A 41,580-nucleotide genomic window follows, 5' to 3' on the forward strand; every position below is an offset into this window, starting at 1 on the left:
CTCCCCCCCCCCCCCCCCCCCCCCCCCCCCCCCCCCCCCCCCCCCCCCCCCCCCCCCCCACAACCCCCACCCCCCCCCCCCCCCCCCCCCCCCCCCCCCCCCCCTTCCCGTGCGGGGGTACTCAGGCCAGCGGGTCCACGAACCGGAACGCGGAGTCCGCCAGGTACAGATCGCTGCCCTGGTACGGGTCCAGCTTCAGCTGGAAGTTCTGGTGGCGCAGGTAGCGGCCGGGGTAGTTCACCGACTCCAGCATGACCGCCCCGGAGTAGGCCGAGCCCCGTGCGCAGAAGGTGGCGTCCTGCCGGAACAGGGACGAGCCGTCGTCGGCGTCGGCGCGCAGCAGGAAGTTGCGGTGCCGCAGGTACTTCCCGTCCGCCGTCCGCAACGAGTAGCAGGAGCTGTTCGCCAGGCCCTTGACCACGGTGAACGTCGAGTCCGCACGGGACTCCGAGCCGCGCGGCGCGTCCAGCTTCACCAGTCCGTCGCTCACATGCCAGTAGCGGTCCGGGTAGTTGACCGAGCGGACCGACCTCTCGGAGCTGTCGGGCTGCTGTCCCGAGCCGCCCGAAGTGCCCTTGGCCGGCGCGGACTTGGACGGCTGGGCGCCGGACGGCGAGCTCTTCGGGCCGGCGCCGGGCGGGGAAGCCGCCGCCGTGGCGGACGTGGACGGGGTCGGCGAGGTCGCCGACATCCCCGACGTGCCCTTGGGCGGGGCGGCCGGGTCCGACGCCGACGGCGAGGCGAAGGAGAGCAGACCGGGGCCGTTGTCGGTGTTCGCGGACACCGTGGGACCGGCCGATGACGTCTTGTCAGGGGCGTTGTGGCCGACGGCTATCGCGGTGACGCAGGCGACGACGGTGGCGACGGCCAGCGTGCCCGCCAGCCAGAGTCTTCGGGTTCCGGGAGTCCGGGAGGTGTCGGGAACCCAGCCGTTCTCCCAGGGGGGAGGCGGCGGGGGTTGGGGGGTGGCTTCTGGCATGCGCGTTTCCTCCAGCGGCGCCAGGGCAGCGGCGGCCGGGGGTGTGAAGGTGGCGTGGGTGAACTGTGAGGCAGTCGTGGATCACAGAGGTGCACACACTAGTGGAGTCACGGGGCTGCGGGGAGCCGTTTCAGCTAGCGGTTTCTATGAACATTGAACATCGTCGTGCGGCACCCGGAAGCCCAAGCGGCGTACCCGGCACCCTCGTTCGGGACGGCCGGATTGCCCCGCCGTCGATGTGTACTGCCGTACACATCGTTGCGTACACTCGTACACATGGGATACCTGACGCTCGCCGGCGCCATAGCCGCCGAGGTCGCCGCCACGACGGCGATGAAGTACGCGGACGGCTTCAGCAGATTCTGGCCCTCGCTCCTGACGGCGCTGGGCTACCTGATGTCGTTTCTGCTCCTGGCCCAGACACTGAGGACCCTGTCGATCGGCACCGCGTACGCGATCTGGTCCGGGGTGGGCACCGCGGCCATCGCCGTACTGGGACTCCTGCTGTTCGGGGAGACGCTGACGCTGGTCAAGGTGGCCGGGATCGTGCTGATCATCGGGGGAGTGGTCGTCCTGAACCTGGGAGGCGCGCACTGATGCCACGCCGCTACGACCCCGACCGCCGTCGGCGGATCATCGACGCGGCGATCCGGGTGGTCGGCGAGAAGGGCCTGGCGGGGCTCAGCCACCGCTCGGTCGCCGCCGAGGCGGACGTACCGCTCGGCTCGACGACCTACCACTTCACGACCCTCGACGAGCTGATGGTCGCCGCCCTGCGGCAGGCCAACGAGGGCTTCGCCAAGACGGTCGCCGCGCACGGCGGCCTGGACGACTCCGCGACGGACCTCGCCACCGCCCTCGCCCGGATCCTCGGCGACTGGCTGGGCGGCGACCGTACCGCCGTGGAGCTGGAGTACGAGCTCTACCTCGCCGCCCTGCGCCGCCCCGCCCTGCGCCCCGTCGCCGCCGAGTGGGCCGACGACCTCGCCGAACGGCTGACCCGGCACACCGACCCGGTCACGGCGCGGGCGCTGGTCGCGCTGATGGACGGGATCTGCCTCCAGGTGCTGCTGACCGGGACCCCGTACGACGAGGGGTACGCGCGGGAGGTGCTGGGACGGGTGATTCCCTGACCGGGAGGCCGCCGCACGGACCGTCCCCTGAGACGCCCCGCACGCTGGTTCGCCTCGCAGGCCCCCGGCCGGTTAGGTTGCCCTCATGACCGACACGACTGCTCCTCGTCCCACCGGTGCCGCCGCCGCCGGCCTCGCCACGATCGCCGCCGACGGCACCGTGCTCGACACCTGGTTCCCCGCCCCCGAACTCCTCGCCGAGCCCGGCCCGGCCGGTACCGAGCGGCTGTCCGCGGACAGGGCCGTGGAGCTGCTCGGCGAGAACGCCGGGAACGCGATCGGCCCGGACGCCCGCCGCGGTGTCGAGGTGGTCGCGGTCCGTACGGTCATCTCCTCCCTCGACGACAAGCCCCTCGACACCCACGACGTCTACCTGCGCCTGCACCTGCTCTCGCACCGCCTGGTGAAGCCGCACGGCCAGAGCCTGGACGGCATCTTCGGCCTGCTCGCCAACGTCGCCTGGACCTCGCTGGGCCCGGTGGCCGTCGACGACATCGAGAAGGTCCGGCTGAACGCCCGTGCCGAGGGCCTGCACCTCCAGGTGACCTCGATCGACAAGTTCCCGCGGATGACCGACTACGTCGCCCCGAAGGGCGTGCGCATCGCCGACGCCGACCGGGTCCGCCTCGGCGCGCACCTCTCCGAGGGCACCACCGTCATGCACGAGGGCTTCGTCAACTTCAACGCCGGCACGCTCGGCACCTCGATGGTCGAGGGCCGCATCTCGGCCGGCGTCGTGGTCGGCGACGGCTCGGACATCGGCGGCGGCGCCTCCACCATGGGCACGCTCTCCGGCGGCGGCAACGTCATCATCGCGATCGGTGAGCGCTGCCTGATCGGCGCCGAGGCGGGCGTCGGCATCGCCCTCGGCGACGAGTGCGTGGTCGAGGCCGGCCTCTACGTCACCGCGGGCACCCGCGTCACCATGCCCGACGGCCAGATCGTCAAGGCCCGCGAGCTGAACGGCGCCTCCAACATCCTCTTCCGCCGCAACTCGGTCTCCGGCGCCGTAGAGGCCCGCCCGAACAACGCGGTCTGGGGCGGCCTGAACGAGATCCTGCACAGCCACAACTGACGCGTGGCGGCCGTGACCTGCGGCCGCCTGACCGACCACCGTTCTGACCTGCTGCCGAGCTGTCGGCAGTTGTCGACGTCGGTCACCATTGAGCGCCCTTCCACGGCCCGAGGACGGCCCGGGGGAGGGCGCTCACGTGCTTCCTCCGGGCGGGGCGGGGATGACCGGGCTCCGGGACTCCGCCGTTCGTGCGCAGCAACGGCCGTGTGCGCCTTCCGTCTGCGTGACGGTTGCCCATCACATCCACCGCGTGGATGACCCGGATACGGGATTCGGATCGCGCTGGGGATGGCACCGGCGCCTTGGCGCCCCCATAGTCGTCGCTACCGCACGCCGCTGTCCGGATGCCGCCGGCGTGCGACCTCCCCAGCATGCCGTGCGCCTTCGGTGCCCGTGAGGCATGCCCGCTCCGTTACGCCATCCCCTGGAGTCGCCATGCCCGGTTCCGTGCCCTCGCCGCCTCCCGCCGCGATCGATGCCACCGCTCCGTCAGCCGTCGCCGTGTCGGGCCCGGCCCATCTGCTGCGGGTGACCCTTCTGATGGCGGGCAGCTGCCTGCCGATCCTGGGGGCGGTGCTGATCGCCCCCGTGCTGCCGAAAATGCAGGACCACTTCGCGTCGGTCCCGGGGGCCAAGGCGCTGGTGCCGCTCGCGCTGACCGTTCCGGCGCTGGCGCTGGCGCTGCTGGCACCGTTCGCCGGCCTGATCGTGGACCGGCTGGGCCGCAAGCGCCTGCTGATCGTGGCGACCCTGCTGTACGCCGCGTTCGGCACAGCCCCGCTGTGGCTGGACTCGCTGGGCGGCATCATCGCCAGCCGCGCCCTGGTCGGCGTCGCCGAGGCCGCGATCATGACCTGCTGCACGACCCTGATCGGCGACTACTACAGCGGTCGGCAGCGGGTGAAGTACCTCGCCCTGCAGACCATGTGCGCCTCCGCGTCGGCCACCGTCTTCTTCGTGCTCGGCGGCGCCGCCGGATCGGCGGGCTGGCGCGTGCCCTTCTGGGTGTACGCCGTGAGCCTGGTGCTCGCCCCGCTGATGGCGACCGCCCTGCCCAACCCGGGGACCCGTGCGGACGGCGACGCGCCTGTGGCCGAGGCGGAGGCCCCCCGCTCGTTCCCCTGGCGGCCGCTGACGGGCATCTGTGCCCTGACCTTCTTCGGGGCGATGGTGTTCTACACCGTCCCGGTGGAGACGTCGTACCTGCTCGACGACCTCGGGGTGCAGAACACCGGCGTGATCGGACTGGCCACCGCGGTCGCCAGTGCCGCCACGGTGGGCGGAGCGGTCACCTTCGCCCGCCTCGAGCGCTCGCCCGATCCGATGCTGCCCGTCGTCCTCGCGGTCTGCGCGGTCGGCTTCGGGGTGATGTTCCTCGCGGGCAACGCCCCGCTGCTGGTCATCGGGGCGGTCGTCAACTGTGTGGGCACCGGCATGCTGCTGCCCTCCCTTCTGACCAGTGCCATGTCCCGGCTGGCGTTCGAGGACCGCGGCCGTGGCACGGGGCTGTGGACGGCGGCCTTCTTCGGCGGTGAGTTCGTCTGCCCGCTGGTGCTGCTCGCCGGGGAGTCCGCGGTCGGCAGTCTCGCCGGTGCGGTGGGCCTGCTGGGGCTGGCCGCAGCCCTCGTCGCGGCGGGGCTGTGGGCGGCCCGTCGCCGGGTGGGCGCCGTCGATCCCCGGCCGTTGCCGGAGCAGTTGGCCTGAGGGTGCGCGGGACGACCGCCGGGAGCGCGTCGATCGGACTGCCGCCTAGCTGTGGCCGTTGCCCGCCAGCGTGGCGCCCACCTCCGCGGCCTTCTGCCGCAGCCAGATGTGGGCCGCGTCCTGCGCGTGCATCGGGTGCCACCACATCGCCTCCCGCACCGGTACCGCCTCGAACGGGCAGGGCAGGACGCGCACCGCCGCGGATCGGACCGCCTTGCGTGCCAGGCGCTCCTGGATCATCGCGACCCGCCGGGTGCCCTCGACCATGGGCGGCAGCAGCTGGAAGGTCTGCACGGACACCTCCACCCGGGGACTGATCCCGATCATGCTGAGCTGGCGTGCGGCCGGGGCGTCGTAGGGGCGCTGGTAGACGGCCCAGGGCAGACGCCCCAGCTGGTCCAGGGTGAGTTCGTCACCGATCTCGGGGTGATCATCGGCGACCATGCACAGCCAGCGGTCCTGGTGGAGTTCGACGGCGGGGAAGCCGTCGATCACGCCGTGCGGCATCAGCAGTCCGTCGACGGTGCTCAGCACGGTCGCGGTGTTTTCCACGACGGACGGTGCCGGGTGCTGGAAGGTGAGCCGGATGCCGGGCGCCTCCTGGTGCAGGGCGCGGGCGAGGGCGGCGCCGAAGACGGCCGCTCCGTAGTCGGAGGCGAGCAGGGTGAACTCGCGGGTCTCGGCGGCCGCGTCGAAGTCGGCCTGGCTGGAGAAGACCCGCTCCAGCAGGTCGCACGCGGTGGCGCTGCGGTCCCGCAGGGCGGTGCCGAGCGGCGTCAGCTCGTAGGAGTTGCCGGTCCGGGCGAGCAATTCGTCGCCGAAATGGCGGCGCAGCCGGGACAGCGCCGCGCTCATCGCGGGCTGGCTCAGCCCGATGCGCTCGCCGGCCCGGGTGACATTGCGCTCTTCCAGCAGCGCGCGCAGGGCGAGAACCAGATTGAGGTCGAGTCGGGACAGGTTCACCGGGCCACCACCTAGCAAGCGAGAGGTATCCATGTCATGGATTCGGCGCATCCACAGGATTGATTTCCGTGATTGACCGAGCGGAGTCAGAGTAGACCGCAACTCAGCAGGAGGAAATCAGATGGCAACGCTCGCGCAACCTGCCGGCCCGTTCGCGCTCGGCACGTTCTCCACTCAGGACGGGGAGCCGTTTCCCGGCCTCCTGGCCAAGGGCCGGGTACGCGACTTGAGCGGTGTCCTGGCCTGGGCACCGTCCAGCGTGCGCGCCGTGGTGGAGCGATGGGAGGAGGCCCTGCCCGTCCTGCGCGTCCTGGCGGACGAGGACGCCCTCGACTGGCGGCCGCTGGAGGGCCTGCGGGTGCACGCCCCCATCGAGCCGCGGCAGGTCTTCCAGTCCGGCGCCAACTACCGGCAGCACGTGATCGACCTGGAGGCCGCCCACCGCTCCCCGGACGACCCGCGCACGGTTGAGGAGGCGCGCGCCGAGATCGCCGCGGTCATGGACCGCCGGGCCGCCGAGGACCTGCCGTACGTCTTCATCGGTCTGCCGAGCGCGATCACGGGCCCGTACGACGACGTGGTCCTGCCCGCCTGGGCCGAACAGCCGGACTGGGAACTGGAGTTGGCGGCCGTCATCGCCAAGCCCGCCTACCGGGTGACGGTCGAGGAGGCCCTGGAGTACGTCGCCGGCTACACCATCGCCAACGACCTGACCGACCGCGCCACCGTGTTCCGCCGGGACATGAAGGCCATCGGCACCGACTGGCTGCGCAGCAAGAACGCGCCCGGTTTCACGCCGCTCGGCCCGTGGCTCGTCCCTGCCGAGTCGATCGCGGACACCGGTGACCTGCGGGTCACGCTCAAACTCAACGGCGACACCATGCAGGACGAGTCCACCAAGGACATGCTCTTCGGAGTCGCCCGGTTGGTGTCGTACGCGTCGCAGACGGCTCAACTCCTGCCCGGTGACCTGGTGTTGACCGGCAGCCCGGCCGGCAACGGCATCCACTGGGGACGCCTGCTGCGCGACGGCGACGTCATGGAGGGTTCCATCACCGGTCTGGGCGTGCAGCGCACCCGCTGTGTCGCGGAGGGAACGGCATGAGCCTGGACCGCCGCGACCCGGAGGGCGCGATAGCCGAGGCCGCCAAGGCGTACTCCAACTGGGGGCGTTGGGGCGAGGACGACGTGCTCGGCACGCTGAACTTCCTCGACGAGGGCAAGCGGCGCGAGGGCGCGTCGCTGGTACGCCGCGGCGTCAGCTTCTCGCTGTCGCAGCGGTTCGACATGAACGGCCCGCAGAAGGGCTGGCGCCGACGGACCAACCCGGTGCACACCATGCTCGACACGGGCACCGACGCGGCGCTGGGCAACCAGGGTTTCCCGCACGGCATCGGCGGCGCCGACGACGTGATCTCCATGCCGCTGCAGTGCTCGACCCAGTGGGACGGACTCGGCCACATCTTCGACCACGGATTCGCCTGGAACGGGCGGCGCGCCGACAAGGTGGTCACCTCCGACGGCGACCTCGTCACCGGCATCGAGCACATGGCGCCGTACGTCGCCGGGCGCGGAGTGCTCCTCGACGTGGGCCTGGTCGTCGGCACCGGTGGGGGCACCTCCCGCTCGAGCGGAGCCGAGAGTGGGGGAGAGCTGCCCGACGGGTTCGCCATCACCGAGGAGCACCTCGAGCAGACCGCCGAGGCCCACGGGGTGACCGTCGGCCGCGGCGACATCGTCCTCGTCCGCACCGGACACCTCGCCCGCGCAAGGCGGGACGGCTGGGGAGACTACGCGGGCGGACCCGCGCCCGGTCTGTCGTTCACCACCGGCGGCTGGCTGCACGGCACCGAGATCGCCGCCATCGCCACCGACACCTGGGGTTTCGAGGTCCGCCCCAACGAGTTCGAGGGCGCCTTCCAGCCGCTGCACCAGGTCGTCATCCCCCACATGGGCCTGCTGATCGGCGAGATGTGGGACCTCGACGCACTGGCCGCCGACTGCGCCGACGACGGCGTGTACGAGTTCTGGCTCACCGCCGCTCCCCTCCCCATCACCGGAGCCGTCGGCTCCCCGGTCAACCCGATCGCCGTCAAGTAACCCGCAACACCGCCGGATGCGCCGTTCCCCGGACAGCGGCGGCGCATCCGGCCCCCGCCGCTCCACCCGCTTCGCCGGGTGACCCGTCCCCACCTCCGGCCCGCACTTTCAGCGGGCGAGCCGCAGCCCCCGCCGCCCGAAGTCGCGCGGCCCAACCCCGGGAGGAATCCCCGACATGGCTGACAGCCGCACTCTCCCCCAGCCTCCGGCCGGGGGCACACCCACCGTCCTGGTCATCGGCGGGGGCGCCTCAGGCAACGCCGTCACCATCCTGCTGCGCCGCGCCGGCATCGCCGTCGACCTGATCGAGGCCAAGCCGGACTGGAACGCCACCACCGGCTCCGGCATCACCCTCCAGGGCAACGCCCTGCGGGTCCTGCGCGAACTGGGCGTGTGGGAACAGGTGGAAGCCTCCGGATACGCCTTCGGCTCGCTGGGCGTGACCGCCCCCGACGGCACCGTCCTGTTCGTCGCCGAGGACATCCAGACCGGCGGAAAGGACCTGCCCGCCACCGTCGGCATGCAGCGCCCCCAACTGCAGCAGATCCTCATCGACGCGGTCCGCGCCTGCGGCGCCGGCGTTCGCCTCGGTACCACCGCCGAAGCGCTAAAGCAAAACGCCGAGGGCGTGTCGGTGCGCTTCAGCGACGGCAGCGAGGGCCGCTACGACCTGGTGATCGGCGCCGACGGACTCAACTCCGCCACCCGCGCCGCGATCGGCATCACGGACAAACCCGAGCCGACCGGCATGGCCATCTGGCGCATCGCCGCCCCGCGGCCCGAGAGCGTGACGCGCACCGACCTCGCCTACGGAGGCCCCGCCTACATCGCCGGGTACTGCCCCACCAGCGAGAACACCATCTACGCGTACCTCGTCGAAGGGTGCCGCGACCGCGCCTCCATCGACCCGGCCACCTACGCCGACGAGATGCGCCGCCTGGCCCAGAGCTACGGCGGGGCGTGGCCGGAGATCACCGAGCACATCACCGACCCGAAGAAGGTCAACTACACCTGGTTCGACCACCTGCTGGTCGAGGACTCATGGCACCGGGGCCGGGTCGTGCTCATCGGCGACGCCGCCCACTGCTGCCCGCCCACCATGGCCCAGGGCGCGGCGATGTCCCTGGAGGACGCCCTCGTCCTCGCCGAGCTGCTCAGCGTGGCCGTGGCCGACGGCCGGGACTGGGACGACGAGCTGCTCCGGGTCTACCACGACCGCCGCATCCCCCGCGTGCGCACCGTCGTCGAGGCGTCCATGCAGATCGGCCAGTGGCAGCTGGACGGCGTGCGCGACGCCGACATGGCCGGGCTGGTCGGCCGCACCATGAACCTCCTCAAGGAGCGCCCGTGACCACGACCGCATCCTCCGCCCCGGTCATCGACGTCCACGCCCACCTCCTGCTCCCGGAGGTCGAGGAGGCCGTCGCCGGCCATCCCGGCCTCGCCGAGGCCCGCGCCCTCGACGCCCGCCGCAACGGCCCGGCGGCCCTGACCGTGAACGGCCCCATGGTCGGCGCCCGCGTGCCGAAGCTCACGGACGCCGCCGTGCGCCTGGCGGCCATGGACGAGCAGGGCGTGGACATCCAGCTGGTCAGCCCCTCGCCGTCCCACTACCACTACTGGGCCGAGCCTCAGCTGGCCGAGAAGGTCTGCCGGCTGGCCAACGAGGGCGCCGCCGCGCACTGCGCGAAGGCACCCGACCGCCTGCACGGCCTGGGCCTGATCCCGCTCCAGCATCCCGACCTCGCGGTCGGCCTGCTCGACCACGCCCTGGACCAGGGGCTGAAGGGGGTGGAGATCTCCTCGCACGCGCCCGGTCACGAACTGTCGGATCCCGCGTACGAACCCTTCTGGTCCCGTGCCGAGGAGACGGGCGCCCTCCTCTTCCTGCACCCCTTCGGCTGCACCCTCGGCGAGCGCCTGGACCAGTGGTACCTGTCCAACACCGTCGGCCAGCCCACCGAGAACGCGGTCGCCCTCTCCCACCTGATCTTCTCCGGCGTCCTGGACCGTCATCCGGGCCTGAAGCTGATCGCGGCGCACGGCGGCGGTTACCTGCCCACCCACATCGGCCGCTCCGACCACGCCTGGCGGGCCCGTCCCGACGCCCGGGGCTGTGAGCGGGAACCGAGCAGCTACCTGAAGCAGCTGTACTTCGACTCCCTCGTCCACGACCCCCAGGTGCTGCGGGAGCTGCTGCGAACGGTCGGCCAGGAACGGGTCCTGCTCGGCTCCGACTTCCCCTTCGACATGGGCACCGACGACCCGCTCGGCGCGCTGCGCGCCGCGGACCTGCCCGACACCGCCTTCCACTCCGTCCGGGGCGGAAACGCCGCCGCTCTGCTCAACCTCGTCTGAGGAGGACCCCCATGAGCAACCGCCTGCTCACCCACCTCCGGCACGTCGACCTCGCCGTGCCGGACTACGACAAGCAGCTCGACTTCTACTCCGGGGTCTGGGGCCTGACCAAGGTCGCCGAGGACTCCGGCATCTCCTTCCTCGCCGCCGAGGGCTCCCCCGAGCAGTACGTCGTCCGGCTGCGCAAGGCCGACGAGAAGCGCCTCGACCTCGTCTCCTACGGCGCCGCGAGCCCGGCCGACGTGGACACGCTCGCCGAGCAACTCCTCGCCGGGGGTGTCGAGCTGGTCACCCGGCCGGGCAAGGTGGAAACACCCGGCGGCGGTTACGGCTTCCGCTTCTTCGACGTCGACGGCCGCACCATCGAGGTCTCCGCCGACGTCGAGGTGCGGCAGCACCGCAGGATCGAGGAGAAGGAGGCGATCCCGGTCAAGCTGTCGCACGTCGTCCTCAACTCGCCGGATCTGGACAGGACCAAGGCGTGGTACGAGGAGCATCTCGGTTTCCGGCTGTCCGACACACTCGGCCATCCGCACATCGGCGACGTCATGCACTTCATGCGGATCAGCAACCAGCACCACTCCATGGCCATCGCCAAGGGCCCGCACACCTCCCTGCACCACGTCTCCTTCGAGATGCGCGGCATCGACGAGTACATGCGCGGCTCTGGCCGTGTCATCCGCTCCGGCGCCCGCAAGATCTGGGGCCCGGGCCGGCACATGGCGGGTGACAACACCTTCACCTACTTCCTCGACCCGCACGGCAACACCGTCGAGTACACGACCGAGTTGGAGCTGCTGGACGAGGACACCTGGCACCCGCACGTCTACGACTTCTCCCAGCCCGAGGTCACCGACCAGTGGGGCACCGCCAACCCCATGAACGAACTGGTCACCAAGGAATCCTTCAACGACGTCGACCGCGGCGTCTTCGTCGCCCCGCCGGTCTGATCGGCGAAGCCCTGAGTCCCCGGGGGCGCGGTGACCCTGTCACCGCCCTGACTCCCCTGCCGCGTCCCCGGCCTTCGTGCCCACCCCTCACGCCGACATCCGACAGGAAACCGCCATGCGTTTCGCCACGTACGAGTACCGCAACCGACGCCAGGTGGCCGTCGTCGAAGAGGACGGCACGCTCTACCCCCTTCCCGGCGTCAGCTCACTGACCGGCCTGCTCGCCGAGGGCGGCGGCCTGCCCGAGCTGCTGGAGGCGGGCTCCGCCACGCTGGACATCCCGGCCGGCCCTCATGTCTCCGAGGTACGGCTGCTGCCCCCGCTCCAGCCGCCCACCGTGCGGGACTTCGTCACCTTCGAGGAGCATGTCGAAGGTGTACGGCGCTCCGTGGACGGCACCGCGGGCGTACCGGAGCAGTGGTACGCGGCTCCGACCTTCTACTTCACCAACCCCTACGCGGTGTACGGCCCGCACGACGACATCCCCGTGCCGCCCGGCTCGACCGTGCTCGACTTCGAACTCGAAGTCGCCGCCGTGATCGGCAAGGAGGGCCGCGACCTCACTCCCGAGCAGGCCCGCGAGCACATCGTCGGCTACACCGTCTTCAACGACTGGTCCGCGCGCGACCTGCAGTCCGCCGAGATGAGGGTCGGCCTCGGTCCCTGCAAGGGCAAGGACACCGCCACCACGCTGGGCCCGTACCTGGTCACCGCCGACGAACTGGAGAAGTACCGGGACGAGGACGGATTCCTGCGGCTCGGGCTCACCGCCGAGGTGAACGGCGAGGTGGTCGGCAAGGACCTGCTGTCCAACATGAGCTGGACGTTCGAGGAGATGGTCGCCTACGCCTCGCGCGGGACCTGGGTGCGCTCCGGTGACGTCCTGGGCTCGGGCACCTGCGGCAACGGCGGCTGTCTCGCGGAACTGTGGGGCGTACGTGGCGCACAGGACCCTGCCCCGCTCAAGCCCGGCGACACGGTCACCCTCACCGTCGAAGGCATCGGCAGCGTCTCCAACACGGTCGTCGCCGGAGCCGCCTCGGTCCCGCTGCCGACCGGCCGGCGCCGCTCCCGGGAGCGGCCGTGACCGACCTCCACCCCTGGGGGCGTCTCCCGGCCGAAGGCCGGGGGAGGCTGCTCGGCAGGGTCGTCGTGGTCACCGGCGCCGCCCGCGGCCAGGGCGCCGCCGAGGCGGAGGCACTGACCCGCGAGGGTGCCCGGGTCATCGCCACCGACGTGACCGGGGCTTCCGGCTGCCGCCGGCTCGACGTCACCAGCGAGAAGGACTGGGCCGAACTCGCCGCCGAACTGGGGGAGGCATACGGCCGGGTGCACGGCCTGGTCAACAACGCCGGTGTCACCTGGCGCGCCCGCCTCGACGCCGTACGCCCCGAGGACATGGCCCGCGTCCACGCCGTGAACGTCACCGGGCCGCTGCTGGGCATCCAGCACCTGGCACCGCTGATGCGCCCCGGGGCGTCGATCGTGAACGTCGGCTCCTCGGCGGCCCTGACCGCCCACTACCCGGTCGCCTACACCGCCAGCAAGTGGGCATTGCGCGGCCTGTCGGCCACCGCCGCCATGGAACTGGGACCACGCGGCATCCGCGTGAACACCATCCACCCCGGTTACATCGAGACCGAGATGACCGCCTCCGCCGCACCCGCCTTCCGCGAGGCCAACCTCGCCGGCACACTCCTCGGCCGCACCGGAACCGTCGACGACATCACCCCGCTCGTCACCTTCCTCCTCTCCGACGAGTCGTCCTTCATCACCGGAGCCGAGATCCCCGTGGACGGCGGCCTCACCGCGCACGGCGGCGCCAAGCCGATCTCGGACGCCGTACGCAACTAGCAGAAGCAGAAAGGCCCTCACCCATGGACAAGGTCTGGCACCACGACTCGAGCTTCACGCTCCGGAGGTACACGCACCTGATGCCGAACAGCGAGGCGCGCGCCCGGGCCGCGGCCCGAGGACGGCCGGGGGAGGGCGCTCACGTGCGCTCACGTGCCTTCCCGGCGGACGCGGGCCCGTGTCCGCCGGCCGCCGCCGACACCCCCGGGAGCGCCGGTGGCGAACCCGTCGGCTGCGGCACGGCTGTGGGCTGTGGGCTGTGGAGTCAGGTCGCGGTCCGGACGAAGGTCGCGGAGCCGGTGGAACCGGTCGTGTTCTTCGCGGTGACCGTCACCGTGTAGGTGCCCGCTTTGGTCGCCGAGCCCGTGAACACACCCGCCGGGTCGAGGGTCGGCGGCAGGTTCCGGGAGGAGTCGTGCACCAGGGTCTGGTAGTTGCCCGCGGCCGCTCAGTCGTCCTGGGGCATGGCCGCCCGGAACTTTGCCAGCGCGGCGAAGTCGGCCTCCCGCAGCCCGATCCTGGGGTCGACGTGGTGGAGCAGGGCCGGGCCGGGGTGGTGGGCGCGGACGTACAGTGTGTCCGCCGGGCTCTGTTCGTCGTCCACCCAGGCGAACGGGCGCCCCGCGGCGTAGGCGACGATCGCCTCGGTCTTCCAGTGGACCCCGTCGGGCCGCTCCGCGAACAGGCCCCGGCCGAAGTCGACGTACGGCAACTCGGGGAGCCCCACGACGGGCGCGATCCAGCGGTTGGCCTCGGCCATCCAGGTGGTCGCCCAGCACAGCTCGTAGCCGAGGGCGAGCAGCGCCGGGCCGTGCGACGGGTTCAGCCACACTCGCAGCGGGCGTCCCGGACGGACGGTCGCCCGGATCGTCGTGTATCCCGCGGGGCGTCGCTCGGGCTGGGCGGCGTACGGGTTGAGGGGGCCGTCGACGTCCAGGAACAGCAGGGGGCGGCTCACGGGGCCAACGTACGGCAGCGGGCGTGCCGGACACCGGTGAATGTTCTCGCGCCGCACAGGCATAGTGGCGCCGCTCCGCACGCGTCACCACGGGTACAGGGTCCGGTCACCGGGCGGGCCCGGGGGAAGAGAAGGTGACGATGGATGCGGAACTGCAGGAGAGCTTCCGGGAGTTCGTGGACAGCAGGTCGACGGCGCTGCTGAGGACCGCCGTGCTGCTGACCGGCGGCGACCGGCACGCGGCCGAGGACCTGCTGCAGAACGCCCTGATCAAGGCGGCCGGCCGCTGGCAGCGCATCGACGAGCCCGAGGCCTATGTGCGCCAGGTCCTCTACCGGCAGCAGATCAGCCGCTGGCGGCTGAAGTGGCGCCGCCGCGAACTCAGCGTCGCCGAACCCCCGGAGAGCCCGCCGACGCTGGACACCGCGTCCGCCGCCGAGCTGCGCCTCGTCCTGCGCGCGGCCCTGTCCCGGCTCACCACCCGCCAGCGCACCGTCCTGGTCCTCCGCTACTTCGAGGACCTCCCGGAGGCCGACGTGGCCAGGCTGCTCGGCTGCTCCGTCGGCACCGTACGGTCCACCACCCACCGCTCCCTGGCCCGGCTGCGCACCCTCGCGCCCGAACTCGCGGCCCTCGCCCCGGACACCGGCCCCGACCAGCCGCCGTCCCGTGACTACTCGCCCGTGGAGGTGCGGCCGTGAACGTCGAGGAACTCATGCGAGACGCGTTGCGCGAACAGGCGGCCGAACAGCCGCCGCTGCGGGCCGGGTTCGCCGACCGGGTGCTGGCGGTCCGCAGGCGCCGCCGGACCCGCCGGCTTGCCGGCGTCGCCGTGGCCACCGCGGCCGTGGTCGCCGTCGCGGTGGGCGTGCCGCTGCTCGACGGCGGCAGGCAGGACGTACGGCCCGCCGGAGTCCTCGACCCCGGTGAGACCCGTGCCCACCCCGACCAGTCGCCGCCCCGCGAGCTGATCCAGGCGGGCGGCGCGGCCATGGCCGCCTACTACACCACCGGCAGCGTCAAGCAGACGGCCCGCGAGTACCGCACCACGCGCACCTACTGGCTGCTGAACCAGCGCACCGGACGCTACGAGAAGGACTCCCGCTGGTCGTACGTCGCCGTCGCCCCCGGCCTGAAGACCGCCGCCGTCCTGGAGCGGACCATCCCCGCCCGGCGGATCGGCCTGCTCGACCTCACCACCGGCAGGGTGGCCCGCTGGATCTCCGTCGGGCAGGGGGTCGGCGGGCTCGCGTTCTCCCACGACGGCCGCAAACTGGTCGCGACGACCTACTCCGCCGACCCCGACGTGGTGACCAGGGCGCCGGGCGACACGACCGGCACCAGCTTCTCCATGCCCGACGCCATGCCGCGCACCGGCTTCTACGTCCTCGACGTGGCCTCCGGGAAGGGTCCCTGGCGCGAGATCGGCGGCCCGCACGACAGCATGACCATGGCCGACATCAACATCCGTCAGGACTTCGCCATCAGCCGCTCCGGTCAGTACGTCTGGTCCGGTCTGACCAGCGAACCCGGGGTGCAGTTCTACGACCTCCGCGGCCACGAGGTTCCTGTGCCGGCGGGCGGGCGGTACCTGAACTGGTTCGTCCAGGCGGGGCTGTCGCCCGACGGCAAACGGGCCGCCGGTGACTTCGCGGGCAGGACGATGAAGACGTCCTCCTGGATCACCGACCTCGGCACCGGCCGGAAGACCGAGGTGCACGGGCAGCAGCTCCTCGCCTGGGCCGACAACGAGTCCCTCGTCGCCTGGGACATCGCCAAGGACGGCGGCAACGAGTTCCACAACCGGCTGGTCCTGGTCACCATCGGCAGCGACAAGATCGTTCCCCTCAGCGGCTTCCGCAAGGGCGACGACGGCGCCGCCGGCCGCTGGACTCCGGTCTTCGCCGAGCGGCGCTGATCAGCCCGCCGCGAGCTCCTCGTACACCGCCCGCAGCCCGTCGGCCGCCTCCCGGCCGGCGGGCCGCAGCGGTGCCCGCGGCGGGCCCGCCGGCAGGCCGAGCGCGGCGAGCAGCGCCTTCGACGTGACCGTGCCCGGCAGGCCCGCGGCCGTCATCGCCTCGATCAACGGCGTGGCCCGCAGCTGGAGTTCGGTCGCACGGGCCGTGTCGCCCGCGTCGAACACGTTCAGGATCGCGGCGACCCGGGACGGGACGACATTGGCCACCGTGCTCACGCAGCCGGCCGCGCCCACCGCGTACAGCGCGAGGATGTGCTCGTCGCAGCCCGCGTAGTACGCCAGGTCCGTGCGCGCCAGCACCTTCTGGGTGCCGAGGAAGTCGTACGAGCAGTCCTTCACGGCCACGATCCGGGGGTGCGCGGCGAGCCGGACCAGTGTCTCCGGCTCGATCCGGGTGCCGGTGCGGCCCGGGATGTCGTACAGCATCACCGGCAGCCCGCTCGCCTCGGCCACCTGGAGGAAGTGCGCCTCCAGCGCGTCCTGCGGGGGCCTGCTGTAGTACGGCGACACCACCAGGACGCCGTCCGCGCCCGCCTTCTCGGCGGCGAGCGCGAGGTCGACGGTGTGCAGGGTGTCCGCGGTGCCCACGCCCGCCACCAGCGAGACCCGCTCGCCCACCGCCGCCCGCACGGCCCCGATCAGCTCCGTCTTCTCCGCGTCCGTGGTGGTCGGCGACTCGCCGGTGGTGCCGTTCAGCACCAGACCGTCGCAGCCCTGAGCCACCAGATGCGCGGCCAGCCGCCGGGCACCGTCGAGGTCGAGCGCGCCCGCTCCGGTGAAGGGGGTGACCATCGCGCAGAGGGTGCGGCCGAAGGGGCGGGGCGAACGGGCGGTGCCGTGGGGGTTCGTCATGGGGGTAGTCTCGGCAACGCGACAGCGTAGCTCCACTTAATTTTTCTACCTGATACACCTTAGAAATACTAAGACGTTGGCCCATGGCGTCCTGGGGCCCTGTGTCCAACTCGGCCCCTCATGGGCCATTATGGGCAGGACGGTCACCGACGGCAGGTCATGGGTCATGGGAGGCACCATGAAGCTGGGCAAGGCACTGGCCACCGGGGTCGCCGAGGAGCGGCCGCTCGTCAGCGACGACGTACCCGAAGGTCCCGAACTTCCCGAAGAGATCCACGAGCCCCAGGTCAGGTCCGCGTCCGAAGAGGCTCCGGCCGTCCGATGAGGCTGTGGCTCCCGGCGGAACGGCCGACGGAGCCGCCGGCCGGCTACAAGATCGCCCATCCGATGCTGTCCCAGGACGGTACGCGGGCCGGGTTCACCGGTGTGTCGCTGGGCGGCGCGCTGCCGTACGGAGTGCTGGACGACGCGTCCTGCGTCTACGGCCGACGGCATCGCCCGCCCGCGCGGCTGTGCGACTGCGGCTTCCACTGCGTGCACGAACGCGAGGTCGCCGAGGCCCTGTTGTGCACCGCCGAGCACCGGTCCGCCGTGCTGCTCGACGTCTCCGTCCTCGGTGCCTACATCCGTTTCGAGCGCGGTTTCCGCTACGCCCGGCAACGCGTGCGGACCGCGACCGTCGGGCCGTGCGCCTGCGGTGCGCCGGCCGTCGCGCTCGCCGACTCGGGCTGGGGCAGGCCCGGTTGGCGGGCCCTCGTGGCCGCCTGTGCGGGCTGCGTACGCGCGCGTGCGTCCGTCTCGCTCGCCGGGTTCGCCCGGCTGGCGGGTCAGGGGCTGCGGGTGATCGCCGCAGGTGCGGGTGCCGCCAGCAGCCGGGTGGCGGCGGGGGAAAGCCTCGGGGTGCCCGAACTGGTCGCGGAGGCCGCACTGTTGCAGGCCCGCCTCGACTGGTTCCAGAGTCAGCTCGCCCGTCTGGGTGAACGGGGGGAGCAGGGCTGAGGGCGGCCGGACCGGGTACTCGAAGGGTCCGCAAGCAGAGCGGACGCCGACGAGACCAGGAGGGGCAGCACCGATGACGAAGAGGACCGCACGCGGAACGGGGGCCCGACTGACCGACACCGCCGGTGCGCTGGCGGCCAAGGCCGACCTCAAGGGCCGTACCCAGGCCCGCGCCGCCGATCTCAAGGACCGGGCCGGCGCGCTGAGCGTACATCTGCGCGAGGGAGCCTCCAGGGCCGGTCACCAGGCCCAGGGCCGGGCGATGAAGGGCGGCCACACGGCGCAGGAGCAGATGGCCAAGGCGCGCCACACGTTCCAGGAGCAGGCGCTGCGGACCGGGCACGCCGTGCAGGAGCGGGCGGGACACGCCGGGCACCTGGCGACGGAGAAGGCCGCCGAGGCGGGGCACGCCGTCGAGGACCGGGTCGCACAGCCCGCGCGCATGGCCGTGCGGGCGCTCGTCCGGCTCCCCCGGCCGGTGCTGTTCGCGGGCGCCGCGACCGCCGTCGCGGTGGCGGTGGGCGCACTGCGCCGGCGCCGTCGCAGCTGAGGGCGGCCGGGTTCGCCGGAGGGCCGTTTCACCGTCCCACCGAAAACTCCACCTCTGTGGACAAAAAAAGTTTTCGGTGGGACGGTGGAGCCATGCTGGACGTCACCGTGATCGAGGACCCCGAGGCAGCGGCCGTGTCGCTGGACCCCATAAGGGCCAGGCTGCTCGCCGAACTGGCCGAGGCGCCCGCGTCGGCCGCGATGCTGGCCGGCCGGGTCGGGCTGCCCCGGCAGAAGGTGAACTACCACCTGAAGACGCTGGAGCGGCACGGCCTGGTCGAACTGGCCGGCGAGCGGCGCAAGGGCAACGTCAACGAACGGCTGATGCGCGCGACCGCCGCGTCGTACGTCATCTCGCCGGCCGCCCTGCCCGCCGTGCAGCCGGACCCGGACCGCTTCCGCGACCAGCTCTCCGCGCGCTGGCTGCTCGCGCTCGGCGCGCGCCTGGTGCGCGACGTCGGCATGCTGATCAGCGGGGCCGCCAAGGCCCGCAAGCGGCTGGCGACCTATGCGCTGGACGGCGAGGTCCGCTTCGCCTCCGCCGCCGACCGCGCGGCGTTCGTGCAGGAACTGACGGCGGGCGTGAGCGCGCTCATCCGCAAGTACGACGCGCCCGACGCGGAGGCCGGCCGCGACCACCGGATCGTGGTCGCCGTCCATCCCACGGTCAAGGACCGGCCCACCCCCGAGCTGGAACAGTAGGCGGCAGGAGCCCCATCATGTCCAAGGAATTCGAGATCGCCCGCGAGTTCGAGGTCGACGCCACGCCCGCTCAGGTGTGGGAGGCGATCACCCACGGCACCGGCGGCTATCTGTGGCCGATGCAGCCGCCCGAGCCCCGGGTGGGCGGCACGGCGGCCTTCGGCTCCACCGTCACCGCCTACGACCCGCCGCACCACCTGGTTGTCCGCAGCGAGGACGTCGGCTTCCCGACGCAGAGCGCCAACCAGCTGGAGCACCTCATCGAGGAGCGCGACGAGGGCCGCCGTGCCTGGGTGCGCTACGTGCACAGCGGGATCTTCACCGACGACTGGGACAACCAGTACGACGGCGCGAGCCGGCACACCGACTTCTACCTGCACACCCTGCGCGAGTACCTCACCCACTTCGCGCCCCGCCCGGTGAGCTTCGCCCAGCTCAACGGGCCGGAGGCGTCTCAGGCGCCGGACGCCTTCGTCGCCGTCGGCCGCGCCCTCGGCCTGCCCGACGACCTGTCCGCGGGCGCGAAGGCGAGCGTCCACGGGCCCGGCGGGCGGGTCCTGGACGCGGTGGTCGACTACCGCGACCCGTACTTCGTCGGACTGCGCACCGAGGACGCCCTGATCCGGTTCTTCGGGCGCAACCACTGGGGCGCTCCCGTCGGCATCAGCGTCCACGACTTCGCGCCGGACGCCGACGCCGAGGCCAACGAGACCGCCTGGCAGGACTGGCTGAACGGGGTGTTCAGCCGGTCCTGACCCGCGGCCGGCCGCTCACGGGCGGAAGCGCAGCACCTGCGGGTCGTGGTCGCTGATCTGGTCGTGGAACTCCGAGTTGATGTGCACGCTGTCGTACTCGAAGTCGCCCTTGCCGCGGATCTGCTTGCTGATCAGGATCTGGTCCAGGACCTGCTCGTTGCCCTGGTAGTCGTAGGTGTAGCGCTCCTTCGTCGGCAGCGACTGGATCGCCGACCACAGCGCGCCGTGGCTCTCCAGGATCTTGGTGGTGCCGGAGAAGTCGAAGTCGTTCATGTCGCCGAGCGCGACGACCTCGGCGTCCTTCTGGACGTCGAGGATGCTCCGGACGAACGCGTTGACCAGCGTCGCCTGCGCGTGGCGCTGGGTCTCCGAGCTGCGCACCACCGGCTGGTACTGCGAGGTCAGCCCCTGGTCGCCGCCCTTGGAGTTGAGGTGGTTGGCGATCACGAAGACGGTCCTGCCCTGGAAGACGAACTCACCGGCGAGCGGCTTGCGGCTGGCCGTCCAGGCGGAGTTCGACGGGTCGACGCGGCCGGGGGAGGCCGTCAGCTGGGCCTTGCCGTGCACATTGGTGACGCCCACCGCGGTGGTGGAGTCGCCGCCCGCGCGGTCGACGAAGGAGACCCGCGCCGGGTTGAACAGGAAGACCTGGCGGATGTTGCCGCCGGGCTCGCCGCCGTCCTGGTCGTTGACCGGGTTGATGGAACGCCACTGGTACTTCGGGCCGCCGGCCGCGACGATCGCGTCGATCAGCTTGTCGACCGTCACGTCGGCGGCGACCGTGCCGTCGTCCGTCGCGCCGTTGTTGTCCTGGATCTCCTCCAGGGACACGATGTCGGGCGACTGGAGGTTGTTCACGATCGCGGCGGCGTGCGCGGCGAAGGTGCCGTCCGAGGGGTCGAGGTTCTCGACGTTGTAGGTCGCGACCGCCAGCTCGCCGTGCGACTGCTTCCTCGTCGTCTCGCGCTGCAGGCCGCCGCTCTTCAGGGTGCCCAGCGTGCTCGCGACGAGGGTGTAGCCGCCGTACTGGTTGTAGTCCAGGGGGCCGGTCGTGGCGCCGGTCAGGGTGTCGCCGACGTTCGCCGCCGGGAAGTCGGCGGTCGCGCCGAGGGACTGGATCTGCAGGCGGCCGGTGTTCTGGTCGCGGTAGGAACGGTAGAGCGAGCCGCCGCGGCTGGTGCGGTTCTCGTGCGGCTTCACCGTGACCCACAGCTCGGCGTAGGGGTCGGTGGCGGTGACCACGTGGGCGTCCTCGACCTGGACGTTCATGCCCTCAAGGGACTCGTAGTAGTCCAGGGCGTACTTCTTCGGCTGCAGCGTCAGGCCGTTGATCGAATTGCCCGCGGCCGTGTCACCGGTCGGGGTGTACGCGCTCGGCACCGACTTCCTGTCGATCACGACCGGCGCCGGGACCGCGTTGCCGGTGGAGACGGTGGTGACCGTCGGCTTGGTGATCTCGGTCAGCGACTGGTTGCCGGTGGTGGCGCCGCCCGGGACGTACTCGGAGACCGTGCCGGTGACCGTGACGGCGTCGCCGACCGCGACCTTCGGGGTGGAGCTGGTGAAGACGAAGACGCCCTCGCTGGTGGCCGGGTTGCTGTCCGGTGTCGGATCCTGGAGCCAGAAACCTCTGGAGGAGCCGTAGGTGCGCGTGGCCGTGACGATGCCGGGGACGTCCGTCACCTTCTGGCCGGCGTACGGAGACATGCGCGTGGTGCCCTGGACGTCGTGGATGCGCAGTCCGTCGGCCTGGGCGGGCGAGGTGAGGGCGACGGTGGACGCCGCGCTGCAGACGGCGGCGACGGTGAGCGCGGCGAGACGCGCGGAAGACCTGCTCGGCAAGGGAATCCCTCCGGGGACATACGGAAGCGCCGGGACGAGGGCGTTTTTATGGAGCGTTCATGACACGTCCATGAACGCCATGTGGCATGGATATGACACGCGTAGACCCCGAGTGAACAGTTGTCCCCCCGTTTTCTACGCGCGTCAATCTCCTGCCTGGCCACGGCAGTTGTCAAGGTTTCAGCCATGCACGGGACGGGCCGGGGAGATGAACCGGGCGGCATGGGTGGAAATCCGTCTAGGCTGAGCGGCTGAGCCGTACGGCGTCCAGGTGCTCGTACGGCCGTCGATACGGTGTCCATGTCGCCGTACGACCGTTGAGGCGTCCGAGGAGAACCAGCCGATGTCTGACAGCGCCCCCCTGCCCCCGGTGCGGTTGCGTTCCGAAGCGGAGCTGGCGCACGCCGCGCTGTCCACGCCGCTGCTCACCCGGGCCGCCCGGCTCGCCCGCTGGGCCGGGCCCGACACCCGCGTGGACGCGGGCGGCGAACTGGTCGAGGAGCAGCTCCCGGCCGCCGCCGAGGCGCTCGGACTCACCGGGGAGGACGCCGTCGGTCACGCCGGTGAGGCCTGGCGGGTCGCCGTGGACGCCGGACTCGTCGAGATCGCCGACGAGGAGGCCGGGACGGTGGCGGCGGGGGAGGAGCTGGCGCTGCTCACCGGGGGCTCGCCGCACGACGTCCTCGCGGTGTGGCAGGCCGCGCTGGAGACCGTCATCGCCGACGCGAGCGTGCCCGACCTGGACGGAATTGTCGACGCGCTCGACGAGGGCGGCGAGGTCGATTTCTCGTCACTCGGCTGGGACCCCGAGGCCGAGGCGGACTTCCTCGACGGTGTCCTCGGCAACCTGTACCTGCTGACCGTGAGCGAGGGCGGACCCGGCGAGGCGCCGGTGCCGCTGCCCGCGCTCGCCGCGTCGATGATCGTGCCCAGCGACATGGGGGAGCCGACCAACGACGTCCTCGAACAGGTCTCCGACGCGATGATGCGGCTCGACGACCAGTTCCGGCTGCTCGAGCCGGTCGGGCTCGTCGAGTACCAGCCGGTCGACGAGGCGCTGATGGCCGACGCGGAGGAGGAACCGGCGGCGGGGCCGGTCGACGAGGCCGACGTCTCCCGGTACGGCATGGTGCGGCTCACTCCGCTCGGCGCGTACGGGCTGCGGGCGCGGCTGCTGGAGGCCGGCTTCGAGGCGCCGGCGGTCGGGGAGCTCGCCGACAAGGGCGCGGACGCGCTGCTCGACGGCACGGCCGCGTTTCCGCAGGGAGCCGCGCAGGCCGAGACCGAGCAGTGGCTGGCCCGCCGGGAGTCCCTGGCGGCGGCCCGCGAGCTGCTGGCCGCCGCGCGCGGTGCGGACGCGGGCGCCCCGCTGCGGCGGCTGCGCTGCCAGCAGGCGCTGTCCCTGCTCGGCGCCGAGGCCGAGCCCGCGCTCCGCGAGGTCCTCGACGATCCCGAGCTGGGCGGCCTGGCGAGGGTCTGGCTGGCCGAACGCGGCGCCGCCGGCGTGCCGGCGCCCTCCCAGGACATGATCTTCTGGCTCACCATCGACACGCTGGCTGCGCAGCTGGCCGCCGAGGGGAACTCCGAGGAGCTCCAGGCGCTGGTCGAGGGGCTGGCCCAGCAGCACAGCGGCTTCTTCGCCGAGGCGTGGCGCGTGGGGCACCCGGACACGGCCGACGTCCTGGAGGCCATGGGCCGGCTCCACCCCGACAAGAAGGTGGCCAAGGAGGCCCGCAAGGCGGCGTTCAAGGCACGGTCGCAGCACGGGGGGTAGGGGCCGAGGGGGTGGGGCGCGGCGGTTGGCACCGCCGGGCACCGCGGTTCGGGCTGAGCGCCGGTGCGGCGCGCGCTGTTGTAAGTGCTTGCCGGTGCGGTGCGGTGCGGTGCGGTGCGCTGGGGGTGTGGGTGTGCGGGAGGTTGGGCACGTCGGCTGCCGCCGCTCGGGCTGGGGGCCGCTGCGGCGGGAAAGAACGAAAGCGCTGTCGCGGCGGGCATGAAGCGGCGGCGAAGGAGTGTGTGCCGGGGGGAGTTCAGGCCTCGGGGGCGGGTGGTCCTCGAGGGAGAAGTCCCCTCCGTGGCCGGCGGAAACCGTGGCCCTCCGTGGGGTGCTCTTGGGGCGGGCTTTTGGGTGACGTGGGGTGAGGATTACGGATTCATGGAACAGACGGCCGTGATGTCGCCCTGTGTTCAGCCGGAGTTCAAGGACGGGCGGGAGCGTGTGCGCCGAGTTGAGGCCCGCCACCCTCCACGGCACCCGAACGTCACAGGAGACACCATGTCGCTTACCCGCAGGGACTTCACAAGGAAATCCGCGATCACCGGTGCCGGTGTCGCGCTGGCGGGCAGCGTCGGCGCGCTGGCCACCGCTCCGAACGCCCTCGCCGCCACCGAGGCCGGTGCGGCCGAGGCGGCGCACGGGCACGGCGGCGTCGGCTACGGGCCGCTGCTGCCCGACCCCGACGGCATCCTCGCGCTCCCCGCCGGCTTCAGGTACCGCGTCATCACGTACAGCGGCAGGACCAAGCTGGAGGCGGGTGAGTTCACCCCCTCCAACCACGACGGCACGTCCACCTTCGACGGCCCGCGCGGTGCCACCCTCCTCGTCAACAACCACGAACTGGCCGGCCCCCGCGCCAACTGGGAGTACCCGGTCCCGCTCACCGAGGGGCTCGTCTACGACCCGGCCGCCGCCGGTGGCTGCACCGTCGTCGAGGTCCGCCCCGGCGGCCACGTCGCCGAGTGGGTCGGCATCGCCGGCACCGCCACCAACTGCGCGGGCGGCAACACCCCGTGGGGCACCTGGCTCACCTGCGAGGAGACCGAGGACAAGGCCGGCACCAACGGCTTCACCAAGGACCACGGCTACGTCTTCGAGGTCGACCCCGAGGACCGCCGGGCCAACCGGAACCCCAAGCCCGTCAAGGCGCTCGGCCGCTACGCCCACGAGGCCGTCGTCGTCGACCCCAAGCGCGGCCACCTGTACCTGACGGAGGACGCGTCCAACCCGAACGGCCTGCTCTACCGCTGGACCCCGCCCGAGCACTTCCACCACGGCCGCGGCAAGCTGCGCACCCTCGCCGACGACGCGGGCACGCTCCAGGCGTTCAAGTGCTTCGACTCCGGCGGCCAGTTCGTCGACGACCTCTCCCGGGCCACGAAGATCGGCACGGTCTACGGCGTCGACTGGGTGGACGTCCCGGACCGCGACGCGAGGACCACCTCGGTCCGCAAGCAGTTCACCAGCGGCCAGGTCACCCGCGCCCGCAAGCTGGAGGGCATGTGGTGGGGCGACGGCGGCGTGTACATCGTCTCCTCGTACGCCCGCGCCGAGAGCCCCGTCCAGCACGACGGCTCGGTGTGGTTCTACGACCCCAAGCGCCGCACCCTCACCCTCAAGGTCCGCATCGGCGTCAACCCCGACCCGTCCGTCGAGGGCAACTTCGACGGCCCCGACAACATCACCGTCTCCCCGTACGGCGGCCTGGTCATCGCCGAGGACGGCGAGGGCCTCCAGCACCTGTTCGGCGCCACCGACAGCGGCCGCACCTACCCGATCGCCCGCAACGAACTGAACATCGGCACCGAAGAGGAGCCCGAATACAGCGAGTTCACCGGCGTCACCTTCTCACCCGACGGCCGGACCCTGTACGCCAACATCCAGACGCCTGGCATCATGCTCGCGATCACGGGGCCCTGGAAGCGCCAGCAGCGCGGATAGTGCAGCGGGGGCGGTTAATTCACTCGCTCGGCCCGCGGCCCGCCTCCTAAGGTGATGCATGTCCAGGTGCGAAGGCAGGACCTACTTCCACTTCTCATGGGGAGGCCGCGGGTTCGAGTCCCGCCACCGGTACAACGTGCCGGTGTAGCTCAGGGGCAAGAGCACCTATGTCGGTTCCGCCGGCTTCGATCTCTGGACACCGAAAACTTCATGCACCTCCCGGTGCGTGTGCTTGACCTCGGGAGGCGCAGCTCATGGTGGGTGTCCGGTGCGAAGGCAGCGGATACTTCGGGGACTGGTGGGGGGAAATCCCTCGTGCGGGTTCGAATCCCGTCATCGGCTCAGGGCCGATGTGGCGGAACGGAAGACGCGCCAGTTGATAGGCAACCGCAGCCGATGTCGACCTCGGACCCCCTCCTTTTGCCGCGCCTCCTCTCGTTCTCCAATGAATTCGGGGGGAATTCACCATGGCGCGATTCAACACAAAGGCGGCCCGGGCCCAGCCCGTTTCGCGGGTCACCTCCACAGGACGCGTGCTCCGTACCTTTCAGGGAGGGCTCGGCCGGGAGCGGGACGCGCGGTCCGAGCTCTTCCTGCTCGCGGTCGCCAACTTCGTCTCGCAGCAGACCTTCTACGAGTCCGGCACGGACCGCGACGACCGGTTCGCCACCCTCCTGCGTGAGCTCGCCGTCACAGACCCGGCCTGGACCGCAGGCCTGCTCGGCTGGCTGCGGGGCGAGGGCAACCTGCGGACCGCCTCGATCGTGGGCGCCGCCGAGTACGTGCACGCCCGCCTGACCGCGGGGGCCACCGACGGCCCCTCGAACCGTCAGGTCGTCGCCTCCGTGCTCCAGCGGCCCGACGAGCCCGGCGAACTGCTCGCCTACTGGACGGCGACGTACGGCCGTGCCGTTCCCAAGCCCGTCAAGCGGGGGATCGCCGACGCCGTACGACGGCTGTACCACGGCAAGTCGCTGCTCAAGTACGACACCGCGTCCAAGGGATACCGCTTCGGCGACGTCCTCAACCTGGTGCACGCGGCGCCGGATCCGGACAGGCCGTGGCAGGGCGAGCTGTTCCGTTACGCGCTGGACCGGCGGCACAACCCGGACACCGCCGTGCCGCCCGCGTCGAGCCCGGTGCTCGGCGCCCACCGCGAGCTGATGGCGCTGCCCGCCGGGCAGCGGCGTGCGGTCGTCACCGGGCCCGGTGGCGCCGAGCGGCTCGCGGCGGCCGGCCTCACCTGGGAGGCACTGGCCGGATGGCTCCAGGGCCCGATGGACAGGGCCGCGTGGGAGGCGGTCATCCCGTCCATGGGGACCATGGCACTCGTTCGCAACCTCCGGAACTTCGACGAGGCCGGCGTCTCCGACGAGGTCGCGGCCACGGTCGCGGCCCGGATCGGCGATCCGGCGGAGGTGGCGCGGTCGCGGCAGTTCCCGTTCCGGTACCTCGCCGCGTACCGGCACGCGCCGTCGCTGCGCTGGTCGTACCCGCTGGAGCAGGCGCTCGGCCACTCGCTGGCCAACGTGCCCGCGCTGCCGGGACGGACGCTGGTCCTCGTCGACCGTTCGGGCTCGATGTTCTACTCGCGGCTGTCCGAGCGCTCGGAGCTCAACCGGGCCGACGCGGCGGCGGTCTTCGGCGCGGCGCTCGCGCTGCGGGCGGCGGACGCGGACCTCGTCGAGTTCGGTACGACGAGCCGACGGCTGACGTTCGGCAAGGGCGAGTCGGTGCTGAAGGTCCTGGACCGCTTCGGCGACCTGGGCGGCACCGACACCACCTCGGCGATCCGCTCGCACTACCGGGGACAGGACCGGGTGCTGATCGTCACCGACGAGCAGTACACGTTCAACGAGCACGGCGACCCGACCCAGCAGGTTCCGGCGCACATCCCGGTCTACACCTGGAACCTGGCCGGCTACCGGGTGGGCCACGGCCCGTCCGGCAAGGGCAACCGCCACACCTTCGGCGGCCTCTCGGACGCCGCCTTCCGGATGGTCCCGCTGCTGGAGGCGGCCCGGAACGCCGACTGGCCGTGGGAGACGGCGGCCTGACCGGCGCCCTCCGATCGTGACCCGCACCTTCACGGGGGGTGCGGGTCACCTCCCTGCCCGCCGCCGCTCTTGCTCTCGCCGACCACTGACATCTAACATTTCAGTTCATGGAGGCCCTGCAACCCGTCACCCGCACCCTGCTTCGCGACCGCGCCTGCGCCGCGATCCGGGACGCCATCGTCGCCGGTGAGATCGAACCGGGGGCGGTGGTGCGCGACGCCGAGTTCGCGGAGCGGCTGGGGCTGTCCCGGGCGCCCGTGCGGGAGGCGTTCGCGCGCCTCGTCGACGAGGGGCTCCTGGAGAGCAAGCCGCAGAGTTACACCCGGGTCACCCAGGTGGTGGCCGCGGACGTGCGGGACGCGGCGGCCGTGGTCGGTGCCATGCACGAGCTGGTGACCCGGGCCGCCGTACCCCGGCTGCGGGATGCCGACCTGGACCGGATGCGCGCGTCCAACGTCCTGTTCGCCGCCGCCGTGCAGGCCGGTGACGTGGCCGGGGCGCTGCGCGCCGACGACGAGCTGCACGACGTACTGGTGCGGGTGGCCGGCAACCGCGCGGCCGCCGCCACCGTCGCCCGCTACACCCCGCTCATCCGCCGCCTGGAACGCCGCCGCTTCGGCGAGGGCGGCTCCTGCCGCTCGGCCGGACTGCACGACCGGCTGATCGCGGCCTGCGCCGCGGGTGACACGGAGTCGGCGGTCCGCGTCACGGCGGACATCTGGCGCAGCCTCGCAGACCTGGCCGACCCCGACTGACCCCAGGAGCTCCTATGTCCCTCTCCTCCTACGACCGTTACCCTCTCCTCTTCGGTCCCTCGCCCGTGCACCCCCTGGAGCGCCTCACCGCCCACCTCGGCGGTGCCGGGCTGTGGGCCAAGCGGGAGGACTGCAACTCCGGGATCGCGTACGGCGGGAACAAGACGCGCAAGCTGGAGTACCTGGTCGCGGACGCGCTCGCCAAGGGCTGCGACACCCTCGTCTCCATCGGCGGGGTGCAGTCCAACCACACCCGCCAGGTCGCCGCGGTCGCCGCCCGCGCCGGGCTCAAGTGCGTGCTGGTGCAGGAGAGCTGGGTGGAGTGGCCGGACCCGGTGTACGACAAGGTCGGCAACATCCTCGTCAGCAGGCTGGCCGGCGCCGACGTCCGCCTGGTCCGCGCCGGGTTCGGCATCGGCTTCAAGGAGAGCTGGGAGCTGGCGCTGCGCGAGGTCGAGGAGTCCGGCGGCAGGCCGTACGCCATCCCGGCCGGCGCCTCCGACCACCCGCTCGGCGGTCTCGGCTTCGCCGGCTGGGCGTACGAGGTCGCCGAGCAGGAGGAGCAGCTGGGCGTCTTCTTCGACACGGTGATCGTCTGTTCGGTGACCGGGTCCACGCAGGCCGGGATGGTCGCGGGGTTCGCCGCGCTGGCGGAGGCGGGCGGGCGCGAGCGCCGGGTCATCGGCATCGACGCGTCGGCCAAGCCGGCCCAGACCCGCGAGCAGGTGGCGCGCATCGCCCACCGGACCGGACAACTGATCGGGCTGAAGCGAGAACTGACCGTCGAGGACGTCGAGTTGGACGAGCGCTACCACGCCGGCGTCTACGGTGTCCCGGACGACGCCACCCTGGAGGCGATGCGCCTGGCCGCCCGCACGGAGGGCATGGTGACGGACCCGGTGTACGAGGGCAAGTCGATGGCGGGAATGATCGACCTGGTCGAACGCCGCGAGATCGGCGACGACTCCACCGTGCTCTACGCCCACCTGGGCGGGCAGCCGGCGCTGAACGCGTACAGTGCGCTCTTCTAGGAGATTGCCTCCAGGGCTCTTCCGGTAGCGGGCGAGCGAGAACCTACTTGGCGAGGAACGACAGCAGCGCGGCGTTCACCTCTTCGGCGTGCGTCCACAACAGGCCGTGCGGGGCGCCCTCGATCTCCACGTACTCGGCCGACGGCAGCAGCGCGTGGAACGGCCGCCCGGTCGCGTCGATCGGCAGGATGCGATCCCCGGTGCCGTGCAGGATCAGCGCCGGGACGTCGACCTTCGCCACGTCGGCGCGGAAGTCGGTGATCCACGTCGGCACGCAGGCCACGGACGCGTGGGCGGAGGCGCCGGCCGCCACGTTCCAGCTGTTGCGGACGGCCTCCTCGCTGATCCGGCTGCCCAGCGTCTCGTCGAGGTTGTAGAAGTCCTGGTAGAACGCGGTGAAGTAGGCGTACCGGTCCTTGCTGACCGCGTCCAGGATGCCGTCGAAGACCGCCTGGTCCACACCGGTCGGGTTGTCGTCGGTCTTGAGCAGGAAGGGCTCGAGCGAGGCCAGGAAGACCGCCTTGGCGACCCGGCCGGAGCCGTACCTGCCCAGGTAGCGGCCCACTTCGCCGGTTCCCATCGAGAAGCCGACCAGGACCGCGTCCGTGAGATCGAGCGTGGTGAGCACCTTGTCGAGGTCGGCGGCGAAGGTGTCGTAGTCGTAGCCGGTGGTCGGCTGGGAGGAGCGGCCGAAGCCCCGGCGGTCGTAGGTGACGACGCGGTGGCCGGCCCCCAGCAGGACCGGAAGCTGCTTCTCCCAGGAGTGGCCGTCGAGCGGGTACCCGTGGATCAGCACGACGGGCTGTCCGGTTCCGTGGTCCTCGTAGTAGAGCTCGATCGGTGCGCTGTTCTCTTCGCCAACGGTGATGTAAGGCATTGCGGTTCGGCCTTTCTGGGGTTCGGGCGTCCAGCACACCAGTTGTGCGGGACCGCTGCCAGGCAGAAGCGCAGGCGGAAGTAGAGAGCGCTTGTTCTAATTGTCGTGATGACCAGACCTTCCCCATCCGATGAGTCCCACGGCGCCACCGCCTTCGGCGCGATGCTGCGTTCCCTGCGCCGGGCGGCGCGGCTGACCCTGGAGGAGTTGTCGCAGGCGTCCGGCGTCAGCGTCCGGGCGCTGGGCGACATGGAACGCGGCCGCAGCCGTGGGCCACAGCGCCGCACCGTCGACGCGCTCGCCGCCGCCCTGAAGCTGGACCCCGAGCAGTCGCAGCGGTTGCAGCGGCTGGCCGACGCCGGCCGGGAACGGGGCGGTCCGGCCGCGCCGCCGTATCTCCTGCGTACGGTCCCGGACTTCACCGGACGGGAGCAGGAACTTGCCGATCTGGAGGCGCTCGCCCGAGGCGCCGGCGCCCGCGCGGTGGTCCTCTTCGGGCCGGGCGGACAGGGCAAGACGACCCTCGCCGCGCAGGCCGCGCGGCGGCTGGGAGAGCTCTTTCCGGATGGCTCTGTCAGTGTGCGACTGCACGGCATGAGCGACACACCGCTGTCCGCCGCCGAGGCACTGGTCCTGCTGCTGACCGGGCTCGGGCATCCGCCCGACCGGATTCCGGTGGACCCGGTGGCGCGCGAGGCCGTCTACCGGGCCACGCTCAGCACCCGGCGGGTGCTGGTCGTCCTGGACGACGCGGCCGACGAGGCACAGGCCAGGCCGCTGCTGCCGGACGCGGAGGGAGGTTTCGTACTCGTCACCAGCCGACGCCCGCTGACGGGGCTGGAGGGCGTACGGCGCATCCGGCTCGGCGCTCTCAGCGGCAGGGAGTCGGTGACCCTGCTGGAACGGATCCTCGGCACGCCGCGCACCTATGGCCAGTCGGAGGCGATCGGCCGGCTGGCGGAACTGTGCGGGCATCTCCCGCTGGCCCTGCGCATCGTCGGCAACCGCCTCTCCAGCCGCCCCGCCTGGACCCCTGCCCGGCTGGCGGAGCAACTCGCGGACGAGGAACGGCGGCTGGGCACCCTGGTCGCGGGCGACCTGGCCGTACGCGGCGCGCTCGCCCTGTCCTACCGCCAGCTCACCGCTCCCCGCAGGCTGCTGCTGCGTCGGCTCGCCCTGCTCCCCGGCCATCACACCGGCGCCCGCCTCGCTGCCGTACTCACCGGTGACGACGACCTGGTCGCGGTCCAGGACGCCCTCGACCTGCTGGTCGAGCGGGGTCTGCTGGAGGAGACCACGCCGGGCCGCTACGCACTGCACGATCTCGTGCGACTCTTCGCGCGCGAGAGACTTCAGGCCGAGGAGCCGCCGTTGTCGGCCGAAGCAGCCGCCCTGGGCATGGCGGACTGGCTGCTGCGGTCGGCCTCGGCGGCGGGCCGCTGGTTCGAGGCACCCGGCGCGCCCGAGCCGTGGCCGGGAGCCACCCCGGCCTTCGCACCCGTGTCAGCCGCGGAGGCGGAGGAGTGGCTGAGCACCGAACGTGCCCACTGGGTGGGCGCGTTGCAGCTCATGTTCGAAGCGGAGCGGTACCCGGAGATCCTGCACGCGGCGCGGACGTTGTACTGGTTCTCCGACCGCTGGGACGCCTGGCCCGAGTGGCGCACGGTGTTCACCTACGGCGTCCGCGCCGCCGCCGCGCTCGGTGACCGGGCGGCCGAGGCCCACCAGCTCAACTGCCTCGCCTGGACGTATGCGGTGCGTGGCGGACTGTACGAGCAGGCCGAGGAACACGCGCGCCGTGCGCTGGAGTCGGCGACCCAGGCCGGTGACACCGGCCAGCAGGCCTGGGCATGGGTCTACATCGCCGGTGCCGGCATGCACCTGGGCCGGCCCGCGGAGGCGGCACGGGCGGCCGAGGACGCCGTAGGCCTCTTCGGGGCGGCCGGTGACCAGGCCGGGCTGGCGGTTTCCCGTCGGCTGTTGGGCAGCGCCCTGCGGGAATCCGGCCGCGCGGAGGAGGCGTTGGCCGTCCATCGGGGCCTGCTCGGGACGTACGCGGGGGACGTGCCCGGCTTCCAGGAGTTCGCGCAGGCGATCCTGCGGCATGAGATAGCCCGTGACCTGCTGGCCCTTCGGCGCTGGTCCGACGCGGTGGAGGTGTATCGGACCGTCATCGCCCCTGCTACCCACGGCGGCACGGACCGCTTCAAGGCACGTGCGCTCACCGGCCTCGCCACCGCCCTGGAGCACTGCGGTGACCCGGCCCAGGCCCGCGCCCACCTCAGTGAGGCGCACCGGCTGTTCAGCTCGGTCGGTGACGCGACCGCCGCGGAACGGACAGCGGCCTCGCTCGAACGCCTCGCGGCCCCTGGGGTCGACGCGGATCCTCCGGTCGTCGCCCACCACGCCGAGGGCCCTGGCAGCTAGGGCGCGAGGATCACTCAGGCGCCCGTACCGTCGTAGCCGGATGTGCGGCGGTGCGGCGGCACGTGGTGCGTCCGGCACGTGGTGCGTCCGGCACCTGCCGGCCGTCGCCGATCCCGGCCGTGCCACCCGGGCGGGACCTGACCGCGCGGGTGACGAAGATGTGGGCCTACGGGTGTCGCCGCCGCGGGCTCGTGATCACGAACCCCGCCACCAGCAGCGCGGCCAGCGCGACCAGCGAGCCGATGCCGAACGCGCGGGACGCGCCGTGGGTGAGGATCTCGGCCGGGGTGCCGGTGGCGTGCCGGGTCGCCGTGCCGTAGACCGTGACCAGGACGGCGAGTCCGAGGGTGCCGCCCAGCCACTGCAGGGTCTGCAGCAGGCCGGACGCGGCGCCCGCCTCGCGCGGCCCGATGCGGGCCAGGATCGTCGCGTTGAGCGGCATGAAGCTCAGGCCGACGCCCACCCCGAGCAGCAGCAGCGGGCCGAGCAGCCCGGTGGCGTAGCCGTCGCCCGGCCGCAGCCGCCACAGCCAGCCGCCGGCGGCGACGAGCAGCGTGATGCCGGTCAGCAGCACCGGCTTGGTCCCGAAGCGGGCCAGCAGCTTCGGCAGCAGCCGCACCACCGTGAACATGGCCAGCGTCATGGGCAGGAACGCGAACCCGGCGCGCAACGGGCTGTACTCCAGGACCTGCTGGGAGATGAGGGTGAGGAAGTAGAAGGCGCCGAACATGCCCGCGGGCAGCAGCATGAGGGTGAGGTAGCCGCCCGCCCGGTCCCGGTCGGCGAACAGCCGCAGGGGCATGATCGGCTGGCCGGCCCGGGACTCGGTCAGGGTGAAGCCGAGGAGCAGCGCGACGGCGCAGCTGAAGCCGAGCAGGGACCGGGTGTCGCTCCAGCCGTCCTCGGAGACCCGGATGAACGCGTAGACCAGGGAGGTCATCCCGGCCGTCCCGGTCAGCGCGCCCGCGAGGTCGAAGCGGCCCGCGTGGCGCGGGGTCTCGGCGACGAACCGGGGCAGGGCGAGGAACAGGGCGATGCCGATGGGCACGTTGATGAGCAGGGCCCAGCGCCAGGAGGCCCACGAGGTGAGCATGCCGCCCAGGACCAGGCCGGCGGAGCCGCCGATGCCGGCCACGGAGGAGTAGACGCTCAGGGCGTGGTGACGGCGCGGGCCCTGGGGGAAGTTGGTGGTGATCAGGGCCAGGGTGCTGGGCGCGATCAGTGCGGCGCCCGCGCCCTGCAGCGCCCGCGCCGCGAGCAGCCAGCCGCCTTCCGCCGCGACCCCGCCGAGCAGCGAGGACAGCGCGAACAGCAGTGCGCCGGCGCCGAGCGTACGGCGGCGGCCGACGATGTCGCCGACGCGCCCGCCGAGCAGTAACAGGCCGCCGAAGGCGAGGGTGTAGGCGTTGAGCACCCAGGACAGGCCGGTCCGGCTGAATCCCAGGTCGTGCTGGATGTCGGGCAGTGCGACGTTGACGACGGTGGAGTCGACGCCGACCATCATGTAGGCGGTGACGATGACGAGGAGGGCGGTGCCGGGCCTGGCGAGGGAGGTGGAGTCCGGCGGGGCGTCGGCGGCGCTGGACGGGACGGACGGGCTGGACGGGGCGGACATGGGGTTCTCCCGGTCTGTGGGTCCCCGGCGCGGGCATGGCGACGTACGGGCAGGTGGGCTGCCCGTGGAGCTCACGGCGCTAAGCGGGGACTGTCTCCGTTTATCCTTCGCTAAGATACGGAGAGAGTCCCCGGTTCGCAAGGAGTAACTGGATGACGCAGGTCAGGCCCATGCGTGCGGACGCCCGCCGCAACTACGAGCGGCTGCTGAAGGTCGCCGTGGAGGCCTTCGCCGAGCAGGGGGAGAACGCCTCGCTGGACGACATCGCCAAGCGGGCGGGTGTCGGCTCCGGCACGCTCTACCGGCACTTCCCGACCCGGCAGGCGCTGCTGGAGGCGGCGATGACCGACCGGATGGAGGCGCTGGCGGCCACCGCCGACGAGTTCGCCGCAAAGCTGCCGCCGGGTGCGGCGCTCATGGAGTGGCTGAACGAACTGTGCGCCGCCACCCTCCAGGTACGCGGCCTGAAGGCCCTGCTGGGCTCGGCGGTCACCGACGGCAGCTCGGCCGCGCTGACGGCCTGCGGCCGGCTGATCCGCGGCTCGGCGACCCGGCTGGTGGACGCGGCGAAGGAGGAGGGCACCCTGCGCCCGGACGTCGAGCCGATCGAACTCCTGCGCCTCGCGCACGGACTGGCCACGGCCTCGGAACTGGCCAACGGGCAGGGCCAGGAGATCCGGCGCTATCTGTCACTGCTCACGGAGGGGCTGCGGCCGTAGCGCCCACGGCCGCACACCCGTCGCCGTGCCCGGGTCAGAGTGCCTCCGCCCCCGGCTTCACCATGTTCCGCACCGTCCGGGCCTTCACGAACGAGCCCATCGCCGTCATGTCCCACTCGCCGGAGAACTGGCGGATCAGCTTCGCCATCATCACGCCCGTCTGCGCCTCGGCGTTGGTGAGGTCGAAGCGGACCAGCTCCTCGCCGGTCGCGGCGTCCAGCAGACGGCAGTACGCCTTGGCGACCTCCGTGAACTTCTGGCCGGAGAACGAGTTGACGGTGAAGACCAGGCCGGTGACCTCCGGGGGGATCCGGCCGAGGTCCACCACGATCACCTCGTCGTCGCCGCCTCCCTCACCGGTGAGGTTGTCGCCGGAGTGCTTGATCGCGCCGCCCAGGATGGACAGCTTGCCGAAGTAGCAGCTGTCGACGTGGTCGCGCTGCGGGCCGTACGCGATGACCGACGCGTCCAGGTCGATGTCCTTGCCCCGGAACGCGGGCTCCCAGCCCAGGCCCATCTTGACCTGGGAGAGCAGCGGGCGGCCGCCCTTGACCAGGGACACGGTCTGGTTCTTCTGGAGGCTGACCCGGCCCTTGTCGAGGTTGATCTTCCCGGCGCCGGGGGCGGGCGGAGCGGGCGGGGCCGGGGGAGCGGCGGGAGCGACGGGCGCGGCGGGCTGGGCCGCGGGGGCCGGTACCGGCGCCGGCTGGGCCGCGGGGGTCTGCGCCGGGGCCGGGGCCGGTTCCTCCACCGTCACGCCGAAGTCGGTGGCGATGCCGGCCAGCCCGTTGGCGTACCCCTGGCCGACCGCGCGGGCCTTCCACGCGCCGTTCCGCAGGTAGATCTCCACGACCACCAGGGCCGTCTCCGTGCCCAGCTGCGGCGGTGTGAAGGTGGCCAGCACCGAGCCGTCGTCCGCGTTGCGGATCGTGGCCGTCGGCTCGATGCCCTGGAAGGTCTGGCCCGCGGCGTCGGGGCTCGCGGTGACGACGATCTTCTCGATGCCGGGCGGCACGGCCGCCGTGTCGACGGTGATCGCGTCCGGGGCCGTACCCCCGCCGGAGCGGTAGGTCACACCCGGACCGCCGGGCTGGTTGTAGAAGATGAAGTCGTCGTCGGAGCGCACCTTGCCGTCGCCCGTGAGCAGCAGGCCCGACACGTCGAGCCGCACGGGGGCGGCGACGTCCACCGCCACCCGGGAGACCGGCAGAGGGATGTTCGAGCCAGGGGTCATAGCTGTCATGCCGGGTGAACGAACGACCCCGCTTTACCGTTCCCTTACCGACGGGCCGCGCCCGGAATCCCTCGATCGGCTCAGGGGATGACCACGATCTTCCGTCCCACGCCCGCCGCGAACTGCTCCAGTGCCTGCGGGTAGCTGTCGAGGGGGAGGCGGTCGCTGATGAAGACCTCCGGGTCCAGGACCCCGTTCGCGAACAGCTCCGCCGCCCGCTCGTAGCTGTGCAGCACGGCCATGGAGCCGGTGATGGTGATCTCCTGGTTGTAGATGCGGTACGGGTCGATCGTCACCCGGGTCGCGTAGTCGGCCACGCCGAACTGGAGGAAGGTGCCGGCTTTGGCGACCCGGCTCAGGCCGTCCTGGATCGCCGCCGCGTTCCCGGTCGCGTCGATCACCACCTCCCAGCCCCGCGGCCGGTCCAGCTCGTCCGCGTTCGCGGCGGTCGCCGAGACGCCCAGCCGCCGGGCGGTCTCCAGGCGGGCCGGGTTCAGGTCGACCACGTCGACGCTCGCCGCGCCGGTGCGCTTGGCGAGCTCCAGCATCATCAGGCCCATGGTCCCGGAGCCGTAGATGAGCACGTGCGCGCCCAGGCGGGACTTGAGGACGTCGTAGCCGCGCACCGCGCACGACAGCGGCTCGACCAGGGCCGCGTCCTGGGTGCGGACGTGCTCGGGGAGCTTCACGCAGTTGGCGACGGGGGCCACCGCGTACTGGGCGGCGCCGCCCGGCACGGTCACGCCGATCGCGGCCCAGCGTTCGCAGAGGTTGTTGTGGCCATCGCGGCAGTAGCGGCACTCGTAGCAGTACAGGGACGGATCGACCGCGACCCGGTCGCCGACCGCCACCTCGGTGACCTGGGTGCCGACGCCGACCACCTCGCCGGCGAACTCGTGGCCCGGCACGATCGGCAGCTTGGGCGCGAACTCGCCCTGGAGGATGTGCAGGTCGGTGCCGCACAGCCCGCACGCGGCCACCTCGACGACCACCTCGCGGGGCCCCGGCGTGGGGTCGGGGACCTCGGTGACGACGGCACGGCCCACGGACTCGATGACGGCGGCCTTCATTTCACGGCTCCCAACGACAGGCCCTGGACCAGCTTGTCCTGGGCGGCGAACCCCGCGGCGAGCACCGGCAGGGAGACGACGAGCGACGCGGCGCACACCTTGGCCAGGAACAGGCCCTGGCTGGTGATGAAGCCGGTCAGGAAGACGGGGGCGGTCTCGGCGACCACGCCCGTCAGGACTCGGGCGAAGAGAAGTTCGTTCCAGCTGAAGATGAAGCAGATCAGCGAGGTGGCGGCGATGCCGGGCAGGGCGATCGGGGCGACCACGCGCGCGAGGATCGTCGGGAGGCGGGCACCGTCGATCTGTGCCGCCTCGATCACCGCGACCGGGACCTCGGCGAGGAAGGACTGCATCATCCACACCGCGATCGGCAGGTTCATGGAGGTGTAGAGGATGACCAGGAACCAGATGTTGTCCAGCATCCCGGTGTTCTTCGCGAACAGGTAGATCGGCAGCAGGCCCGCCACCACCGGCAGCATCTTCGTGGAGAGGAAGAAGAACAGGACGTCGGTCCACTTCCTCACCCGCCGGATCGACAGCGCGTACGCCGCGGGGAACGCCAGCACGAGGACGAAGAGGGTGGAGACGACGGAGGCGACCGCCGAGTTGACCAGCGCCGGCCAGGGGCTCGCGCCGCCGCCCGCGCCGAAGAACTCGCGGTAGCCGTCGAGGGTGAGGGCGGCGCCGAAGGAGGGCGGGTTGGTCGCCGCGTCGGCCTCGGAGTGGAAGGACGTCAGTGCCATCCAGGCGATGGGGAAGAAGAAGACGATGCCGACCAGCCAGGCCACCAGGCCGACGCCGAGACCCCGGCGCTGTCGTACGCGATGGGTGAGGGTGCTCATGCGCGGGACGCCTCCTCGCGGAACAGGGACGACACGACGCGCAGGGCGAAGGTCGCGATGATGATCGAGCCGATGACCACCAGGACGCCCGCGGCCGAGGCGAGGCCGTTCTCGTGGGCCTGGTAGAAGCTCTGGTAGACGGTGTAGGGGAGGTTGGCGGTGCCCAGGCCGCCGGACGTGATCGTGAAGACCGCGTCGAAGTTCTGGACGATGTAGATGCAGCCGAGCAGGGCGCCGAGTTCGAGGTAGCGGCGCAGGTGGGGGAGGGTGAGGTGGCGGAAGATCTGCCATTCGTTCGCGCCGTCGACCCGCGCCGCCTCGATCTGCTCGGGATCCCGGCTCTGCAGTCCGGCGAGCAGGATGAGCATCATGAACGGCGTCCACTGCCACACCAGGGCGGCCTCCACGGCCAGCAGCGGGGTGCCCGAGATCCAGTCGGGCTGCGGCCCGCCGACGTAGTGCAACAGGCCGTTGAGCAGGCCGTACTCCGGGTTGTAGAGGACGTGCTTCCAGAGCAGGGCGGCGGCCACCGGGACCACCAGGAACGGGGCGATCAGCAGGGTGCGGACGACGCCCCGGCCGCGGAACCTGTTGTTCAGGAGCAGGGCGAGCGCGAGGCCGAGGACCAGGCTGACCAGCACCACGGTCACGGTGAGCAGCACGGTCGTCCAGACCGAGTGGCGCAGGTCGGCGTCGGTCAGGACCTGGCGGTAGTTGTCGACGCCGGCGAAGTGGCGGGCCTTCGGGTAGAGGGCGTTCCAGTCGAAGAAGGAGATGACCACCGTGGCCACGAAGGGCAGCTGGGTCACGACGATCATGAAGACCAGGGCGGGCAGGAGGGGGGCCCGGGTGGCCCAGGCGCGCAGGCGGGCGGAGGGCGGCCGCGTGGCGCGTGCGGGTGTCGCTGCGTAGGGGGCTGTCGTCGCGGTCATCGTCCCTCGTACTCCTTGGAGATCTTCTCGGCGAGCTGCTGCGACTTCTTGAGGGCCGAGTCGACGGACTGCCGTCCGGCGATGGCCGAGCTGATCTCCTGGGAGACCTTGGTGCCGAGATCGGTGAACTCGGGGATGTCGACGAACTGGATGCCGGGCGCGGGCCGTGGCTGGACGCCGGGGTCGTTCGGGCGGGCGCTCTCGATGGCCTCCTTGGTCATCTCCTGGAAGGCGGCGGCCGTCTTCACGTAGTCCGGGTTCGTGTAGGTCGACGCGCGCTTGCCCGCGGGGACGTTGGACCAGCCGCCGGTCTGGCCGCCGCTCTTGCCGACCAGCTCCTCGTACTGCTTGCCGGACGCCCAGGAGACGAACTTCCAGGCCTTGTCGGGGTTGCGGGAGGCCTTCTGGATGCCCCAGGCCCAGGTGTAGAGCCAGCCGGAGGACTTGGTCTGCTCCACGGGCGCGGGGACGTAGCCGAGCTTGCCCTTGACCGGGGAGCCGTTCGCCTCCAGGAGGCCGGCCGCGCTGGTGGCGTCGTACCACATGGCGACCTTGCCCTGGGTCATGTTGTTGAGGCACTCGGCGAAGCCGGACTGCGGGGCGCCGGACTCGCCGTGCTTGCGGACGAGGTCGACATAGAACTTCGTCGCCTTCTCGAAGCCGGACCCGGTCAGCTGGGCCTTCCAGTCCTTGTCGAACCAGGTGCCGCCGAAGGTGTTCACGACCGTGGTCAGCGGCGCCATCATCTCGCCCCAGCCGGGCAGGCCGCGCAGGCAGATGCCGCGCATGCCGGACTGGGCGCCGTCCACCTCGGCGGCCAGGTCGGCGACCTGCTGCCAGGTGGGATGCGCGGGCATCGTCAGGCCCTTCGCCGCGAACACGTCCTTGCGGTACATCAGGAACGACGACTCGCCGTAGAAGGGCTCGCCGTAGAGCTTGCCGTCGTCGGCGGTCAGGGACTCGCGCATCGGCTGCAGGATGTCCTGCTGGTCGAAGCCCGGGTCCTTCGCGACGTACGAGTCCATCTCGTGCAGCCAGCCGTTGCGGGCGTAGATCGGGATCTCGTAGTTGGACAGGGTGGCCACGTCGTACTGGCCGGCCTGGTTGGCGAAGTCCTGGCTGATCTTGTCGCGGACGTCGTTCTCGGGCAGGACGGTGAAGTTGACCTTGATGCCGGTCTCCTGGGTGAAGCGCGGGGCGAGCTTCTGGAGTTCCGTCATCTGGGGGTTGTTGACCATCAGCACGTTGATCGAGTCGCCGCCGGAACCGGACCCGCCCGCACCGACCCAGCAGCCGGAGAGCAGCGGGGCGAGCAGCGTCCCTGCGGCGGCCATGGCGAGGGTGACGCGCGGCCTCCGTCGGCTCGGGGTTCGCATGGATCGCTCCTGGAGGAATCGGGATATATGGGGCAGTGATGGGTGTGGAAGGCCCTTGGGGGAGGGCGGTGGTGGGTCAGACCCGGATGACCTGCGGGCCCAGCAGGGAGTAGCGGTGGGCCTCGGCCGTCGGGAGCAGGGTGCTCGTCACGATCGCCTCCAGGGCGCCGACCTCGGCGAAGCGGCAGAAGCTGACGGCTCCGAACTTGGTGTGCACGCCCGCGAAGACCGTCCGGCGTGCGGCCCGGATGGCCTGTGCCTTGACCTCGCCGACGGCGGGATCGGGCGTGGTCAGCCCGTGCTCGCGCGAGATGCCGTTGGCTCCGATGTAGGCGAGATCGAGAACGAAACCGGCGAGCATCTTCGTCGTCCAGTGGTCGACGGTGGCCAGCGTGCCGGCCCGGACCCGGCCGCCCAGCAGCAGGACCGACATGTTCTCGGCCTCGGCCAGCGCGCCCGCGACCGGCAGCGACGCCGTGACCACGGTCAGCGGCCGGTCCGTCGGCAGTGCCTCGGCGATGAGACGGGGGGTGAAGCCCTCGTCGACGAAGACGGTCTCGGCGTCGCCCAGCAGCTCGGCGGCGGCCGCCGCGATCCGCCGCTTCTCCGGCACGTGGCTGGTCGAGCGGAAGGCGAGCGTGGTCTCGAAACCGGCGCTCTCGACGGGATACGCGCCCCCGTGGGTACGGCGCACCAGGCCGTGGTCCTCCAGGGCGCGCAGGTCGCGCCGGATGGTCTCCTTGGCCACGCCCAGGGCGTCGGCGAGCGCGGTGACGTCGACGGAGCCCGTGGCGCGCGCGGCCCGCACGATCTCGCGCTGGCGTTCTTCCGCCGTCTGCGTGCTCATCTCGTCACCCACTTCCTTGTGGAACCGCACGGAGCCGCGTGGAGTCGCGTGCGGCTGCGTGGAGCTGCCCGTTCGGGCCATGCAGCAAGTTCTACAGCGGGTGTGCGAGGCTGACCAGGCCTGTTGCGGGCCCGATACTGCCCGTGTGCGCCCGTTTGCCGGGCGGAGTGCCCGCCGCGGACCTGCGCGGCTGTGGCGGGAGGGGTGGGAGCGGGCGCCCCGGATGCCCGAACGCGGGGGGGGGGGGGGGGGGGGGGGGGGGGGGGGGGGGGGGGGGGGGAGGGGGGGGTGGGGGGGGGGGCCTCTGTTATCCCTACCCCGCCCGAGCA

Annotated in this window: 39 protein-coding genes; 25 read left to right on the forward strand and 14 right to left on the reverse strand. The window is 71.9% G+C overall.

Features of this window, described 5'->3' with window-relative positions; genetic code table 11:
* Positions 1 to 121: 121 nt before the first annotated feature.
* Positions 122 to 979, reverse strand: a complete 858-nt coding sequence (locus tag ACZ63F_RS12140; RefSeq protein WP_469710308.1) for an AbfB domain-containing protein — start codon at positions 977 to 979, stop codon at positions 122 to 124.
* A 276-nt stretch (positions 980 to 1,255) separates the two neighbouring features.
* Between ACZ63F_RS12140 and ACZ63F_RS12145 the strand changes: the two genes are divergently transcribed.
* The 4 genes from ACZ63F_RS12145 to ACZ63F_RS12160 all read left to right on the forward strand — a co-directional run bounded on the left by ACZ63F_RS12145 (position 1,256) and on the right by ACZ63F_RS12160 (position 4,891).
* Positions 1,256 to 1,576: a DMT family transporter gene (locus tag ACZ63F_RS12145; protein ID WP_469710309.1), complete on the forward strand. Its 321-nt coding sequence runs from the start codon at positions 1,256 to 1,258 to the stop codon at positions 1,574 to 1,576.
* The gene (locus ACZ63F_RS12150) at positions 1,576 to 2,112 is read left to right on the forward strand and encodes a TetR/AcrR family transcriptional regulator (RefSeq protein WP_469710310.1); all 537 of its coding nucleotides are present in this window, start codon (positions 1,576 to 1,578) and stop codon (positions 2,110 to 2,112) included. The genes ACZ63F_RS12145 and ACZ63F_RS12150 overlap by 1 nt, the downstream gene beginning before the upstream one ends.
* A gap of 85 nt (positions 2,113 to 2,197) precedes the next feature.
* The gene (dapD, locus tag ACZ63F_RS12155; RefSeq protein ID WP_382730542.1) at positions 2,198 to 3,187 is read left to right on the forward strand and encodes a 2,3,4,5-tetrahydropyridine-2,6-dicarboxylate N-succinyltransferase; all 990 of its coding nucleotides are present in this window, start codon (positions 2,198 to 2,200) and stop codon (positions 3,185 to 3,187) included.
* Between the two features lie 435 nt (positions 3,188 to 3,622).
* On the forward strand, positions 3,623 to 4,891 hold the full coding sequence (locus ACZ63F_RS12160) for an MFS transporter (protein ID WP_469710311.1): 1,269 nt from the start codon (positions 3,623 to 3,625) through the stop codon (positions 4,889 to 4,891).
* 45 nt (positions 4,892 to 4,936) lie between these two features.
* Here the strand turns inward: ACZ63F_RS12160 and ACZ63F_RS12165 are convergent, their stop codons facing one another.
* Positions 4,937 to 5,854 carry a LysR family transcriptional regulator gene (locus ACZ63F_RS12165; RefSeq protein WP_469710312.1) on the reverse strand — a complete coding sequence of 306 codons (918 nt, stop codon included), beginning with the start codon at positions 5,852 to 5,854 and terminating at the stop codon, positions 4,937 to 4,939.
* Positions 5,855 to 5,975: 121 nt separating this feature from the next.
* On the opposite strand from ACZ63F_RS12165, the gene ACZ63F_RS12170 reads away from it, so the two are divergent.
* The 7 genes from ACZ63F_RS12170 to ACZ63F_RS12200 all read left to right on the forward strand — a co-directional run bounded on the left by ACZ63F_RS12170 (position 5,976) and on the right by ACZ63F_RS12200 (position 13,116).
* Positions 5,976 to 6,959: a fumarylacetoacetate hydrolase family protein gene (locus tag ACZ63F_RS12170; protein WP_469710313.1), complete on the forward strand. Its 984-nt coding sequence runs from the start codon at positions 5,976 to 5,978 to the stop codon at positions 6,957 to 6,959.
* Positions 6,956 to 7,954 carry a cyclase family protein gene (locus ACZ63F_RS12175; protein ID WP_469710314.1) on the forward strand — a complete coding sequence of 333 codons (999 nt, stop codon included), beginning with the start codon at positions 6,956 to 6,958 and terminating at the stop codon, positions 7,952 to 7,954. Before ACZ63F_RS12170 ends, ACZ63F_RS12175 begins: the two co-directional genes overlap by 4 nt.
* 175 nt (positions 7,955 to 8,129) lie before the next feature.
* Positions 8,130 to 9,305 (forward strand): FAD-dependent oxidoreductase, encoded by a 1,176-nt coding sequence (locus ACZ63F_RS12180; protein WP_469710315.1) that lies wholly within the window; start codon positions 8,130 to 8,132, stop codon positions 9,303 to 9,305.
* The gene (locus tag ACZ63F_RS12185; RefSeq protein WP_469710316.1) at positions 9,302 to 10,312 is read left to right on the forward strand and encodes an amidohydrolase family protein; all 1,011 of its coding nucleotides are present in this window, start codon (positions 9,302 to 9,304) and stop codon (positions 10,310 to 10,312) included. The genes ACZ63F_RS12180 and ACZ63F_RS12185 overlap by 4 nt, the downstream gene beginning before the upstream one ends.
* 11 nt (positions 10,313 to 10,323) lie before the next feature.
* Entirely contained in the window at positions 10,324 to 11,262 is a 939-nt protein-coding gene (locus ACZ63F_RS12190; RefSeq protein WP_469710317.1) for a VOC family protein, read from the forward strand.
* Positions 11,263 to 11,377: 115 nt separating this feature from the next.
* Entirely contained in the window at positions 11,378 to 12,349 is a 972-nt protein-coding gene (locus ACZ63F_RS12195) for a fumarylacetoacetate hydrolase family protein (protein WP_469710318.1), read from the forward strand.
* Positions 12,346 to 13,116 carry an SDR family NAD(P)-dependent oxidoreductase gene (locus ACZ63F_RS12200; protein WP_469710319.1) on the forward strand — a complete coding sequence of 257 codons (771 nt, stop codon included), beginning with the start codon at positions 12,346 to 12,348 and terminating at the stop codon, positions 13,114 to 13,116. The genes ACZ63F_RS12195 and ACZ63F_RS12200 overlap by 4 nt, the downstream gene beginning before the upstream one ends.
* A 265-nt stretch (positions 13,117 to 13,381) precedes the next feature.
* Here the strand turns inward: ACZ63F_RS12200 and ACZ63F_RS12205 are convergent, their stop codons facing one another.
* Both ACZ63F_RS12205 and ACZ63F_RS12210 read right to left on the reverse strand, forming a co-directional pair.
* Entirely contained in the window at positions 13,382 to 13,537 is a 156-nt protein-coding gene (locus ACZ63F_RS12205) for a putative Ig domain-containing protein (protein WP_469710320.1), read from the reverse strand.
* Positions 13,538 to 13,564: 27 nt separating this feature from the next.
* Complete coding sequence (locus tag ACZ63F_RS12210) at positions 13,565 to 14,074, reverse strand: HAD domain-containing protein (RefSeq protein WP_469710321.1); 510 nt, start codon at positions 14,072 to 14,074, stop codon at positions 13,565 to 13,567.
* 140 nt (positions 14,075 to 14,214) lie between these two features.
* Here ACZ63F_RS12210 and ACZ63F_RS12215 point away from each other — a divergent pair, with 140 nt between their 5' ends.
* Both ACZ63F_RS12215 and ACZ63F_RS12220 read left to right on the forward strand, forming a co-directional pair.
* Positions 14,215 to 14,775, forward strand: coding sequence for a SigE family RNA polymerase sigma factor (locus tag ACZ63F_RS12215; protein ID WP_469710541.1), 561 nt, complete (start codon positions 14,215 to 14,217; stop codon positions 14,773 to 14,775).
* Positions 14,772 to 15,992 (forward strand): WD40 repeat domain-containing protein, encoded by a 1,221-nt coding sequence (locus tag ACZ63F_RS12220; RefSeq protein WP_469710322.1) that lies wholly within the window; start codon positions 14,772 to 14,774, stop codon positions 15,990 to 15,992. Before ACZ63F_RS12215 ends, ACZ63F_RS12220 begins: the two co-directional genes overlap by 4 nt.
* On the opposite strand, the gene dapA is transcribed toward ACZ63F_RS12220, so the two are convergent.
* Positions 15,993 to 16,904 carry a 4-hydroxy-tetrahydrodipicolinate synthase gene (gene dapA, locus ACZ63F_RS12225; protein ID WP_469710323.1) on the reverse strand — a complete coding sequence of 304 codons (912 nt, stop codon included), beginning with the start codon at positions 16,902 to 16,904 and terminating at the stop codon, positions 15,993 to 15,995.
* Between the two features lie 166 nt (positions 16,905 to 17,070).
* Here dapA and ACZ63F_RS12230 point away from each other — a divergent pair, with 166 nt between their 5' ends.
* The 5 genes from ACZ63F_RS12230 (at position 17,071) to ACZ63F_RS12250 (ending at position 19,909) form a co-directional block, all read left to right on the forward strand.
* Complete coding sequence (locus tag ACZ63F_RS12230; RefSeq protein ID WP_469710324.1) at positions 17,071 to 17,229, forward strand: hypothetical protein; 159 nt, start codon at positions 17,071 to 17,073, stop codon at positions 17,227 to 17,229.
* Entirely contained in the window at positions 17,226 to 17,903 is a 678-nt protein-coding gene (locus tag ACZ63F_RS12235; RefSeq protein ID WP_469710325.1) for a hypothetical protein, read from the forward strand. The genes ACZ63F_RS12230 and ACZ63F_RS12235 overlap by 4 nt, the downstream gene beginning before the upstream one ends.
* Positions 17,904 to 17,976: 73 nt before the next feature.
* On the forward strand, positions 17,977 to 18,453 hold the full coding sequence (locus ACZ63F_RS12240; RefSeq protein WP_469710326.1) for a DUF3618 domain-containing protein: 477 nt from the start codon (positions 17,977 to 17,979) through the stop codon (positions 18,451 to 18,453).
* A gap of 92 nt (positions 18,454 to 18,545) precedes the next feature.
* Entirely contained in the window at positions 18,546 to 19,154 is a 609-nt protein-coding gene (locus ACZ63F_RS12245) for an ArsR/SmtB family transcription factor (RefSeq protein WP_469710327.1), read from the forward strand.
* Positions 19,155 to 19,171: 17 nt separating this feature from the next.
* A complete protein-coding gene (locus ACZ63F_RS12250; protein WP_469710328.1) occupies positions 19,172 to 19,909 on the forward strand; it encodes an SRPBCC family protein in 738 nt (245 codons plus the stop codon).
* 15 nt (positions 19,910 to 19,924) lie between these two features.
* Here the strand turns inward: ACZ63F_RS12250 and ACZ63F_RS12255 are convergent, their stop codons facing one another.
* Positions 19,925 to 21,751 (reverse strand): endonuclease/exonuclease/phosphatase family protein, encoded by a 1,827-nt coding sequence (locus ACZ63F_RS12255; protein WP_469710329.1) that lies wholly within the window; start codon positions 21,749 to 21,751, stop codon positions 19,925 to 19,927.
* A gap of 343 nt (positions 21,752 to 22,094) precedes the next feature.
* On the opposite strand from ACZ63F_RS12255, the gene ACZ63F_RS12260 reads away from it, so the two are divergent.
* The 5 genes from ACZ63F_RS12260 to ACZ63F_RS12280 all read left to right on the forward strand — a co-directional run bounded on the left by ACZ63F_RS12260 (position 22,095) and on the right by ACZ63F_RS12280 (position 29,312).
* On the forward strand, positions 22,095 to 23,525 hold the full coding sequence (locus ACZ63F_RS12260) for a hypothetical protein (protein WP_469710330.1): 1,431 nt from the start codon (positions 22,095 to 22,097) through the stop codon (positions 23,523 to 23,525).
* A gap of 501 nt (positions 23,526 to 24,026) precedes the next feature.
* The gene (locus ACZ63F_RS12265; protein WP_469710331.1) at positions 24,027 to 25,469 is read left to right on the forward strand and encodes an alkaline phosphatase PhoX; all 1,443 of its coding nucleotides are present in this window, start codon (positions 24,027 to 24,029) and stop codon (positions 25,467 to 25,469) included.
* Positions 25,470 to 25,936: 467 nt separating this feature from the next.
* Positions 25,937 to 27,526, forward strand: coding sequence for a TROVE domain-containing protein (locus ACZ63F_RS12270; protein WP_469710332.1), 1,590 nt, complete (start codon positions 25,937 to 25,939; stop codon positions 27,524 to 27,526).
* 107 nt (positions 27,527 to 27,633) lie between these two features.
* The gene (locus tag ACZ63F_RS12275; protein WP_469710333.1) at positions 27,634 to 28,281 is read left to right on the forward strand and encodes a GntR family transcriptional regulator; all 648 of its coding nucleotides are present in this window, start codon (positions 27,634 to 27,636) and stop codon (positions 28,279 to 28,281) included.
* 14 nt (positions 28,282 to 28,295) lie between these two features.
* Positions 28,296 to 29,312 (forward strand): 1-aminocyclopropane-1-carboxylate deaminase, encoded by a 1,017-nt coding sequence (locus tag ACZ63F_RS12280; RefSeq protein ID WP_469710334.1) that lies wholly within the window; start codon positions 28,296 to 28,298, stop codon positions 29,310 to 29,312.
* Between the two features lie 43 nt (positions 29,313 to 29,355).
* Here ACZ63F_RS12280 and ACZ63F_RS12285 read toward each other — a convergent pair whose 3' ends face one another.
* Positions 29,356 to 30,189: an alpha/beta fold hydrolase gene (locus ACZ63F_RS12285; protein WP_469710335.1), complete on the reverse strand. Its 834-nt coding sequence runs from the start codon at positions 30,187 to 30,189 to the stop codon at positions 29,356 to 29,358.
* 108 nt (positions 30,190 to 30,297) lie between these two features.
* On the opposite strand from ACZ63F_RS12285, the gene ACZ63F_RS12290 reads away from it, so the two are divergent.
* Positions 30,298 to 32,616: a helix-turn-helix domain-containing protein gene (locus ACZ63F_RS12290; protein WP_469710336.1), complete on the forward strand. Its 2,319-nt coding sequence runs from the start codon at positions 30,298 to 30,300 to the stop codon at positions 32,614 to 32,616.
* A gap of 166 nt (positions 32,617 to 32,782) precedes the next feature.
* On the opposite strand, the gene ACZ63F_RS12295 is transcribed toward ACZ63F_RS12290, so the two are convergent.
* Entirely contained in the window at positions 32,783 to 34,231 is a 1,449-nt protein-coding gene (locus tag ACZ63F_RS12295) for an MFS transporter (protein ID WP_469710337.1), read from the reverse strand.
* Between the two features lie 152 nt (positions 34,232 to 34,383).
* On the opposite strand from ACZ63F_RS12295, the gene ACZ63F_RS12300 reads away from it, so the two are divergent.
* Positions 34,384 to 34,950, forward strand: coding sequence for a TetR/AcrR family transcriptional regulator (locus ACZ63F_RS12300; RefSeq protein ID WP_469710338.1), 567 nt, complete (start codon positions 34,384 to 34,386; stop codon positions 34,948 to 34,950).
* 34 nt (positions 34,951 to 34,984) lie between these two features.
* Here the strand turns inward: ACZ63F_RS12300 and ACZ63F_RS12305 are convergent, their stop codons facing one another.
* The 6 genes from ACZ63F_RS12305 to ACZ63F_RS12330 form a co-directional block, all read right to left on the reverse strand.
* Positions 34,985 to 36,184, reverse strand: a complete 1,200-nt coding sequence (locus ACZ63F_RS12305) for a TerD family protein (protein ID WP_469710543.1) — start codon at positions 36,182 to 36,184, stop codon at positions 34,985 to 34,987.
* Positions 36,185 to 36,264: 80 nt separating this feature from the next.
* Complete coding sequence (locus ACZ63F_RS12310) at positions 36,265 to 37,254, reverse strand: zinc-dependent alcohol dehydrogenase family protein (protein WP_469710339.1); 990 nt, start codon at positions 37,252 to 37,254, stop codon at positions 36,265 to 36,267.
* Entirely contained in the window at positions 37,251 to 38,096 is an 846-nt protein-coding gene (locus ACZ63F_RS12315; protein WP_469710340.1) for a carbohydrate ABC transporter permease, read from the reverse strand. The genes ACZ63F_RS12310 and ACZ63F_RS12315 overlap by 4 nt, the downstream gene beginning before the upstream one ends.
* Complete coding sequence (locus ACZ63F_RS12320) at positions 38,093 to 39,028, reverse strand: carbohydrate ABC transporter permease (RefSeq protein ID WP_469710341.1); 936 nt, start codon at positions 39,026 to 39,028, stop codon at positions 38,093 to 38,095. Before ACZ63F_RS12320 ends, ACZ63F_RS12315 begins: the two co-directional genes overlap by 4 nt.
* Positions 39,025 to 40,404 (reverse strand): ABC transporter substrate-binding protein, encoded by a 1,380-nt coding sequence (locus ACZ63F_RS12325; RefSeq protein WP_469710342.1) that lies wholly within the window; start codon positions 40,402 to 40,404, stop codon positions 39,025 to 39,027. Before ACZ63F_RS12325 ends, ACZ63F_RS12320 begins: the two co-directional genes overlap by 4 nt.
* Positions 40,405 to 40,480: 76 nt before the next feature.
* Entirely contained in the window at positions 40,481 to 41,251 is a 771-nt protein-coding gene (locus ACZ63F_RS12330) for a DeoR/GlpR family DNA-binding transcription regulator (RefSeq protein WP_469710343.1), read from the reverse strand.
* Positions 41,252 to 41,580: the final 329 nt, after the last annotated feature.

The sequence above is a fragment of the Streptomyces sp. NPDC104761 genome, from assembly GCF_055583445.1.

Coding starts and splice junctions, on each gene's coding strand:
- ACZ63F_RS12270 (WP_469710332.1), top strand. CDS start 25,937: ATGGCGCGATTCAACACAAAGGCGGCCCGGGCCCAGCCCGTTTCGCGG.
- ACZ63F_RS12150 (WP_469710310.1), top strand. CDS start 1,576: ATGCCACGCCGCTACGACCCCGACCGCCGTCGGCGGATCATCGACGCG.
- ACZ63F_RS12280 (WP_469710334.1), top strand. CDS start 28,296: ATGTCCCTCTCCTCCTACGACCGTTACCCTCTCCTCTTCGGTCCCTCG.
- ACZ63F_RS12310 (WP_469710339.1), bottom strand. CDS start 37,254: ATGAAGGCCGCCGTCATCGAGTCCGTGGGCCGTGCCGTCGTCACCGAG.
- ACZ63F_RS12285 (WP_469710335.1), bottom strand. CDS start 30,189: ATGCCTTACATCACCGTTGGCGAAGAGAACAGCGCACCGATCGAGCTC.
- ACZ63F_RS12215 (WP_469710541.1), top strand. CDS start 14,215: ATGGATGCGGAACTGCAGGAGAGCTTCCGGGAGTTCGTGGACAGCAGG.
- ACZ63F_RS12325 (WP_469710342.1), bottom strand. CDS start 40,404: ATGCGAACCCCGAGCCGACGGAGGCCGCGCGTCACCCTCGCCATGGCC.
- ACZ63F_RS12240 (WP_469710326.1), top strand. CDS start 17,977: ATGACGAAGAGGACCGCACGCGGAACGGGGGCCCGACTGACCGACACC.
- dapA (WP_469710323.1), bottom strand. CDS start 16,904: ATGACGAACCCCCACGGCACCGCCCGTTCGCCCCGCCCCTTCGGCCGC.
- ACZ63F_RS12230 (WP_469710324.1), top strand. CDS start 17,071: ATGGGAGGCACCATGAAGCTGGGCAAGGCACTGGCCACCGGGGTCGCC.
- ACZ63F_RS12290 (WP_469710336.1), top strand. CDS start 30,298: ATGACCAGACCTTCCCCATCCGATGAGTCCCACGGCGCCACCGCCTTC.
- ACZ63F_RS12140 (WP_469710308.1), bottom strand. CDS start 979: ATGCCAGAAGCCACCCCCCAACCCCCGCCGCCTCCCCCCTGGGAGAAC.
- ACZ63F_RS12315 (WP_469710340.1), bottom strand. CDS start 38,096: ATGAGCACCCTCACCCATCGCGTACGACAGCGCCGGGGTCTCGGCGTC.
- ACZ63F_RS12245 (WP_469710327.1), top strand. CDS start 18,546: ATGCTGGACGTCACCGTGATCGAGGACCCCGAGGCAGCGGCCGTGTCG.
- ACZ63F_RS12300 (WP_469710338.1), top strand. CDS start 34,384: ATGACGCAGGTCAGGCCCATGCGTGCGGACGCCCGCCGCAACTACGAG.
- ACZ63F_RS12190 (WP_469710317.1), top strand. CDS start 10,324: ATGAGCAACCGCCTGCTCACCCACCTCCGGCACGTCGACCTCGCCGTG.
- ACZ63F_RS12250 (WP_469710328.1), top strand. CDS start 19,172: ATGTCCAAGGAATTCGAGATCGCCCGCGAGTTCGAGGTCGACGCCACG.
- ACZ63F_RS12195 (WP_469710318.1), top strand. CDS start 11,378: ATGCGTTTCGCCACGTACGAGTACCGCAACCGACGCCAGGTGGCCGTC.
- ACZ63F_RS12260 (WP_469710330.1), top strand. CDS start 22,095: ATGTCTGACAGCGCCCCCCTGCCCCCGGTGCGGTTGCGTTCCGAAGCG.
- ACZ63F_RS12180 (WP_469710315.1), top strand. CDS start 8,130: ATGGCTGACAGCCGCACTCTCCCCCAGCCTCCGGCCGGGGGCACACCC.
- ACZ63F_RS12145 (WP_469710309.1), top strand. CDS start 1,256: ATGGGATACCTGACGCTCGCCGGCGCCATAGCCGCCGAGGTCGCCGCC.
- ACZ63F_RS12330 (WP_469710343.1), bottom strand. CDS start 41,251: ATGAGCACGCAGACGGCGGAAGAACGCCAGCGCGAGATCGTGCGGGCC.
- ACZ63F_RS12305 (WP_469710543.1), bottom strand. CDS start 36,184: ATGACCCCTGGCTCGAACATCCCTCTGCCGGTCTCCCGGGTGGCGGTG.
- ACZ63F_RS12175 (WP_469710314.1), top strand. CDS start 6,956: ATGAGCCTGGACCGCCGCGACCCGGAGGGCGCGATAGCCGAGGCCGCC.
- dapD (WP_382730542.1), top strand. CDS start 2,198: ATGACCGACACGACTGCTCCTCGTCCCACCGGTGCCGCCGCCGCCGGC.
- ACZ63F_RS12160 (WP_469710311.1), top strand. CDS start 3,623: ATGCCCGGTTCCGTGCCCTCGCCGCCTCCCGCCGCGATCGATGCCACC.
- ACZ63F_RS12265 (WP_469710331.1), top strand. CDS start 24,027: ATGTCGCTTACCCGCAGGGACTTCACAAGGAAATCCGCGATCACCGGT.
- ACZ63F_RS12295 (WP_469710337.1), bottom strand. CDS start 34,231: ATGTCCGCCCCGTCCAGCCCGTCCGTCCCGTCCAGCGCCGCCGACGCC.
- ACZ63F_RS12235 (WP_469710325.1), top strand. CDS start 17,226: ATGAGGCTGTGGCTCCCGGCGGAACGGCCGACGGAGCCGCCGGCCGGC.
- ACZ63F_RS12170 (WP_469710313.1), top strand. CDS start 5,976: ATGGCAACGCTCGCGCAACCTGCCGGCCCGTTCGCGCTCGGCACGTTC.
- ACZ63F_RS12275 (WP_469710333.1), top strand. CDS start 27,634: ATGGAGGCCCTGCAACCCGTCACCCGCACCCTGCTTCGCGACCGCGCC.
- ACZ63F_RS12320 (WP_469710341.1), bottom strand. CDS start 39,028: ATGACCGCGACGACAGCCCCCTACGCAGCGACACCCGCACGCGCCACG.